The 57,671-nt window shown below is 71.9% G+C and carries 44 protein-coding genes and 1 riboswitch (1 of these 45 only partly in view); of the genes, 20 read left to right on the top strand and 24 right to left on the bottom strand.

Going from position 1 to position 57,671, the window contains the following annotated elements:
- From HDA32_RS04745 to glgP, 8 genes are all read right to left on the bottom strand, one after another.
- A protein-coding gene (locus HDA32_RS04745) for an electron transfer flavoprotein subunit beta/FixA family protein (RefSeq protein WP_179642028.1) crosses the window boundary here: on the bottom strand, positions 1 to 352 show its beginning. It extends 428 nt beyond the left edge of the window; 352 of the gene's 780 nt are visible here — the first part of the coding sequence; its start codon is at positions 350 to 352; its stop codon lies off the left edge, out of view.
- A gap of 268 nt (positions 353 to 620) precedes the next feature.
- Positions 621 to 2,501: a serine/threonine-protein kinase gene (locus HDA32_RS04740; RefSeq protein WP_246334238.1), complete on the bottom strand. Its 1,881-nt coding sequence runs from the start codon at positions 2,499 to 2,501 to the stop codon at positions 621 to 623.
- A gap of 894 nt (positions 2,502 to 3,395) precedes the next feature.
- Positions 3,396 to 3,938, bottom strand: coding sequence for a YbaK/EbsC family protein (locus HDA32_RS04735; protein ID WP_179642027.1), 543 nt, complete (start codon positions 3,936 to 3,938; stop codon positions 3,396 to 3,398).
- A 4-nt stretch (positions 3,939 to 3,942) separates the two neighbouring features.
- A complete protein-coding gene (locus HDA32_RS04730) occupies positions 3,943 to 4,731 on the bottom strand; it encodes an enoyl-CoA hydratase/isomerase family protein (RefSeq protein WP_179642026.1) in 789 nt (262 codons plus the stop codon).
- A gap of 100 nt (positions 4,732 to 4,831) precedes the next feature.
- Positions 4,832 to 5,632 (bottom strand): energy-coupling factor transporter transmembrane component T family protein, encoded by an 801-nt coding sequence (locus HDA32_RS04725; RefSeq protein WP_179642025.1) that lies wholly within the window; start codon positions 5,630 to 5,632, stop codon positions 4,832 to 4,834.
- Positions 5,629 to 7,182: an ABC transporter ATP-binding protein gene (locus HDA32_RS04720; RefSeq protein ID WP_179642024.1), complete on the bottom strand. Its 1,554-nt coding sequence runs from the start codon at positions 7,180 to 7,182 to the stop codon at positions 5,629 to 5,631. Before HDA32_RS04720 ends, HDA32_RS04725 begins: the two co-directional genes overlap by 4 nt.
- Before the next feature lie 5 nt (positions 7,183 to 7,187).
- On the bottom strand, positions 7,188 to 7,796 hold the full coding sequence (locus HDA32_RS04715; RefSeq protein ID WP_179642023.1) for an ECF transporter S component: 609 nt from the start codon (positions 7,794 to 7,796) through the stop codon (positions 7,188 to 7,190).
- A 106-nt stretch (positions 7,797 to 7,902) separates the two neighbouring features.
- Positions 7,903 to 8,012: riboswitch (TPP riboswitch) on the bottom strand.
- Between the two features lie 141 nt (positions 8,013 to 8,153).
- Entirely contained in the window at positions 8,154 to 10,796 is a 2,643-nt protein-coding gene (gene glgP / locus HDA32_RS04710) for an alpha-glucan family phosphorylase (RefSeq protein ID WP_179642022.1), read from the bottom strand.
- A gap of 509 nt (positions 10,797 to 11,305) precedes the next feature.
- Between glgP and HDA32_RS04705 the strand changes: the two genes are divergently transcribed.
- The 5 genes from HDA32_RS04705 to HDA32_RS04685 all read left to right on the top strand — a co-directional run bounded on the left by HDA32_RS04705 (position 11,306) and on the right by HDA32_RS04685 (position 20,193).
- Entirely contained in the window at positions 11,306 to 13,291 is a 1,986-nt protein-coding gene (locus tag HDA32_RS04705; protein WP_179642021.1) for an alpha-1,4-glucan--maltose-1-phosphate maltosyltransferase, read from the top strand.
- Between the two features lie 110 nt (positions 13,292 to 13,401).
- The gene (gene treS, locus HDA32_RS04700) at positions 13,402 to 15,225 is read left to right on the top strand and encodes a maltose alpha-D-glucosyltransferase (protein WP_312863400.1); all 1,824 of its coding nucleotides are present in this window, start codon (positions 13,402 to 13,404) and stop codon (positions 15,223 to 15,225) included.
- Positions 15,226 to 15,251: 26 nt separating this feature from the next.
- A complete protein-coding gene (locus tag HDA32_RS04695) occupies positions 15,252 to 16,661 on the top strand; it encodes a maltokinase N-terminal cap-like domain-containing protein (RefSeq protein WP_179642020.1) in 1,410 nt (469 codons plus the stop codon).
- Between the two features lie 135 nt (positions 16,662 to 16,796).
- The gene (glgB, locus tag HDA32_RS04690; protein WP_179642019.1) at positions 16,797 to 18,968 is read left to right on the top strand and encodes a 1,4-alpha-glucan branching protein GlgB; all 2,172 of its coding nucleotides are present in this window, start codon (positions 16,797 to 16,799) and stop codon (positions 18,966 to 18,968) included.
- 313 nt (positions 18,969 to 19,281) lie between these two features.
- A complete protein-coding gene (locus tag HDA32_RS04685) occupies positions 19,282 to 20,193 on the top strand; it encodes a DUF418 domain-containing protein (RefSeq protein ID WP_246334237.1) in 912 nt (303 codons plus the stop codon).
- Here HDA32_RS04685 and HDA32_RS04680 read toward each other — a convergent pair.
- Together HDA32_RS04680 and HDA32_RS04675 are read right to left on the bottom strand one after the other, a co-directional pair.
- Complete coding sequence (locus HDA32_RS04680) at positions 20,136 to 20,591, bottom strand: ATP-binding protein (RefSeq protein ID WP_179642018.1); 456 nt, start codon at positions 20,589 to 20,591, stop codon at positions 20,136 to 20,138. The genes HDA32_RS04685 and HDA32_RS04680 overlap by 58 nt on opposite strands.
- A gap of 529 nt (positions 20,592 to 21,120) precedes the next feature.
- On the bottom strand, positions 21,121 to 21,909 hold the full coding sequence (locus HDA32_RS04675) for a hypothetical protein (protein ID WP_246334236.1): 789 nt from the start codon (positions 21,907 to 21,909) through the stop codon (positions 21,121 to 21,123).
- A 100-nt stretch (positions 21,910 to 22,009) separates the two neighbouring features.
- On the opposite strand from HDA32_RS04675, the gene HDA32_RS04670 reads away from it, so the two are divergent.
- The 3 genes from HDA32_RS04670 (at position 22,010) to HDA32_RS04660 (ending at position 25,589) form a co-directional block, all read left to right on the top strand.
- Entirely contained in the window at positions 22,010 to 23,221 is a 1,212-nt protein-coding gene (locus tag HDA32_RS04670; protein ID WP_179642017.1) for an endochitinase, read from the top strand.
- A 107-nt stretch (positions 23,222 to 23,328) separates the two neighbouring features.
- Complete coding sequence (gene sppA / locus HDA32_RS04665; protein ID WP_179642016.1) at positions 23,329 to 25,065, top strand: signal peptide peptidase SppA; 1,737 nt, start codon at positions 23,329 to 23,331, stop codon at positions 25,063 to 25,065.
- On the top strand, positions 25,062 to 25,589 hold the full coding sequence (locus HDA32_RS04660; RefSeq protein WP_179642015.1) for a flavin reductase family protein: 528 nt from the start codon (positions 25,062 to 25,064) through the stop codon (positions 25,587 to 25,589). Before sppA ends, HDA32_RS04660 begins: the two co-directional genes overlap by 4 nt.
- A 277-nt stretch (positions 25,590 to 25,866) precedes the next feature.
- Here HDA32_RS04660 and HDA32_RS04655 read toward each other — a convergent pair whose 3' ends face one another.
- The 6 genes from HDA32_RS04655 to HDA32_RS04630 all read right to left on the bottom strand — a co-directional run bounded on the left by HDA32_RS04655 (position 25,867) and on the right by HDA32_RS04630 (position 31,208).
- Positions 25,867 to 26,775, bottom strand: a complete 909-nt coding sequence (locus HDA32_RS04655) for an ABC transporter substrate-binding protein (protein ID WP_179642014.1) — start codon at positions 26,773 to 26,775, stop codon at positions 25,867 to 25,869.
- A gap of 108 nt (positions 26,776 to 26,883) precedes the next feature.
- A complete protein-coding gene (locus tag HDA32_RS04650) occupies positions 26,884 to 27,561 on the bottom strand; it encodes an ABC transporter permease (protein ID WP_179642013.1) in 678 nt (225 codons plus the stop codon).
- Complete coding sequence (locus HDA32_RS04645; protein WP_179642012.1) at positions 27,558 to 28,358, bottom strand: ABC transporter permease; 801 nt, start codon at positions 28,356 to 28,358, stop codon at positions 27,558 to 27,560. The genes HDA32_RS04650 and HDA32_RS04645 overlap by 4 nt, the downstream gene beginning before the upstream one ends.
- Positions 28,351 to 29,505, bottom strand: a complete 1,155-nt coding sequence (locus tag HDA32_RS04640) for an ABC transporter ATP-binding protein (protein WP_179642011.1) — start codon at positions 29,503 to 29,505, stop codon at positions 28,351 to 28,353. Before HDA32_RS04640 ends, HDA32_RS04645 begins: the two co-directional genes overlap by 8 nt.
- Before the next feature lie 144 nt (positions 29,506 to 29,649).
- Complete coding sequence (locus tag HDA32_RS04635) at positions 29,650 to 30,309, bottom strand: HAD family hydrolase (protein ID WP_312863043.1); 660 nt, start codon at positions 30,307 to 30,309, stop codon at positions 29,650 to 29,652.
- 89 nt (positions 30,310 to 30,398) lie between these two features.
- Complete coding sequence (locus tag HDA32_RS04630) at positions 30,399 to 31,208, bottom strand: NUDIX hydrolase (RefSeq protein WP_218882336.1); 810 nt, start codon at positions 31,206 to 31,208, stop codon at positions 30,399 to 30,401.
- Between the two features lie 138 nt (positions 31,209 to 31,346).
- Between HDA32_RS04630 and nadA the strand changes: the two genes are divergently transcribed.
- Together nadA and HDA32_RS04620 are read left to right on the top strand one after the other, a co-directional pair.
- Positions 31,347 to 32,354 (top strand): quinolinate synthase NadA, encoded by a 1,008-nt coding sequence (gene nadA, locus HDA32_RS04625; protein ID WP_179642010.1) that lies wholly within the window; start codon positions 31,347 to 31,349, stop codon positions 32,352 to 32,354.
- Between the two features lie 224 nt (positions 32,355 to 32,578).
- Complete coding sequence (locus HDA32_RS04620; RefSeq protein ID WP_179642009.1) at positions 32,579 to 34,057, top strand: RNA polymerase sigma factor; 1,479 nt, start codon at positions 32,579 to 32,581, stop codon at positions 34,055 to 34,057.
- 431 nt (positions 34,058 to 34,488) lie between these two features.
- On the opposite strand, the gene HDA32_RS04615 is transcribed toward HDA32_RS04620, so the two are convergent.
- Positions 34,489 to 35,127 carry a TetR family transcriptional regulator gene (locus HDA32_RS04615; RefSeq protein ID WP_179642008.1) on the bottom strand — a complete coding sequence of 213 codons (639 nt, stop codon included), beginning with the start codon at positions 35,125 to 35,127 and terminating at the stop codon, positions 34,489 to 34,491.
- 592 nt (positions 35,128 to 35,719) lie between these two features.
- Between HDA32_RS04615 and HDA32_RS04610 the strand changes: the two genes are divergently transcribed.
- The 4 genes from HDA32_RS04610 to HDA32_RS04595 all read left to right on the top strand — a co-directional run bounded on the left by HDA32_RS04610 (position 35,720) and on the right by HDA32_RS04595 (position 40,254).
- Positions 35,720 to 36,733 (top strand): MBL fold metallo-hydrolase, encoded by a 1,014-nt coding sequence (locus HDA32_RS04610; RefSeq protein WP_179642007.1) that lies wholly within the window; start codon positions 35,720 to 35,722, stop codon positions 36,731 to 36,733.
- A 315-nt stretch (positions 36,734 to 37,048) separates the two neighbouring features.
- Complete coding sequence (locus HDA32_RS04605; protein WP_179642006.1) at positions 37,049 to 38,332, top strand: glycosyltransferase family 4 protein; 1,284 nt, start codon at positions 37,049 to 37,051, stop codon at positions 38,330 to 38,332.
- 99 nt (positions 38,333 to 38,431) lie between these two features.
- On the top strand, positions 38,432 to 39,181 hold the full coding sequence (locus tag HDA32_RS04600) for a class I SAM-dependent methyltransferase (protein WP_179646470.1): 750 nt from the start codon (positions 38,432 to 38,434) through the stop codon (positions 39,179 to 39,181).
- Positions 39,178 to 40,254, top strand: coding sequence for a prenyltransferase (locus HDA32_RS04595; protein ID WP_179642005.1), 1,077 nt, complete (start codon positions 39,178 to 39,180; stop codon positions 40,252 to 40,254). Before HDA32_RS04600 ends, HDA32_RS04595 begins: the two co-directional genes overlap by 4 nt.
- Positions 40,255 to 40,311: 57 nt before the next feature.
- Here HDA32_RS04595 and HDA32_RS04590 read toward each other — a convergent pair whose 3' ends face one another.
- From HDA32_RS04590 to HDA32_RS04570, 5 genes are all read right to left on the bottom strand, one after another.
- Positions 40,312 to 43,986, bottom strand: coding sequence for a transglycosylase domain-containing protein (locus HDA32_RS04590; protein ID WP_312863042.1), 3,675 nt, complete (start codon positions 43,984 to 43,986; stop codon positions 40,312 to 40,314).
- A gap of 338 nt (positions 43,987 to 44,324) precedes the next feature.
- Positions 44,325 to 44,981: a class I SAM-dependent methyltransferase gene (locus HDA32_RS04585; protein WP_312863041.1), complete on the bottom strand. Its 657-nt coding sequence runs from the start codon at positions 44,979 to 44,981 to the stop codon at positions 44,325 to 44,327.
- Between the two features lie 186 nt (positions 44,982 to 45,167).
- Positions 45,168 to 46,343, bottom strand: coding sequence for a pyridoxal phosphate-dependent aminotransferase (locus tag HDA32_RS04580; protein ID WP_179642004.1), 1,176 nt, complete (start codon positions 46,341 to 46,343; stop codon positions 45,168 to 45,170).
- Positions 46,344 to 46,452: 109 nt separating this feature from the next.
- Positions 46,453 to 46,857: a BlaI/MecI/CopY family transcriptional regulator gene (locus HDA32_RS04575; RefSeq protein WP_179642003.1), complete on the bottom strand. Its 405-nt coding sequence runs from the start codon at positions 46,855 to 46,857 to the stop codon at positions 46,453 to 46,455.
- Positions 46,858 to 47,043: 186 nt separating this feature from the next.
- Complete coding sequence (locus tag HDA32_RS04570) at positions 47,044 to 47,928, bottom strand: SDR family NAD(P)-dependent oxidoreductase (RefSeq protein WP_179642002.1); 885 nt, start codon at positions 47,926 to 47,928, stop codon at positions 47,044 to 47,046.
- A 282-nt stretch (positions 47,929 to 48,210) separates the two neighbouring features.
- Here HDA32_RS04570 and HDA32_RS04565 point away from each other — a divergent pair, with 282 nt between their 5' ends.
- The 6 genes from HDA32_RS04565 (at position 48,211) to HDA32_RS04540 (ending at position 56,266) form a co-directional block, all read left to right on the top strand.
- On the top strand, positions 48,211 to 49,257 hold the full coding sequence (locus HDA32_RS04565) for an NAD(P)H-dependent amine dehydrogenase family protein (RefSeq protein WP_312863040.1): 1,047 nt from the start codon (positions 48,211 to 48,213) through the stop codon (positions 49,255 to 49,257).
- An 816-nt stretch (positions 49,258 to 50,073) separates the two neighbouring features.
- A complete protein-coding gene (locus HDA32_RS04560) occupies positions 50,074 to 53,799 on the top strand; it encodes a multifunctional oxoglutarate decarboxylase/oxoglutarate dehydrogenase thiamine pyrophosphate-binding subunit/dihydrolipoyllysine-residue succinyltransferase subunit (protein ID WP_179642001.1) in 3,726 nt (1,241 codons plus the stop codon).
- Positions 53,800 to 53,810: 11 nt separating this feature from the next.
- Positions 53,811 to 53,990 carry a DUF6104 family protein gene (locus HDA32_RS04555; protein ID WP_179642000.1) on the top strand — a complete coding sequence of 60 codons (180 nt, stop codon included), beginning with the start codon at positions 53,811 to 53,813 and terminating at the stop codon, positions 53,988 to 53,990.
- Positions 53,991 to 54,181: 191 nt separating this feature from the next.
- Positions 54,182 to 55,036 carry a DUF4097 family beta strand repeat-containing protein gene (locus HDA32_RS04550; RefSeq protein WP_179641999.1) on the top strand — a complete coding sequence of 285 codons (855 nt, stop codon included), beginning with the start codon at positions 54,182 to 54,184 and terminating at the stop codon, positions 55,034 to 55,036.
- A complete protein-coding gene (locus HDA32_RS04545; protein ID WP_179641998.1) occupies positions 55,033 to 56,067 on the top strand; it encodes a PadR family transcriptional regulator in 1,035 nt (344 codons plus the stop codon). The genes HDA32_RS04550 and HDA32_RS04545 overlap by 4 nt, the downstream gene beginning before the upstream one ends.
- A gap of 85 nt (positions 56,068 to 56,152) precedes the next feature.
- Entirely contained in the window at positions 56,153 to 56,266 is a 114-nt protein-coding gene (locus HDA32_RS04540) for a type II toxin-antitoxin system prevent-host-death family antitoxin (protein WP_179641997.1), read from the top strand.
- Here HDA32_RS04540 and HDA32_RS04535 read toward each other — a convergent pair.
- Positions 56,256 to 57,224, bottom strand: coding sequence for a zinc-binding dehydrogenase (locus tag HDA32_RS04535; RefSeq protein WP_179641996.1), 969 nt, complete (start codon positions 57,222 to 57,224; stop codon positions 56,256 to 56,258). The two genes, HDA32_RS04540 and HDA32_RS04535, sit on opposite strands and share 11 nt — an antisense overlap.
- A gap of 43 nt (positions 57,225 to 57,267) precedes the next feature.
- Entirely contained in the window at positions 57,268 to 57,645 is a 378-nt protein-coding gene (locus HDA32_RS04530; RefSeq protein WP_179641994.1) for a VOC family protein, read from the bottom strand.
- Between the last annotated feature and the right edge of the window lie 26 nt (positions 57,646 to 57,671).

Here is a 57,671-nt window from a genome sequence, read left to right as displayed (position 1 = left end):
AGCCCAGGACCACCACGTCGAATTCGAGCTTGCGCAGCGCCTGCGACAGCGCGTAGGCGGTCTGCAGGGCGTCGGAGCCGTGCAGCGCCTCGTCGTTGAGGTGGACGGCCTTGTCCGCGCCCATGGAAAGGGCCTTGCGGATGGAGTCCGTGGCCTGGTCGGGGCCGGCGCTGAGGATGGTGACCTCACCACCGTGCTTCTCCTTGAGGAGCAGCGCCTCCTCGATCGCGTACTCGTCGAGCTCGTTGATCACCCCGTCGGAGCTCGCGCGGTCCAGCGTGTTGTCCGCCGGGTTCAGCTTGCGCTCGGTCGCCGTGTCCGGGACCTGCTTGACCAAAACGACAATATTCATGGCCGGTGGCCGACCTCCCTGCACTCCCATGCGTCGCCCACTCGGACGGCGCGGACGCGGACGCGTCCGTGGCCCCTAAGGGTGCCAAACGCGCGTGCGGCGCCTGGCGGCGGGGCTGGCGTTCCTGACCCGCCATCCCGCCTGATCTGCTCTTTGTTGCTCTACTTGATGTTACTGACTGGTAGCAATAGGGCAAACCGGCACCCCAGGGGAACCGCGTGCGAAAAGGCTCACCCGGTCAGGAGGCCGCCCTTGTTCAGCCGAGTGTTCAGCCGAACCACTGGGCGGGCGGCGCGATCGGGTCCCAGGCGTTGCCCACGGTGAAGCTGTTGACGATCAGGAACAGCGCCAGCAGGCAGATCGCGACGATCGTGCCCCAGTAGACGTAGGGGTTGCGGATGCCGATGTTCTGGGTCAGCCAGGTGGCCTGGCGGCGGGCGCCGGTCGCGTGCGGGCCGTAGAGGAAGCTGAGCAGCACGACGACGCCGATGGCGTAGGCGCCCACGTTGTTGGCCCCGGAGTGGCCGATCGGCGTGAAGCTGATGATCAGGCCGACGATGATGCCGGCGAGCAGGTAGCCGAGCCCGTAGAGCAGGGTGGTCCCCAGCGTGCGGACCAGCGCCCACGGCATGCTCAGCGCCACCACCATGCTGTCGGAGCTCTTGGGCCCCCTCGTCTGCAGGCGGCGGGCGTGCTCGATCTTGACGGTGTCCAGCGCGCCCAGGACCGTCACGGTGAGCACGCCGAGGAACAGCCCGATCGTGGGCACCATCAGGCTCAGGCCCACCACGGCCAGCAGCAGCGGGATGAGGATCAGCGACGGCAGCCGCTTGGGCTCGTCGCCGTAGTAGTCCTGCTCGTCCCCGTCGTCGTCGGAGATGTAGTCGCTGAGCCGGTCCTCGCGGCCGGCCTTCCCTCGGCGGCCGAAGAGGCCGCGGCGCGGCTCCTCCTCGTAGTCGTCGGCGGGGAACGCCGCGGTGCGGTCGGCGCGCCGGCCCCTGTCGTAGTCGACCGGGGTCAGGATGTCGCGGAACTCCTCGGGGCGCAGCGTGGAGTTGAAGAACTGGGTCTGCGGCGCGTCGTCGGCCGACGGGTCGCCGTACTCCGGGTACTCCGGGGCGTCGGCGGGCAGCAGCCCGGTGCGCTGCGGATCGTCGGCCGGCGCGGCCATCGTCCGGTCGGTCCCGCCGGACTCGGCGGCCATCGTGCGGTCGGTGTCGGCCACCTGGGTGGCGTCGTTCCAGGGCCGCGCGGGCTCCTCGCCACCGCGCCCGGCCGCGGCGCCCGCGAGCCCGCCCGCCGCAGCGCCGTGGGCGATCGTGCCCCCGACCCCCCGGGGGTCGGGCATCTGCGCCTGCACGGTGTGGTTGCCGGTGATCCCCGAGGGCTGGTGACCGGTGTCCTCGGCCCAGGGCAGGTCGAGGTTGAGCCGGCCGGTCTCGGCGACGAGCTCCGCCGAGGTCGGCCGCGCCTGCATGTCGCGGGCGACCGCGGAGCGCACCAGCGGCTGCAGCGCATCGGGCATGCCGTCGAGGTTGATCTCGCCGTTGAGGATGCGGAAGAAGATGACCTCGAACGCGCCGGCGCCGTAGGGGGCGTTGCCGGTCGACGCGAACGCCACGGTGGCGCCCCAGGCGTGGATGTCGGTGGCCGGGCCGAGGTCGGTGCCCTCGATGACCTCCGGCGACAAGTAGCTGGGCGTGCCGACGAACGTGCCGGTCTGGGTGAGCTTCGCGCCGTCGACCGCGTGGGCGATGCCGAAGTCGATGACGATGGGCTCGCCGTTGGAGATGATGACGTTGCCGGGTTTGAGGTCGCGGTGGATCACGTCGGCGACGTGGATGTCGGCGATCGCCCGGGCCAGGCCGGAGACCAGCCGGGTCAGCGCGCGGCCGCGCAGCGGGCCGTGGTCGGTGACCGTCGCGTCCAGCGTCGGACCGGGAATGTACTCGGTGACCACCCAGGGCAGCCGCGCGTTGGTGTCGGCGTCGATGACCTCGGCGACGTTGCGGCTGTGCACCCGGCGCATGGTCTCGACCTCACGGGCCAGCCGGGCGCGGGCGATGTCGTCGCCGGCCACCTCCGAGCGCAGCACCTTGATCGCGACGAGCCGATCCTGAGGATCTACGGCTTGGTACACAACGCCCATTCCGCCCTGACCGATACGCCGGCGGATCGTGTATGGGCCAATGCGTTCCGGCAGCCCCTCGTCCTCGGGGAAACCTGCCGTCATTGCCATAGTGAACTCATCCCCTCAAACCCCGCGTACCACCGTCTTCCAGCCTATCGGCCGGGGCGCGATCGGGCCGCGCGGCGGCGTGCGGCCCGCCGCCGTTGTTCTGGCCGCGCCTCGTGGACCACAGCGACTCACCCGTCCGGCCCGTCACCGGATCGCTCTGCGGCGACACCGCCGCGACGCCGCGATGAACGCCACACCGGTCAGGCCGCCCGATGGCCGAGGGGCCGTGCGGCTCCTCGCCTGCGTCGCCGGTTCGGGTGACCACATGAGTATGACGGAAAAACGGAGGACTCGGTTCAGGGACGAACATCACGATCGTGCGTACGGCGCACCGGATGCGCCGGCACCCCCAGCTTCCCCTGTTCACGACCGAAAGACCAGGACGCGGCCGCGGACTCGGGGAAGAACCGGGGTTCTCCCCGATCCATCGGCTTGAGTCCTAGCCTCGGCCCAAGGAGGAAGTGGCGTGCGGGGGGCGATTCTCTCGCGTGGCCGTCAGGCCCGTGGACGGAGAAATCGCCCACCCGCGCGCGAAGCGGACCCGCCACCTTCGGTGCATACCGACACCATGGTTTCGGCCTGACCACCAAAGTGGCGGCGTGGATGGCGCGGCGCCGGTGCGATCCCCGCAATGGGCCTTCGGCCACACGAGAGGATCGCCCGGTCACCGCGGGCTCCGGCCTTCGGCTGAGGCCACAAGACCCCCTTGGGCTTGAGGTCAAGACCCAAGGCCGGGCCCGCCGCCGGTCATCGGGGCGGCCGGAACCGGCCAGCCTCGCTCGGCGGCGGCGCGGCGGAGCCCCGCTACACCGGTCGGGCCAGCTCCTCGACGACCTCGGCTCCGGGGAGCTCGGCCAAGGCGGCTCCCGGAAGGGCGAGCTTGGACCGGCGCAGGCCGCTGCCGACCACGACGTCGGGGGCGGCCGCGACGGCGGAGTCGACCAGGATCGGCCAGTCCGCCGGCAGCCCGATCGGGGTGATGCCGCCGTACTCCATGCCGGTCTCGCGCACCGCCTCCTCCTGGACGGCGAAGGAGGCCTTGCGCGCCTCCAGCCGCTTGCGGACGACCCCGTTGACGTCGGCGCGCGTGGTCGCCAGCAGCACGCACGCCGCGAACCGGGTCCGCCCGCCCCGCTTGGCCGCGATCACCACGCAGTTCGCCGAAGCCTCCAACGGAACGCCGTAGGCGGCGCAGAAGGCCGCGGTGTCGGCCCGGTCCGGATCGATCTCGGCGACCAGCAGCCGGTCGACCGGTGTCGCGTGCTTCCAGGCGGCGACGGCGCTCGCGACCGGGGCGGCCAGCAGGTCGGTCCGGTCGGCGGCGGGACGGGTGTCGAGTCCCCACATCGCGCTACCGCCCCTCGAACTTCGCCTTGCCCGGCCCCTGCTCGACGAAGCTGCGCATGCCGGTCTTCTGGTCCTCGGTGGCGAACAGCGCGGAGAACTGCAGCCGCTCGACCTCCAGGCCGGTGTCGAGGTCGACCTCGATCCCGGCGTCGACGGCCTGCTTGGCCGCACGCAGCGCGACCGCGGGGCCGTCGGCGTAGCGGGCGGCCATGGCCACGGCCGCGGAGTAGACCTCCCCTGCGGGGACGACCGCGTCGGCCAGGCCGATCGCCAGCGCCTCGTCGGCGGCGACGTGCCTGCCGGTGTAGATGATGTCCTTGGCCCTGGCCGGACCGATCAGCCGGGGCAGGCGCTGGGTACCGCCCGCGCCGGGGATGATGCCGAGCTGGATCTCGGGCTGGCCCAGCTTGGCGTCGTCGGCGACGACCCGGAAGTCGGCGCACAGCGCGAGCTCGCAGCCGCCGCCGAGGGCGTAGCCGGTGATCGCGGCGATGACGGGCTTGGGGATCCCGGCCACGGCGGTGAAGGAGTCCTGCAGCCGCTTGGAGTGCGCGGCCATCCGGGCGTAGGTCATGTCCGCCATCTCCTTGATGTCGGCGCCCGCGGCGAAGACCCGCTCGCCCCCGTAGACGACCACGGCCCGCACCGCGTCGTCGGCGCCCACCTGCGCGGCCGCCGCACCGATCTCCGCCTGGACCTGGGCGTTCAGCGCGTTCATCTTCGGCCTGTCCAGCCGGATGACGGCCACGGCCGGGTTCTCCTGGTCGGTCTCCACACGAACGAACTCGCCCACTGCCACTCCCTTTCACGTGCGGGTGCTGTGCTCACCATTGCTTACCACTCGGCGCGGACCCGGCGCGCGGGCAGGTCGGCGTCGGCGCGGCGGTGCGCGCTCACCCGAACAGCAGCTCCCAGGTGCCCAGTCGGTGGGAGACGGCGTGAGCCGCGCACAGGAGGGCCGCGGCGGCCGCGATGAGCCACGTGTCCGATGCGCGCCAGACGCTCTCGCGCGCGTGCGTGCGCGGCCCCGAGCCGAACGCCCGCGCGTCCATCGCCATGGCGAGCAGCGTGCCGGTGCGGATGGACCGGACCAGCAGCGCGAACAGCCGGCCGAAGAAGATCCCGACGGCGGCGACCGGGTTGCGCCCGGCCTCCAGGCCGCGGGCCCTGCGGGCCAGCGTGATGGTGCGCCACTGCCCGGCCAGCAGCGGGATCAGCCGCAATGCGGCCAGCACACCCATGGCGGGCCGCTCGGGCACCCTGAGCTTCTGCACGAGGGCGTCGGCCATCTCGGTGGGGTCGCTGCTCATCGCGGCGAGGATGCCGGGCAGCGCGATGGCCAGGAGCCGCGCGGTCGCGCCAAGGGCGCCCAAGGGCCCCTCCTCGCCGTACAGCAGGTTCACCGCCCCGGTGGACAGGCCCATGAACAGGAACGGCACCCCCAGCACGAGCAGCATCCTGCGGTTGACCCCGCTGAACGGCACCAGGAGCAGGACGCCGCCGAGCACGATCCCCCCGGTCACCGGGTCCACCGCGGGAATCAGCCCCAGCGACAGCAGGAGCGCGGCGATGAGCTTGGCCGCGGGGTTGCGACGAAGCAGCCAGTATCGCGCTCCCCCGTCCTCGCCGACGGTGAGGGTCAGTTGGTCACCGGAGCCGGTCGGGGCCGGTCGGCCGGATGCCGCGGCGCTCATCGGGTGGCCTCCGGGGCCCGCACGGGGGCGACCCCGCCGTCCGAGACGCGGAGTCGCGCGTCGGCGAAGCGCCGCAGCAGCAGGGCGTCGTGCGTGGCCATGAGGACGGCGCGGCCCTGGGCACGCAGCGCGGACAGCAGTTCGACGAGTTCGGTCCAGGTCCTGGTGTCCTGGCCGAAGGTCGGCTCGTCCAGGACCAGGACGTCGGGGGCGTGCGCGGGACCGGAGCTGAGCGCGGTGGCCACCGACAGCCGCCGCTTCTCCCCGCCCGACAGCGTGTAGGGGTGGACGTCGGCGAGCCCGGTGAGGCCCAGCCGCTCCAGCAGCTCATCCACCCACGCGGCCGTCGCCGCCTCGCCCATCCCGGCGCGCAGCGGCGCGAACCGCAGCTCGTCGCGCACCGTCGCGGTGACGAACTGGTCCTCGGCGTGCTGGAACACCGTGCCGACGTGCCGGGCGAGGCGCCGGGCGGGCCAGCGCACCAGCGGCCGGGGGTCGGCCTCGGCGAGCGAGCCGCGCGGCCGGACCGCGCCGGCGTGCGGTTTGCTGAGTCCGGCCAGCATCATCAGCAGCGTGGACTTGCCCGCGCCGTTGGGGCCGGTCAGGGCGGTGGCGGTACCGGCGGCGACGTCGGCCCGCACCCGGTCCAGGACGACGCGCGACGCGGCGGCGCGCATCCCCGGTTCGAACGGAGTGCGCGCGGTGCAGTCCGCGGCCTCGATGAGAACGGGCCCGCCGGGAGCCGGGGCCAGCGCCGGATCGGGCTCGTTGCCGGGAATCCACACCCCTTGGGCCGCGAGCGCCCGGCCGTGCTCGGCGAAGACCGCGCGGGGGGTGCCGTCGGCGATCACGCCGCCGCCCGGCTCGACGACAACGACCCGGTCGACGAGGTCCACCACCTCGGCGACCCGGTGCTCCACGAGGACGAGGGTGGCCTCGGTGGTGGCCGGCAGTCGGGCGATGAGCCCGCGCACGAGTTCGGCCCCGGCGGGGTCGAGGTTGGCGGTGGGCTCGTCGAGCAGCAGCAGCCGGGGGCGCATGGCCAGGGCCCCCGCGACGACCAGGCGCTGCTTCTCGCCGCCCGACAGCGCGGCGGTGGAGCGGTCCCGCCCGTAGGGGAAGCCGACCTGGCGCAGGGCCGCGTCGACGCGGGGCCAGATCTCCTCGCGGGCGACCCCGAGGTTCTCCAGGCCGAAGGCGACGTCGTCGCCCGCGCGAGCCATCACCAGCTGGGTCTCGGGGTCCTGGCTGACCAGCGCGGTGTCGTCGCGCCGCCGCGCCGCGGGCTCCCCGTCGATGAGCAGGGCTCCCTCCTGCTCGCCGCTGATGGCGCTGTCGGGCCCGGTGAGCCCGGCCAGCGCGTGCAGCAGGGTGCTCTTGCCCGCGCCCGAGGCGCCCAGGAGCAGCACGCGCTCGCCGGGTTCGAAGGTCAGGTCGACGCCGCGCAGCGCGTGGGTGCCGCGGCCGGAGTGCCGCCAGCCCCATCCGGCGAGTTCGACGCGGGCTCCCCGGCCGCCCCCGGCGCGGGCGGCCCCGTTCGTCGTGGGCATCCCGGCTAGCCCCGGGCCGAAGGGAAGGGGGCCAGCGCGTCGGTCCTGGCCAGGGCCGTGGTGAGCAGCCGTCCGCCGACGCCCGCGATGAGGCCGGCGCTGACCAGAACGATTGCGGCGTAGGCGAGCTGGTACTCGATGGGCCAGGTGACGTAGGTGGTGATGTTGTCCTTGATGGCCGGGGAGATCCCGGCGGCGACGCCGGCGAGCACGGCGACGCCCGTGTTCCAGCGCCGGTAGGCGAAGGCGAGGAAGACCAGCTCGGGCAGCAGGCCCTGGAGCACTCCGGAGACGATGACGGAGACGCCCCACGGGACGCCGAGCAGGATCGAGACGGAGGCCGCGGCGACGGAGGTGAGCAGGGCCGCGCCGGCCTTGCGGATGACCAGGCCGCCCAGCACGCCGGGCAGCATCCACATGCCGTAGATGACGGCCTGGGCCGGCGGGAAGAACACGAACAGCGGCTCGGTGGCGGTCCACAGCACGCCCCACAGCCAGAAGACGACCCCGATGCTGACGCCGATGACGGCGGCGACGACGATGTCCACGGTCCGCCAGTTGAGGACGGAGTACCCGGGCCCGGGCCCGGTCTTGAACCTGGATTCGGTGCTCATAGCGGGATGTCCCTTCGTACGTGACGAGAGGGCTCGGCCAAGAGTGGCCGCCCGCACACGTGCGCGCACCGATCGCCGAAACCGGTGCGCGGAGCACGCGCCACCGGCGGCGGTTCCCACGACTTCCTTCGCTGGCATGACCCAGATCAGGTGTGTAAGGGTCTGCGGAACGGTTTTCCGCACTCTCAGCGCCGAAGCGCTCCCCTGTCGGTTTCCTCCATTATGGGCGGTGCACCACCTGATCGGTCAAGGGCCGCGGGTCTCACGGTGGTTCCCTCGCCGATCTCGACCTCGTCGGGGTTGTCGCAGCGTTCTCAGGCCCCACAAGGTCAAGATCGGCGGGCACAGGTCGCCGCGCTACCTCAGCACCATGCCGTTGCCCATGCCCCCCGGTGGCTCGGGGACCACGACCAGGCCCATCTCCGCCGGATCGGTGAGCAGGGGATGTTTGGGCAGCACCCGCACGGTGTAGCCGCTCGCGCCCGCGCGCTCCAGCGGGACCGAGCCCGTGTAGCGGATCAGCGGGCCCTCCTGCTGCTCGCCCGACGCCACCGCGAGCTCGGCGAAGGACGGCTCCACCAGCTCCTCGGAGTCGTTGATCCGGCCGAACGCGATCTCGACGCGGATGTCGGCGGAGTCGAGGTCGCCGAGCACCAGCGTGGCCCGCACCTTCAACTCGCCGCCGACCTGCGGCGGGTCGTCCACACCGGCCACCTCGACGTGCTCGATGCGCACGCCGGGCCAGGCCCGCCGCACCCGCTGCTTCCACGCGGCCAGCTCGCGCACCCCGGCCGTGTCCCCCCTCCTGGTGAGCAGCCGGGAGGAGGCGGCGGCGGGCCGGTACAGCAGCTCCACGTAGTCGCGCACCATCCGGTTCGCCAGCACCTTCGGGCCGAGGGAGACGAGGGTGTGCTTGACCATCTCCAGCCAGCGCTTGGGCAGGCCGGACTCGTCGTGGTCGTAGAACAGCGGAGCGACCTGGTCCTCGAACAGCTCGTACAGCGCGGCGGCCTCCAGTGCGTCGCGCCGGTCCGGTTCGCCCACCCCGTCGGCGGTGGGGATGGCCCAGCCGTTGGACCCGTCGAACCACTCGTCCCACCAGCCGTCGCGGATGGAGAGGTTCAGCCCCCCGTTGAGCGCCACCTTCATCCCGGAGGTGCCGCACGCCTCCAGCGGGCGCAGCGGGTTGTTCAGCCAGACGTCGCTGCCCTGCACCAGCGAACGCGCCAGCGCCATGTCGTAGTCGGGCAGGAACACGATCCGGTGCCGAACGGCGGGGTCGTCGGTGAAGCGCACGATGTCCTGGATGAGGCGCTTGCCCCCCTCGTCGGCGGGGTGGGCCTTGCCCGCGATGACGATCTGGACCGGCCGCTCCGGGTGCAGCAGCAGCGACTTCAGCCGCTCGGTGTCGCGCAGCATCAGGGTGAGCCGCTTGTAGGAGGGGACCCTGCGGGCGAAGCCGATCGTGAGCACGTCGGGGTCGAGGACGTCGTCGATCCAGCCCAGCTCGGCCTCGCTGGCGCCGCGCTGCCGCCAGGACCGGCGCAGCCGCTTGCGCGCGTCCTCGACCAGCCGCTCCCGCAGGGTGCGGCGCATCTCCCACAGTTCGAGCTCGGAGGCCCCGGTCACCTTGCGCCAGCCTTCGGGGCGGGTGAACTCCTCGGAGTCGGCGACGACGCGCTGCGCCAGCTCCTGGGCCTCCTCGGCGATCCAGGTCCGCGCGTGCACGCCGTTGGTGATCGAGGTGATGGGCACGTCGTCGGCGTCGAAGCCCGGCCACAGCCCCTGGAACATCCTGCGGCTGACCGCGCCGTGCAGCCTGCTGACGCCGTTGACCCGCTGGGCCAGCCGCATGCCCATGACGGCCATGTTGAACACGTTCGGGTCGCCGCCGGCGTAGGTCTCCGCGCCCAGCGCCATGGCGCGGTCGACCGGCAGCCCCGCGATGGCGCTGTCGCCGCTGAAGTGCCGTTCGACCAGGTCGCGCGGGAAGCGGTCGATCCCGGCGGGCACGGGGGTGTGCGTGGTGAACACCGTTCCGGCCCGGGTGGCCTCCAGCGCCTGCTCGAACGTCAGGTCCTCGGCCGCGATGTACTCGCGGACGCGCTCCAGGCCGAGGAAGCCGGCGTGCCCCTCGTTCATGTGGAACACCTCGGGGGCCGGGTGCCCGGTCAGCTCGCAGTAGGCGCGCACGGCGCGCACGCCGCCGACGCCCAGCAGCAGCTCCTGGCGCAGCCGGTGCTCGCTTCCGCCGCCGTAGAGCCGGTCGGTGACGCCGCGCAGCTCGGGGTCGTTCATCTCCTGGCAGGCGTCGAGCAGCAGCAGCGGGACCCGGCCGACCCGCACGACCCAGACGTGCGCCACCAGCCTGCGCCGGTCCGGCAGGTCGATGACGACGCGCACGGGGTCGCCGGCGCGGTCCTGCAACTGCGTCATCGGCAGTCCGCGCGGATCGATCTCGGGGTAGTGCTCCAGCTGCCAGCCCTCCGGGGACAGCGTCTGGGAGAAGTAGCCGTGCCGGTAGAGCAGGCCGACGCCGACGACGGGCACGCCCAGGTCGCTGGCGCTCTTGAGGTGGTCCCCCGCGAGGATGCCGAGTCCTCCGGAGTACTGCGGCATCGCGGCGGTCAGACCGTACTCGGCGGAGAAGTAGGCGATGGCCGCGGGGGGCTCCTGCCCGCCCGGATCGCCCGGGTCGCCGCGCAGCCCCTGGTACCAGCGCGGTTCGGCCAGGTAGCCGTCGAGGTCCGCGGCCACGTCGTTCAACCTGGACCGGAATCCGGAGTCGGCGGCGAGCTCGGCGAGCCGCTCGCCCGCGACCTCCCCGAGCAGCCGGAGGGGGTCGTGGTCGACGGCCTCCCAGATGTCGGGGTCGACCGCGGCGAAGATCTCCCGCGTCGGGACGTGCCACGCCCAACGCAGGTTGGCCGCGAGCCGGCCCAGCGGGGCGAGCTCTTCGGGCAGGACGGTACGGACGGTGAACCTACGGATCGCCTTCACGGAGCGTGAGGCTAGTCAATGTGGGCGCCGGGCGCGAGCCTGCCGCGCGATCTCACCCCATGTGCCGGAAATAGGGTTTTCAATACCGATGGTCCCCTCTGCGAGGTGTGCCGGAAATAAAGAAGACAGTTTTCGGCGAGATGTCGCAAAGGTAAATTTTCTTCGATTTGGCACGCGGTATCCGGACCCGCATCAAGCCGTTGACACGGGCGATACCGGTGTGTCCGGAGTTGTCCGTGTGTCGAAGGCCCGTTTTGTCCGCCGACGCCGCCACCACGGATGATTGGCCAGCGTATGCGCGGGTAGTGAGGTGTGACTACTATCACAAAAATAGGAGGCCCCGGACTGTCGGAGAGTTCTTAAAAGGCGCCGACGATAGACATTGGAACGCGTTGGACACCACCTGACCCCACACCGGGCTTTCCGGGCGCTTCGTGCTGCCCGAACCGAATTCGGGGCCACTCGCGACACCACCAGACCGCCCAGACCTCTACACCTACGGTGCACTTGTGATCGGACGATTTCCCATTCTTGACGTCGCCCCCGTGGTCGACTGCGGCACCGCCAAGGCCGTCGTCGGTGAGACCTTCCCCGTGAGCGCGACCGTGTTCCGCGAGGGGCACGACTCGCTCAGCGCCGGCGTGGTGCTCTGGGATCCGAAGGGCCGCCGGCGCCCTCTCGTCCCGATGGCGGAACTGGCCCCGGGAACCGACCGCTACGGCGCCGAGGTCACGGTCACCTCCGAGGGGCGCTGGAGCTTCGCCGTCGAGGCCTGGAGCGACCCCTTCGCCACCTGGCGGCACAACGCCGAGATCAAGATCCCGCTCGGCCAGGACGTCGAGCTGATGTTCGAGGAGGGCGCCCGGCTGTTCGAGCGCGCCGCGCGCCGGGTCCCCAGGCGACCGGCCATGGCCGAGATCGCGGGCCTGCTGCGCGACGGCTCCCGCCCGGCCGCCGAGCGGCTGGCGCTGGCCACCTCGGATGAGGCCGTCGCCGAGTTCGCCGCGGCCCCGCTGCGCGAACTGGTCACCAGGTCCAAGCGGTACCCGGTCGTGGTGCACCGCAGGCGCGCGCTGTTCGGCTCCTGGTACGAGTTCTTCCCGCGCTCGGAGGGCGCGGTGCTCGACGGGGAGGACGGCGAGCAGCGTTCGGGCACCTTCGCCACGGCGGCCAAGCGGCTGCCGGCGATCGCCGACATGGGCTTCGACGTCGTCTACCTGCCGCCGATCCACCCGGTCGGCCACTCCTTCCGCAAGGGGCGCAACAACGCGCTGATCGCCCAGCCCGGCGATCCCGGCTCGGTGTGGGCCATCGGTTCGCACGAGGGCGGCCACGACGCCGTCCACCCCGACCTCGGCACGATCGAGGACTTCGACGCCTTCGTCGCCGAGGCCCGCGAGCTGGGCCTGGAGATCGCCCTGGACCTGGCGCTGCAGGCATCGCCCGACCACCCGTGGGTCGGCGAGCACCCGGAGTGGTTCACCACCCGGGCCGACGGCTCCATCGCCCACGCCGAGAACCCGCCGAAGAAGTACCAGGACATCTATCCGCTCAACTTCGACAAGGACCCCGAGGGCGTCTACGCCGAGGTGCTGCGGATCGTGCGGCACTGGATGGCGCACGGGGTGCGGATCTTCCGGGTCGACAACCCCCACACCAAGCCGGTGGCGTTCTGGGAGCGGCTGCTCGCCGAGATCGGCCGGACCGACCCCGACGTGCTCTTCCTGGCCGAGGCCTTCACCCGCCCGGCGATGATGCACACGCTGGCCAAGGTGGGGTTCCACCAGTCCTACACCTACTACACCTGGCGCAACAGCAAGGAGGAGTTGGAGGAGTACCTCAGCGACCTCAGCGGCGACACCGCGGCCTACATGCGCCCCAACTTCTTCGCCAACACCCCCGACATCCTGCACGCCTACCTGCAGCACGGGGGGCGGCCGGCGTTCGAGACCAGGGCCGTGCTGGCCGCGACACTCTCACCGACGTGGGGAATTTACTCCGGCTACGAACTCTGTGAGAATCAACCCGTGCGGCCGGGGAGCGAGGAATACCTCGATTCCGAAAAATACCAGTACAAACCGCGCGACTGGGACGCCGCAGAAGCCGCCGGAATGACGATAACGCCATTGATCCGCAGGCTAAACTATTTGCGGCGAAGCCACCCGGCATTGCAAGAACTGCGCAACCTGCGGTTCCACCATGTTGACCGGCCGGAGCTGATCTGCTTCTCGAAGCGGCTGGCCGGGGACGCCGACCAGGGATCGGACGACGTCGTCCTGGTCGTCGTCAATCTCGATCCGCACCGGACACACGAGGCCACGGTGTGGCTCGACATGCCCGCTCTCGGGTTCTCTCCTGATGACGGGATCATCGTCACGGACCATCTTTCGGGCGATTCATATCAATGGGGTCAGGGGAATTACGTCCGCCTCGACCCCGACGTCCAGACCGCACACGTATTCACAGTCACCCCCGCAGGAAGCGCTCCGAGCTGATCACCGGATCCGCACGAGCGCTCCGCGGGAACGAACTGGAAAGCCAACTGGTGGAGTAGTACATCGTGACCACACCCGAGCCGGTGCCAGGCACCAGTCTCACACCCCTCGTGGCCGTGCCCGACACGTTCACGCACGAGAAGCCCCGCGACCCCTACTGGTACAAGCACGCGGTCTTCTACGAGGTCCTCGCCCGCGGGTTCTTCGACTCCAACGGCGACGGCACCGGGGATCTCCGAGGTCTGATCGACAAGCTCGACTACCTCGAATGGCTGGGGATCGACTGCATCTGGCTGCTGCCCCTGTACGAGTCCCCGCTGCGCGACGGCGGCTACGACATCGCCGACTACATGAAGATCCTGCCGGAGTTCGGGCAGATCGCCGACTTCGTGGAGCTCGTCGAGCAGGCGCACGAGCGGGGCATCCGGGTCATCGCCGATCTGGTCATGAACCACACCAGCGACCAGCACCCGTGGTTCAGGGCCTCGCGCGAGGATCCGGAGGGGCCCTACGGCGACTTCTACGTCTGGTCCGACACCACCGAGCGCTACTCCGACGCCAGAATCATCTTCGTCGACACCGAGCAGTCCAACTGGACCTACGACGAGGTGCGCGGGCAGCACTACTGGCACCGCTTCTTCACCCACCAGCCCGACCTCAACTTCGAGAACCCCGCGGTGCAGGAGGCGATCCTGGAGGTGCTGCGGTTCTGGCTGGACCTGGGCATCGACGGGTTCCGGCTGGACGCGGTCCCCTACCTCTACGAGCGCGAGGGGACCAACTGCGAGAACCTCAAGGAGACGCACGAGTTCCTGAAGAGGGTCCGCGCCGAGGTCGACCGCCTCTACCCCGACCGGGTGCTGCTGAGCGAGGCCAACCAGTGGCCCTCCGACGTCGTCGACTACTTCGGCGACTTCGAGTCCGGCGGCGACGAGTGCCACATGAACTTCCACTTCCCGCTGATGCCGCGGATGTTCATGGCGGTGCGCCGCGAGCAGCGCTACCCGATCTCGGAGATCCTGGCGCAGACACCGGAGATCCCGCGCAACTGCCAGTGGGCGATCTTCCTGCGCAACCACGACGAGTTGACGCTGGAGATGGTCACCGACGAAGAGCGCGACTACATGTACTCCGAGTACGCCAAGGACCCGCGGATGCGCGCCAACGTGGGCATCCGCCGGCGGCTGGCGCCCCTGCTGGACAACGACCAGAACCAGATCGAGCTGTTCACCGCCCTGCTGCTGTCGCTACCGGGCTCCCCGGTGCTCTACTACGGCGACGAGATCGGCATGGGCGACAACATCTGGCTGGGCGACCGCGACGCGGTGCGCACCCCCATGCAGTGGACGTCGGACCGCAACGCCGGGTTCTCCCGCTGCGACCCCGCGCGACTGTACCTGCCGCTGATCCTGGACCCGGTCTACGGCTACCAGGCGCTCAACGTCGAGGCCCAGCGCGACAATCCCAGCTCGCTGCTGAACTGGACGCGCAAGATGATCCAGATCCGCAAGCGGCACCCGGTCTTCGGCACCGGCGCGTTCACCGAACTGCACGCCAGCAACCCCAGCGTGCTGGCGTTCGTGCGGGAGTACGGCGACGACCGGATGCTGTGCGTCAACAACCTCTCGCGCTTCCCCCAGCCCGTGGAACTCGATCTGCGCCGCTTCGAGGGCGTCACTCCGATCGAGTGCACGGGGGGCGTGCAGTTCCCCGCGATCGGCGAGCTGCCCTACCTGATGACCCTGCCCGGCCATGGCTTCTACTGGTTCCAGCTACCGCCCGTCGCCGACGAGGACGTGACCGCGGTGGCCAACGCCGAGACCCTCCCGGAGCCCGACCAATCCGCTGCGGCGGTGGAGTCCGGGTCCCCGCACGCGGCCACGGACTCCAAGACGGACGGCGCCGGCCGTTCCGGCAAACCGGTACGAGCTTGAAGCAAGGAGAAACGGACCGCTCTAAGATGACCCAGCTTGAGGAGCTACTGACCGCCTGGATCCCGCGGCAGCGCTGGTTCGCGGGGAAGGGGGTGCCGATCGACGCGCTCACGGTCGAATCGCAGCACGTTCTCATCCCCGGTGTTCCAGGACTGCGGGTGCTGGTGGTGGCGGTCGGCCAGAAGGGGGGGACCGACCGCTACCAGGTGCTTCTCGGGCTACGGCCGCAGGGCACGCTCGGCGACGAGCTCGCACACGCCACCATCGGCGTGTGCGAGCCGGCCCCGGCGGGCGGACCGGTCGGCGGCCCCGCGTACGGGCCGTCGTCCTGCGCCGTCTACGACGCCGCGCACGACCACGAGATGACCGCGCGCCTGCTGGACCGGATCGCCGAGGGGCGCGGCAGCGGCGCGGTCCGGTTCCGCAGGATGCCGGGGAGCAGCATCAGGACCGGGATGCGCAGCATCGTGCTCACCGGCGAGCAGTCCAACACCTCGCTGGTCTACGGCGAGGACTACGTACTCAAGATGTTCCGGCGGCTGTGGCCGGGCCACAACCCCGACCTGGAGCTGACCGCCGCGCTGGCCGGGTCGCCGTTCATCGCCCGGCCCTACGGCTGGATCGAGGCCGACCTGCCCGACCCGGTGACCGGCGAGCCGGTCGCCACCACCCTGGCGATGCTGCAGCAGTACCTGCGCAGCGCCACCGACGGCTGGGTGCTGGCCGCGACCAGCGTGCGCGACCTCTACGCCTCGCCCGGTCTGGCGCCGGACGAGGCCGGCGGCGACTTCACCGGCGAGGCCGAGCGGCTGGGCGCCGCGACCGCGGCCGTGCACCGCGACCTCGCGCGGGCGCTGCCCACCGACGTCGTCGCGCCCGACACCCAGGCGGAGATGGCGCGGGCCATGGTCGACCGGCTGGGCGCCGCCATCGCCGAGGTCTCCGACCTGGCGCCGTACGCGCAGCGGCTGCGCACGGCGTTCGACGCGTTCGCCGAGGTCGACGCCCCGCTGCCGGTGCAGCGGGTGCACGGCGACTACCACCTCGGCCAGGTGGTGCGCACCGACGTCGGCTGGGTGCTGCTGGACTTCGAGGGCGAGCCGGCCGCACCGGTCAGCGAGCGCCAGCGGCTGTCCAGCCCTCTGCGCGACGTGGCGGGGATGCTGCGCTCCTTCGACTACGCCGCCCGCCACCAGCTCACCGGGCACGACCAGGACGAGGGGCTGGCCGAGCCGGCGCGGGCGTGGGCGCTGCGCAACCGGGAGGCGTTCTGCTCCGGATACGCCTTCGGCGGCGGCATCGACCCGGAGAAGCACCAGGTCGTGCTGCGCGCGTTCGAGTACGACAAGGCGGTCTACGAGGTGATGTACGAGGCGCGGCACCGCCCGTCGTGGCTGCACATCCCCTTGGACTCGATCGCCGCGCTGGCGAATTGACCGACCGCCGGCCGGGCGCGCGCCGCTGCCGCGGACGCGTCCGCGCGGCCCTCCCGACGGACGCGGGCGGTCCCACGGCCGGGCGGTAGTGAAAAAAACCTGTCCACTCCCACCCTCGACGCACGCGAGGAAGCCATGAGCGACGCCACCATCGCCGAGATCGACCGCCTGGTCGCCGGCCACCACCACGACCCGCACGGCCTGCTCGGAGCGCATCCGGTGCCCGACGGCATCGCGGTGCGCACGCTGCGGCCCCTGGCGCAGTCGGTGCACGCTGTGCTGGAGGACGGCCGCAGGGTCGCCCTGGAGCACCTGCACGGCGGGGTGTTCGCCGGGGTGCTGCCGGGGTCGCAGGTCCCCGACTACCGGCTGGCGGTGCGCTACTCGGCCGGAGAGGAGGAGTGGATCGTCGACGACCCGTACCGCTACCTGCCCTCGATCGGCGAGCTGGACCTGCACCTGATCGGTGAGGGCAGGCACGAGGAGCTGTGGCGGGCGCTCGGCGCGCACACGAGGCGCTACGCCTCCGTCATGGGCGAGGTCACCGGGACGTCGTTCACCGTATGGGCGCCCAACGCGCGCGGGGTGCGGGTCGTCGGCGACTTCAACCACTGGAACGGCGTCGCGCACCCGATGCGCTCGCTCGGTTCGTCGGGGGTGTGGGAGCTGTTCGTCCCGGGCGTCGGCGACGGCGCCCTGTACAAGTACCGGATCCTCGGCGCCGACGGCGCGTGGCGCGACAAGGCCGACCCGATGGCCTTCGCCGCGCAGACGCCGCCGGACACCGCATCGGTGGTGTTCACCTCCGACCACCGGTGGCGCGACGACGAGTGGCTGGCGCACCGCAAGATCGAGGACTGGACCCGGCGCCCGATGAGCGTCTACGAGGTCCACCTCGGGTCGTGGAAGCCGGGGCTGTCGTATGCGGAGCTGGCTGCGGAGCTGGTCGCCTACGTGCGCGAGATGGGCTTCACGCACGTGGAGTTCCTGCCGGTGGCCGAGCACCCGTTCGGCGGGTCGTGGGGCTACCAGGTCACCTCCTACTACGCGCCCACGGCGCGCTTCGGCACGCCCGACGAGTTCCGGACGCTCGTCGACGAGCTGCACCGCGCCGGCATCGGCGTGCTGCTGGACTGGGTGCCGGCGCACTTCCCCAAGGACGACTGGGCGCTCGCGCGCTTCGACGGCACGTCGCTGTACGAGCACGCCGACCCGCGCCGCGGCGAGCACCCCGACTGGGGCACGATGATCTTCGACTACGGCCGCACCGAGGTCCGCAACTTCCTGGTCGCCAACGCGCTGTTCTGGCTGGAGGAGTTCCACATCGACGGCCTGCGCGTCGACGCGGTGGCCTCGATGCTGTACCTGGACTACTCCCGCGAGTCGGGCGAGTGGGCGCCCAACGCCTACGGCGGCAGGGAGAACCTGGACGCCCTCGGGTTCCTCAAGGAGCTCAACGCCACCGCCTACCGGCGCAACCCCGGCATCACCATGATCGCCGAGGAGTCCACGGCCTGGCCGGGCGTCTCGCGGCCCGTCGACTCCGGCGGGCTCGGGTTCGGGTTCAAGTGGAACATGGGCTGGATGCACGACACCCTGGAGTACCTCCGGCACGACCCGATCCACCGGCAGTACCACCACAACGAGGTCACCTTCTCGATGGTCTACGCGTTCAGCGAGAACTACGTGCTGCCGCTCTCCCACGACGAGGTGGTGCACGGCAAGGGGTCGCTGCTGAACAAGATGCCGGGCGACGAGTGGCAGCGCTGCGCCAACCTGCGGGCGCTGCTGGCCTTCATGTGGGCGCACCCGGGCAAGCAGTTGCTGTTCATGGGCGACGAGATCGGGCAGGGCGAGGAGTGGTCCCACGAGGCCGGCGTGCAGTGGTGGCTGCTGCAGTACGGCCACCACGCGGGCGTGCAGAAGCTGGTCGGCGACCTCAACCGCGTCTACCGGGCGACCCCGGCGCTGTGGTCGCGCGACTGCGAGCCCGGCGGGTTCACCTGGATCGACGGCGGCGACGCCGCGGGCAACACGCTGTCCTTCCTGCGCCACGGCGACGACGGCTCGGTCCTGGCCTGCCTGGTGAACTTCGGCGGTTCTCCGCACGCCGAGCGCCGCGTCGGCCTTCCCTACGCCGGCGCCTGGCAGGAGGTCCTCAACACCGACGCCGCGGCCTACGGCGGCGGCACCGCCCGGCCCGGCGCCGTCAGGGCCACCCCCGACCCCTGGAACGGCCAGCCGGCCTCGGCCGTGCTGACCCTGCCCGCTCTGGGAGCGATCTGGCTGACCCGCGGCGCCGAGTGATCCGCGTCCGCGCCGCACGGCACCGTGCCCCGGCCGAAAGGCGGGGGCGCGGACCGGCCGGACGGCCGGTGCCGGGCCGCTCCCCCGCGTCCTAGCCTCGCGGTGTGCGAGAAGAAGAGGGACGGGGAACCGAGGAGCGGGCGAGCACGGCGGCCGGACAGCGGCGGCGGATCGACGCGCTGGACGTGCTGCGCGGGTTCGCGCTGTGCGGAATCCTGCTGGCGAACATCGGGCCCATCACCCATATGGGCTACGAGCTCCCGATCGAGGAGCTGCCAGTACGAGCGCGCATCCGGCCGAGACCGTCCTGCACATGCTCGTGGACGGCCGGTTCATGCCGATCTTCGCGTTCCTGTTCGGGATCGGCTTCGCGCTGTTCCTGGAATCCGCGGCGGCCGGCACCGGGCGTCCCCGCCTGCCGCTGGTGCGCCGCCTGGCCGCGCTGGCCGCCATCGGCGCCCTGCACCAGATGCTCTACCCGGGCGAGGTGCTGCTGAGCTACGCCGTGGTCGGCCTGGTCGTGCTGCTCCCCGCGTCGTTCCTGCCGCGCGCGCTCGTCCTCGCCGGCGGGGTCATCGGGTCGGTCCTCGGGGTCACGGTCACCTCGGGCGGACTCCCGCTGGTCCCCGGCCTGTTCCTGCTGGGCCTGGCCGCGGCGCGCTATCGCGTCCCGCAGGAGCTGGAGGGGCGCGGCCGCCAGGTCGCGATCGCCTTCGCGGTGTCGCTGGCGGCCGCGGTCCCCGCGGCGGTCTGGCACTACGGCGAGGTCTGGAACACCGGGTTCAGCACCTCCAGCGCCGTCGCCGGCCTGCTGACGGCCGCCACCTACGTGACGGCGCTGTGCCTGCTGATGCGCACCCCGCTGGCACGCCTCCTGCGCGCCGTGTTCGCCCCGCTGGGCCGGATGGCGCTGACCAACTACCTGTCGGCGACGCTCGTGGTCCTGCTCGTCGGGTGGCTGCTGGACTTCCCGGCGCGGGACCGGTGGGGCGCCCTGTTCGCTCTGGCCTTCGGCCTGCTCCTGGCCCAGTGGGCGGTCGGCTCGCTGTGGCTGCGGGCGTTCCGGTACGGCCCGCTGGAGTGGGGCTGGCGCTGCGTGACCTGGTGGAGCATCGTCCCCAACCGCAGAAGGCCGGATCCGGCCCCCGCCGAACCGGAACCGCGGGTTCAGGCCGCGAGCTCGCACCAGGTGGTGTGGAAGGGGCATTCGGGCGGGGAGGCGTAGCCGTAGCGGCCCCGCGAGAAGCGGCCGATCATCGCGAGGCCGCGGCCCCGCGTGGCGAACGGGTCGCCCAGCGAGTCGGGGACGGCGTGCGGGGCGCTCGGACGCTCGCCCCTGGGCCCCAGATCGTGGACCTCCAGACCGATCCAGGTCGGGCGGAGGTAGAGCAGCGCGGTGAACACCCCGTCGAAGTCGCCGGACCTGGTGTGCCGGATGGCGTTCGTGGCCAGCTCGCTGGCGCAGAGCACGGCGTTGTCGCGCAGCTCGTCCGGGTAGCCGTAGGCGTTCGCCGCCAGCGCGTCGGCGATGAAGTCGCGGCAGGACCTGACCGCCTTGCGCTTTCCGGAGAACCCGCACCGGATGGTCGGCGCGCCCCAGAGCATGCCCGGATGCAATTGCATGGGCGGGGGGATAACGTTGTTCACGGTTCGACTCCCTGGTCTCGACAGGCGAGTTGGGCAAGGCCCTGGCTGGGTGCTGCATCACTCGGCCGGGGCCGCTCTGCTTCTCTCGTGCGACGCGCGCATGGCCGTGCAGGCGCCCCTGCCGATGAGGTCTCCGCGGAAGCCCTGCGGCGAATGAACCCTGCTGAAACGCGCACGGTCACGCAGGCGCCGACACGATTAGAGTTTGCCCGCGCCAATGCCGTGCGGCAAGTCGGTCGGGAAAAACGCTGATCCTTTTTCCACCCGGACCGGAGGCCGCGGCCGAACGGGACTCCGGAAAAAAGCGGCCCGGGTAATCCGGACGGAAATTGCGTGGCCGCCGCGGGGCGGAATCCGCGCATCCACGGGGCCCTGCGGACCCTGAATTGCGGATGCCGAAACGCAATACCGCGAAGTCTTCGCCGATCTTGGCCTTGTGGGGCCTAAAAACGTTGCGATAACGCCCACAAGTTCAAGATCGGCGAGGGGACCACTGCCGACCGTGTCACTCGTTGTACTCGGTGACGTCCATGGACGTGGCGATCTCGTCGTAGACGGCGGCGTACCGGGCGTCCACGCTCCACACGTACACGGCCACGTCGCTCGTGGGCAGGAACCACAGCCTGACCTCGAACGTGTCATTGTTCTCGCAGGTCACGGTCCACGCCGAGTGGTGCGATTTGAGCCCGTCCGCGTGGGTGGTGAAGGGATCGGGCAGCGTCTGCTGCTCGGCCTCCTTCACCTTCACGTCACCGGCTTCGGCCGTGTTCAGGCTACGGCACGCGGTCGGGTCGGAGGCCCAGCCGTTCTTCTTGTCGAAGGCGTCGCCCTTCTTCGGCCACTTGTCGGGATCGCGCTCCGCGACGTGCGGCAGGACCTGCAGCGAGCCGTAGGCGCAGGCGGCCTGGCCCGGCGGGCGCATGCACAGCCGGCCGTCCGCGTCGTCGACCTCCCAGCCCTCCGGGGCGTTGATCTTGATGCCCTCGATCTCGACCGGGGTGAACCCCTCGGGGGCCGGCGCCTGCGCGGCCGGCATCGCGCCGCCGTAGGTGGAGTCGGGGCTCGGGCCGCCCTCCGGCGCCGCGGCGGTCCCGTCCGCGCCGCCGCACGCGGCCGCGGCCGGCACCAGCGCGGCGATGGCCGCCGCGCCGAGGCGGCGCCGGAGACCGGACGCGGAACGCGGGGCGGTCGCGGCCGCCCCGCGGGGACCGGACCGCCCGGAGGGCCCACCGGGCGAGGCCCCGGCGTTGCGCTTGAGAGCGTCGAACCGCGATCGGCCGCGCCTGCCAGACATGCGATTCCCTTCGTGCCGGAGCTTGACCTCATCGACGATAGCGGGGGAATCTGGCGATCTGCACCAGAAGTCTGCTCACGCGTGAGAGGACGGACCGTCAGTGCGAGTCGTCGGCTACTTCCCCCAGTGGGGCATCTATGACCGCCGCTACCTCCTCCGCGACGTCCACGCCAGCGGGCAGGCCGCGAAGCTCACGCACCTCACCTACGCGTTCGGCGAGCTGGACGCGCGCGGACAGTGTGTCATGACCGAGGAGGCCACCGGTGACGCGTGGGCCGACTACCAGCGCCGGTTCTCCGCCTCCGAGAGCGTGGACGGCCAGGCCGACCAGTACGAACAGCCGCTGGCCGGCAACTTCAACCAGCTCCGCAAACTCAAGGGCCGGCACCGGAGCCTGAAGGTGGGCGTCTCCTTCGGCGGCTGGAACGCCTCATGCTACTTCTCCAACGCCGCGCTGACCCCGGAGTCGCGCGCGGCGTTCGCCGCCTCGGTCGTCTCCGTCTACTTCGACGGCGACCTCCCGGTGCTGGACGGCGAACCGCAGGGCGGGCCGGGCGCCGCGGCCGGGATCTTCGACGCGATCGACTTCGACTGGGAGTGGCCCGGCTCCGACGGCAACGACCACAACGTGGTGCGGACCGAGGACCGCCGCAACTTCACGCTGCTGCTGGCCGAGACCCGCCGCCAACTGGACGCGTTCACCGAGCGCACCGGCCGCGCGGTGGAGATGAGCGCCTACCTGCCGGCCGCCCCGGCCCGGATCCGGGTCGGCATCGAACCGGAGGTGTTCCGCCACCTCGACTTCGGCATCGTCCAGGGCTACGACTTCAACGGCGACTGGGACCTGACCACCAACCACGCCGCCCAGCTCTACACCCCGCCCGGCGACCCCTCGCCCGACGGGCTGAGCGTCGACGCCGGGGTGGTCAACTACCTGGAGCTGGGCGTCGCCCCCGAGCAGTTGCTGGTCGGCGTCCCCGGCTTCGGCCGGGGCTGGAGCGGCGTCCCCGGCGGGGACGGCGGCCTCTACCAGCGGGCCGGGGGCATCGCCCCGGGCACCTGGGAGCCGGGCGACGAGGACTACAAGACCCTGGCCCGCCGCAGCGGCAGGCGCTTCCGCGACGAGGAGCACGGCACGCTGTGGCTGTACGACGGCGACGAGTTCTGGAGCTACGACGACCCCCGGTCGATCCGCAGGAAGGCCGCCTACGTCAGGGAGCTCGGTCTGGGCGGGATGAGCCTGTGGTCGCTGGACAACGACGACTCCCGCGCCTCCCTCGTCCGCGCGATGCACGGCGGGGAGGGCGGCTGACCCGCGGGGCCGCGCGTCCGCGTCCGGGAGGGACGGGAGGGAAACGCCGGGTGGCCGCATGTGGATAAGCAGGCCCGTCCCCGCCTCCGGCTAATAGCCTTGACCGCATGGTGGATGTCGTGAAACTGCTCGAGCCCGTGTCCAAGATCCGTCAGCGGCGCACCGCCCCGCTGGTCCTCGAGGTCGACCTCACCGAGGGGATCATCGACGAGATCCCCGGTGATCCTCTCGGCCAGATCATGGCCATGCGCAGGCAGCGGCTGTCCGACGTCGTGGAGGGCGTCCGGCGCGGGGCGCGCGATCCCAGGGTGAAGGCGCTGATCGCCAAGATCGGCGGGCGCCCCATCGGCTTCGGCAAGGTCCAGGAGCTGCGCGACGCGGTCGCCGTCTTCCGCGCGGCCGGCAAGCCGACCGTGGCCTGGAGCGAGTCCTTCGGCGAGTTCGGCCCCGGATCGACGCCCTACTACCTCGCCACCGCCTTCGAGGAGGTCGCGCTGCTGCCCTCCGGCTCGGTGGGGCTCACCGGGGTGAGCGTCAGCAACAAGTTCTTCCGCGACGCCATCGACAAGCTCGGCGTGGAGTACGAGGTCGGCGCGCGGCACGAGTACAAGACCGCCGTCAACATGTTCACCGAGCAGGGCTTCACCGAATCGCACCGCGAGGCCACCGGCCGCATCGTCGAGTCGCTCACCGAGCAGATCGTCGACGGCATCAGCGAGGGGCGCGGCCTGTCGCGGGAGGAGGTCCGCGGGCTCATCGACCGCGGCCCCTTCCTGGCAAGGGAGGCACTGGAGGCGCGGCTGGTCGACCGGCTCGGCTACCGCGACGAGATCTACGCCGAGCTGCTGGGCCGGTTCCGCCCGTCCGCCCCGGCGGCCAACGGCTCGGGCGGGCCGCACCTGCAGTTCGTCTCCCGCTACCAGCGGTTGCAGTCGCTGGCCAACCGGGTCCCCGCCGTGCAGCGCGGCACCGACTCCGTCGCGCTCATCTCCGGCCTCGGCCAGGTCGTGTCCGGGCGCAGCCGGCGCTCGCCGCTGGGCGGCGGTGCGGCGATGGGCTCCGACACCGTGGCCGCCGCGTTCCGGGCCGCCCGGCGCGACCCGCACGTGCGCGCGGTGGTGTTCCGGGTGGACAGCCCCGGCGGCTCCTACACCGCCTCCGACGTCATCTGGCGCGAGGTGAAGCTGACCAGCGAGTCCGGCACGCCGGTCGTGGTCTCCATGGGCGACGTCGCCGGCTCCGGCGGCTATTTCGTCGCGCTGGGCGCCGACACCATCGTCGCCCAGCCCGGCACGATCACCGGATCCATCGGCGTGTTCACCGGCAAGGCCGTGCTGTCGGGGCTGATGGCCAAGCTGGGAATCTCCAGCGACTCCATCGACGGGGGCGAGCACGCCGGCATGTTCAGCAGCGACCGCGGGTTCAGCGACTCGGAGTGGGAGCGCGTCAACGCGGTACTGGACCACATCTACGACGACTTCACCGCCAAGGTCGCCGAATCGCGCGGCATGACCAGGGAGCAGGTGCACGAGCTGGCGCGCGGCCGGGTGTGGACGGGCAGGGACGCCCACGCCAACGGCCTGGTCGACGAGCTCGGCGGCGTCGAGGCCGCGGCCGACATCGCCCGCGGCAGGGCCGGGCTGCCGCCCTCCGCCCCGCTGCGCCCGTTCCCGCGGCTCCACCCGCTGGAGCGCCTGGTGCCGGCCGAGTCCAGCGAGGACAGGGCCGCCGCTGCCGCGCGGCTGCGGTTGAGCTCGTGGGGTCCGCTGGCCGAGCTCTCGGCCGGTCTCGGCCTGCCCGCGGCCGGTCCCCTGATTCTGCCCGGCACGTGGGAGATCCGATGAGCGCGGCCGGCGCGTTCGCCACGGCGGAGTTCACCGAGACGATGGCGCGGTTCGCCACCGGGGTGACGGTGGTGACGGTGGCCGACGACCGCGACGACATCGGCAGCACGGTCAGCGCGTTCGCCTCCATCTCGGCCGAGCCGCCCATCGTCATGCTCAGCGTGACCGAGAGCAGCTACCTCACCGAGGTCATCGACCGGCAGGGGCGCTTCGCCGTGAACGTGCTCGGCGCCCGGCACAGGGCGATCGCCGGCCGCTTCGCCGCGGAGGGCCGCCCGAGCGCCCGCCTGCTGCTGGCGAGCGAGCCCCACCACCGGGGCGCGCACACCGGCGCGCTGGTCCTCGACACCGCCGTCGCCGCGCTGGAGTGCTCGGTGACGCAGCGGGTCGAGGCGGGCGACCACGTCGTGTACCTGGCGACCGTGGACGCCCTGCCCGCGGTGGGGGATCGGGCGACGGGCGGGCCGGGCGCCGCGGCGTCGCCGTTGATCAGGTACGCGGGCAGGTACCGCGATTTGGACTGATCGAAACTCTCTAGGGAGGTCACTCTTCGTGAGGTCCGCGTGACGGTGTTCGCACGCCGCGGGTAGTTCAGTCGCCCCGCCGTTCACAGTCCAATGGGAGCATGGACAGCATCCTGACGATCCTCGGAATCATCGCCGTCGGATTGGTGCTCGCCGCGATCCTGTGAGGTCCCGGCGGATCGGCACGGTCCTCACCCCATGACGCCACCCACCGCCAGCGGGGCCGGTGGGTGGCGTCGTGCGTCCGGCCGGTCGCGCCGGTCGCGGCGCGTTGCCGCTACTGGTCGAGCCCGACCGACTCCAGCCAGTCGGCGGCCACCTCGTCGGGGTCCTCCTGATCGATGCTGACCCGCTGGTTGAGCTCGGTGAGGGTCTCCGTGGTGAGCTCGGCCGACACCGCGTTCAGCGCCTCCTCGGCGGTGTCGTCGACGCTCTCGCTGTGGACCAGCGGCGTGACGTTCTGGGAGCCGAACAGGTTCTCGGTGTCCTCCAGCACGACGAAGTCGTTGGCCGCGATGGCGGGGTCCGTGGTGAACAGGTTGGCCACCTGGATGTCACCGTCCTGGAGCGCCTGCGGGACCAGCGTGATGTCCAGCGAGCGGAACCCGTCGAACTCCAGGCCGTAGACGTCCTGCAGCCCGACGACGCCCTGCACGCGGGTCTCGAACTCGGGGGGACCGCCGAGCGTGTAGTCGCCGGCGACCTCCTCCAGGTCGGGGATCGACCGCAGACCGTCGCGTTCGGCGGTCTCCCCGGTGACCGTGAGCGAGTCCTTGTTCTGCGCCTCGGAGGACTCCAGGATCTCCAGGCCGTCCGGCAGCGCCTCGGCGACCGCCGCGTTGGTCGCCTCGGTGTCACCCGACTCGGCGTCGGGGTCGAGGTGGAACAGGATCGCCCCGTTGTACTCGGGGAACACCGACAGGTTGCCCGACTCGATCTGGTCGTAGTAGACCTCGCGGCTGCCGATGTTGAACTGCGTCTCCACCTGGACGCCGGCGGCCTCCAGCGCCTGGGCGTAGACGTTGCCGAGCAGCGTGCTCTCGGGGAAGTCCGCGGAGCCGACCACGACGGTTCCGGCCTCGGGCGTATCGCCGCCCTCGGCATAGGGGTCGGCCCCTCCGCCGCAGGCGCTGAGGAGCAGGATGAACGGGGCGCCCGCGATCGCGAGCCGGGCCGGAGTGCGCATGACGTACCTTCTGTTCGTGGGTGCGGGGCTGGTGCGGGGCCATCGTGGCCGGGGTCTGTTCGGGGACGGGCGGCGGTCGGCCGGCACGGGGCTCATCTGCGGCGGACGCTACTCGGCGGCCGCGCGCTGACGGAGTCCCGGCGCGACGAGGAGTCGGCGCAGCAGGTGGAACAGGCCGGTGACGAGCACGGCCAGGAGTACCACCAGCAGCGCCCCTCCGACGACCATGTCGATCTCCTGGCGGGCCTGGCCGTCGACGATGAACCGACCGAGACCGCCGATGCCGACGTAGGCGGCGATGGTGGCGGTCGAGACGACCTGGATGGCCGCGGTGCGCAGGCCCAGCAGGATCAGCGGGAGCGCCACGGGGACCTCCAGCCGGAGCAGCACCTCGCCGCCGCGCATGCCCATCCCCTGCGCGGCGTCTTTGAGCTGGGGATCGACCCCGCGCACCCCCTCGTAGGTGTTGACCAGGATCGGGGGGACCGCCAGCGCGACGAGCGCCGCCATGACCGGCGCCAGTCCGATGCCGACGGCGAGCACGACGAGCATGAGCACGCCGATGGTGGGCAGGGACCTGGCGAAGTTGGCGACGCTGGCGGTGAGGAACCCGCCGCGGCCGGTGTGCCCGGTGACGAGCCCGATGGGGATCGCGATCAGCGCCGACAGCAGCAGCGCGAGCCCGGAGTAGCCGAGGTGCTCGATGAACCGGGCGGGGATCGCGTCGGAGCCGGCCCACTGCTCGGGTCGGCTGAACCACTCCCACACCCACAGGAGGACGTTCACGTGCTCTCCCCTTGTCCGCCCGTTGCGTCCGCGTCGGGGCCCGGCCCGCCCGGCTCCGCGACCGCGGCGCCGCGGTGCGTCCTCGCGGCGCCGCGGTCGCGTGCCGACGCCGGGGCCGCCGTCCTGGCCGCCGCGCCGAGCTCGCGCCCCCGCGTCCACGGGGTGAGCCTGCGCTGCAGCAGCACCAGCAGCCCGTCGACGAGGAACGCCAGGACCACCGAGAGCACGATGCCCACGACGATCGGCGTGCTGAACTGGCGCCGGAAGCCGTCGGTGAGGATGAGCTGGCCCAGCCCGCCCAGTCCCACGAGGGAGGCGATGCTGACCATGCTGATGGTGGCGACCGCCGCGATCCGCAGGCCCGCGATGATCACCGGGACGGCCACCGGCAGCTCGACCTGCACCAGCCGCCGCAGTGGGCCGAAGCCCATGGCGGTGGCGGCCTGCCGGACGTGGTCGGGCACCTGGTTGAGCCCGTCCACGACGTTGGGCACCAGGATCGCCAGCGTGTACAGCGCCAGCGGGATGATCGCCGTCCACGGGCTGAAGCTGGTGTAGGGCAGCAGCAGGAAGAACAGCGCGATGGAGGGGATCGCGTAGATGACGTTCACGCCGGTGAACACCGGCGGGTACAGCGACCGCCACCGCGCGCAGGCGATGCCGACCGGCAGCGCGATGAGCAGCCCCAGCAGGATCGGCGTGAGCGACAACTGGAGGTGCTCCAGCAGCCGCGTGCCGATGGGATCGCCGATGTTGTCGATGATCCAGTCCCACCGGACCAGCGGCTGGTCACCCATCGCGGCCCACCGGTTCGCCGACCGGGGTGTCCTCGTTGCCCACGGACCAGATGGCGTCGCCGAGGTCGGTCTGGGCGACCACGCCGACGACCTTGCCGTCGCCGTCGACGCCGACCGCGCGGCCGGTGGGCGAGAGCACGGCGGCGTCCAGCGCGGCCCGCAGCGAGTCGGTGGCGACGGTGAAGACGTGCCCGTAGCCGACGAGTTCCAGGCCGCCCAGCGGGGCGTCCGGCGCGGCGCGGTCCAGGGCGTCGACGTGCACCCAGCCGCGGGGCCGATGCCCGGAGTCGGCCACGAGCAGCCACGGCTCCCCCTGGCTGCGCGCGATCGACCGGGCCGCCCCCACCGTGGTGCCGGCGCTGAGCACGGCGTCACCGCGCAGGGACAGCCGGCGGGCCGGGAAGAACGACAGCCGCCGCACGCCCCGGTCGTAGCCGATGAAGCTCTCGACGAAGTCGTCCACGGGCTCGGCCAGCAGCCGCTCCGGCCCGTCGAACTGGGCGAGCGTCCCGCCCGGCCGGAACACGGCGATGCTGTCGCCGAGCTTGACGGCCTCATCGATGTCGTGGGTGACGAAGACGATGGTCTTGTGCAGCTCGCTCTGCAACCGGATCAGCTCGTCCTGCAGGCTGGTCCGCACGATGGGGTCGACCGCGCTGAAGGGCTCGTCCATCAGCAGGACCGGCGGATCGGCCGCGAGCGCGCGGGCGACGCCGACGCGCTGCTGCTGCCCGCCGGAGAGCTGGTGCGGGTAGCGTCCCGCCTGCTCCGGCTCCAGGCCCACGAGCTCCATGAGCTCGCGGGCGCGGCTGCGGGCGGCCCGCTTGCCCCAGCCCAGCAGGAACGGGACGGTGGCGATGTTGTCGGTGACGGTGCGGTGCGGGAAGAGCCCGGCCTGCTGGATGACGTAGCCGATGGAGCGGCGCAGGAGGGCCGGGTCCTGCTGCCGGACGTCGTCGCCGTCGATGGCGATGCGGCCGTGGCTGGGCTCGACCATCCGGTTGATCATCCGCAGTGACGTGGTCTTGCCGCAGCCGGACGGGCCGACGAGGACCGTGGTCCGGCCGGTGGGGATCTCGAGATCCAGGTGGTCGACGGCGACGGTGCCGTCGGGGTAGCGCTTGCCAACGCCCTCGAAGGTGATCATGTCGCTTGGCCGCGTCCTCTTGTTCCGGCTGGAGAGCATCGGGGATCGGACCGCCGGCGGGGCGGCCGACAGGTCATGGGATCGCTCGTTCCCCTCGCCCCGGGAGTCAAACAATCCGAATGCGTCATCGGGCGGGCCGGCACGTCACCGGCTGTTTCCGGCGATCCACGCCGGAATTTCGGCCAGACCGTCCAGCACCACGTCGGCGCGTTCGGCATCGGGTCGCTCCGAGTGAAGGTAGCCCCATGGGCCGCGGCGCAGCAGGACCGCGCGCATGCCGGCGGCCTTGGCCGGGAGGACGTCGTTGTCCACGCGGTCGCCGACGTAGAGGATCTCCCCGGCCGCGTGGCCCGACTCCTCGCACAGGCGCGTGAAGAACGCGGGGTCGGGTTTTGCCACGCCCCAGACGTCGGAGATGTGGACGGCGTCGACGGGCAGCCCCATGGCCTCCAGGGCGTGCCCCGCCTGCGGCGGCTGGTTGCCGGCGACGAGCACCTGCAGACCGGCGTCGCGCAGCTCCTCCAGGGCCAGGCGGACGTCGGGGTAGAGGTCGTCGGCGTCGAAGTTCTCCCGCAGCGAGTCCGGCTCCTGCGCGCGCCAGGCCTCGATCTCGGCCGCCAGGTCGAAGCCCGGCCGCACCAGCGTGAACGCGTCCAGCAGCGGACGCCCCGCGGCGAGCACCCCGCCGAGGACGCCGAAGAACGCCAGGCGCGGAACCCCGAGCCGATCGGCCCAGCGCCCGAAGATGCGGGTCTCGTCGATCAGGGTCTCGCCCACGTCGAAAACTACGCTGCGGATCGTCACAAAAGGGACGCTAACACAGGGGTTGGACACCTCAGGGGCGGATCGGCGGACGGGCGCCCCGGCCCCCCGCGGCGCGGCGCGGGTGCGGCTCAGCACCCCGCGGGCGGGCGCAGGACGGCGAAGGCGTCGGTGATCTCCAGGCGGCGGGCGCGGAAGCGGAACAGGGCCGCGGGGCGTCCGCCGGAGCGGCCCGAGGGGACCGACTCGCCCGTCTCCTCGATCTGGCCGCGGCGCAGCAGGACCCGGCGCAGGTTGGTGGCCGCGACGTCGTGTCCCAGCGCTGCGCGGTAGTAGCGCGACAACTGCGACATGGTGAACTCCGGCGGCGCCAGCGCGAAGCCCACGTTGGTGTAGGAGAGCTTGGCGCGCAGCCGCCTGCGGGCGGAGCCGACGATGGCGGCGTGGTCGAAGGCCATCGCGGGCGGTTCGGGGGCCGACGGCTCCGGCACGGGCGGTTCGGCGGCCGGGTGCCACCGGGTGTCGCGGGGGATCACCGGGTCGATGTCGGCCGGGATCAGGCCGAGATAGGCCGTGGCGAGGGTGCGCCCGTGGGGATGGCGGTCGGGGTCGCCCCTGGTCTCCAGTTGCTCGAGGTGGGTGAGATCGCGCACATCGACCTTTTGGGCGAGCTGGCGGCGGATCGACTCGCCCAGCCCCTCGGCGGCGCCCAGCCGACCGCCCGGCAGCGCCCAGCATCCCTCGAACGGCGGCCGCGCGCGCCGCCAGAGCAGCACGCAGAGGCGGCCTTCACGGATCTGGAAGACCACGGCGAGCACCTCGTGGGCCGCCTTGGACGCCTCGCCGGAGGCCGCGCCGACCGGCCGGGCCCCGGAGTCGCGCACCAGCGTCCCGCCGGCCGTCTCATCGGCTCCGTCGATGTCCACCCCTGTCCTTTCCATGACTCCTCATGTTAAGCTGCTTCGAGTTTTTGCCTATCAGACAAAAACTGGATGTGGCCGTTCGGACACGTTCTCCCGGTCGCCGTCCGGGCCCTCCCCGGCCGGCGCGCGCCCCAGCTGAAGGAAGAAGTCAAGGACATGGCAACGCTCACCGCTGCGACCGACACCCAGGCCCGGCCGGCGCCTGAGGAGTGGGCGAAGGAGGTCCGTCGCCTGGCGAAGGAGCGCGACGCCGTCATCCTCGCGCACAACTACCAGCGTCCCGAGATCCAGGACGTCGCCGACCACACCGGCGACTCCCTCGCGCTGTCGCGGCTGGCGGCCGGCGCCGAGGCGAGCACCATCGTCTTCTGCGGCGTGCACTTCATGGCGGAGACCGCGAAGATCCTCTCCCCCGAGAAGACGATCCTGCTCCCCGAGCCCGAGGCGGGCTGCTCGCTGGCCGACACCATCACCGCCGGCGACGTCCGCGCCTGGCGCGCGGAGCACCCCGGGGCGGTCGTGGTCGCCTACGTCAACACGACCGCCGCGGTCAAGGCCGAGACCGACATCTGCTGCACCTCCTCCAACGCCGCCGACGTCATCCGCTCCATCCCGGAGGACAAGGAGATCCTCTTCCTGCCCGACCAGTTCCTCGGCGCGCACGTGCGGCGGGTGACCGGACGGGACAACATCCACGTGTGGATGGGCGAGTGCCACGTGCACGCCGGGATCGACGGGCACGCGCTGCGCGAGCGCGCCGCCGCCGAGCCCGACGCCGAGCTCTACGTCCACCCCGAATGCGGCTGCGCCACCTCCGCGCTGTACCTCGTGGGCTCCGGCGCGGTGCCCGAGGAGCGGGTCAAGGTGCTCTCCACCGGCGGCATGCTCACCGCGGCCGAGCGCACCACGGCGGACAAGGTGCTCATCGCCACCGAGACCGGCATGCTGCACCAGTTGCGCGCCGCCAATCCGCGCACCGTGTTCGAGCCGGTCAACTCCCGCGCCGAGTGCCACTACATGAAGATGATCACCGCGGAGAAGCTGCTGTCGGCGCTGCGCGACGGCACCACCGAGATCACCGTGCCCGAGGACGTCGCGTCCAGGGCCCGGCTGTCGGTGGAGCGCATGGTGGCGATCGGCTCGCCCTCGCGCGGCGGCGAGTAGCGCCGCGGCGGCCGCCCCGGCTCCGGTGCCCTCCGGCCCGCCGCGGGGCGGCGGGCGACCGGAAACCCGGATCGGGGTAACAAAGACCTTTCCTTCAGGCCACATCTTTCGGAACGCGCAGGACAGTGACCGCGATGCATCGCTAGCGTCTCGGACAACTCCGGCGTTTCGCCCTCGCGGGCCCGCCGGAGGCGCGTGGGCGCGAATGGCACTGGGGAGGGGTCGTGACTGCGCAGCGAAAAACCGAAGGCAACCGCGTCGAGGACGACGTGGAGTTCGCCGTGATGCTGCGGGAGGGCCGGGGCCACGCCGAATGCTACGACGCGTTCGCCCCCGCCCTCTACCGCTACTGCTGGACGCTGCTGGGGCCCGGCCCCGGCGGACAGGACGCGCCGGGCGAGGGGGAGGAGCCGGGCGCCGCGCCGGACGCGGCCGTGCACGAGGCGTTCCTGGCGGCGGTGGAACTGCTCGACCGGCTGCGCGACCGCGCCGATCTGCGGCCCTGGCTGTTCGCCCTGGCCCGGGCCGCCTGCCAGCGGCACGGCTTCGCCCAGCGCTCGCCCTACGGCGGGCTGGCGACGGTCGAGAAGGAACGCCCCGTCGTCGACGTGATGCTCCGGCTCCCGCCGAGCCACCGCGAGCTGCTGGAGCTGTACCTGCGCCACGGGCTCTCCGCCACGCAGATCGCGACCATGCTGGGCCTGGACTCCGACACCGCGGGAGAGCTGTGCCGCGCCTCGGTGCACCGGGCCATCGACGTGCTGGCCGAGAAGAGCCCCGGTCCCGACCGGCCCGGGGCGACGCAGTGGGCGCTGGTCGACGTCGCCGCGCTGATGGATGTGCTGCCGCCGCCGGGTCCTCCGAAGAGCCTGCGGGAGCGGGTGCTCGCCGACTGCGCCGCCCCGGACCGGGAGCAGGAGCGGCGGCGCTGCGCGGTCCTGATGCGCCCGCTCGGTCCCGACGGGTTCCCGCTGCACCGTGCGCGCGGCCCGATCGCCGGTGCGGCGGGGCCGCGGGAGCGCGCCGAGGGCTCGGCCGGAGCCGCCGATCAGGCGGAGGGCGCCGGACCGGTCGAGGAGGAGAGCACGCCGATGCCCTCCGACCGGATCACCACGGCCGACACCCCGGCGCGCAACGGTCCGGAGCAGGTGGCCGAGCTGGCCCCGAAGGCCGACGGCGCCCTACAGGAGAGCGGCGAGCGCGACGGAGAGCGCCGGACGCGCTGGGCGGCCCCGGTGATCGCCGGCCTGGCCACGGTCGCCGTCGTGCTCGTCCTGTGGGCCGCCGGGGTCTTCCTGGTCAGCCCGCCCCCTGGCTCGATCGCCCAGGCCCCTGTGCCGGCCCCCGGATCGGCGGAGCCGACGTCGACCGAGGTCGCGGGCGACCAACTGCCCGGCAGGATCCCGCCCCCGGCCGCCGACGGGCCGCCCGCCGCGAACGCTGAGGGGGCGCGGGACACCGGGGACGTCGCCACCGAGCCGTCCGCGTCAGCGTCGGCGCCGGAACCGACGCCGTCCCGGACCGACGAGGAGGGCGGACAGGACCCCGGCGGCGAGGATTCCGCGACCGCGCCCCCGTCCGGCGCCGCAGAGGTCCCGCCGATCACCCCGCCGGAGGACGAGGTCCCCGATCCGCCGGACCGCCCCGACCGCATCTCCTGGTTCCTGGACGACCTGCTGGATCTCTTCGGCTCCGGAGAGTGACCGCACAGGCGCGCACGATGTCCGTTCTGCGGTGGTTTCCTCGTCGACCTCGACCGTGAGTTTCACCCTCGGCCCCTGGGGGTCTTGAAGACCCCCTGGGGTCGAGGCGGAGGGTGTCCGCCCGCGCCTACTCCATCCCGGGGCCGAGGTTGGAACCCGCGTCGACCTTATGGGCGTTATCGCAACGTTTTCAGGCCCCACAAGGTCAAGATCGGCGGGCATCCGACTAGAACACGATCTTGGTGACGACCGAAATCGGTGCGCCGTGCTTTTCACGGCACGCAGAGCTGAACAGAATGCGTTCTTGTTTTCCGTGCGCCCCCATTTCGGGTCCGGGAGCGCGCGAAAAGCCGGGATCTCGCATGAGGAACCTGGGAGAAAATTCAGGTTCGCCGCCCTGGAGCCCCGGGATTCCGGGGCCGGACCGGCGGTCAGAACCGGGCGAGCAGCGGCTCGGCCGCGATCTCCAGGCGGTGCTGGACCTGCTCCATGTCGCGATGGCCCTTGAGGGTCTCCAGCAGCTCGAAGATCCAGATGCTGGCCAGCGAGCCCGCCAGTACGTAGTCGGAGCTCTCGCGGTCGGGCTCGGCGGGGGCGCCCCCGTCCTCGGCCGCCCCCGCGGCCGGCGGCTCGGTCACCAGCGGGGTGCCGGTGGCCACCCGCCACAGCAGATCGGTGATGCGCGGCCCGAGGTCGGTCTTGACCTCGGCCATGATGAGCGACCGGACCAGCGCGTCGGCGAGCTCGGGTTCGCGCATGAGCCCGCGCGTCGCGCGCATGAGGACGTCGACGGCGCGCCCCGCGGCGGTCTCGGCGTTCGGCGGCCGGCGGATGATGCTGTTCTCCAGGAGGTCGAGCTCCTCGGTCACCACCGCGACGACCAGGTCCATCTTCGACGGGAAGTAGCGGTAAAGCGTGCCGAGCGCGACGCCGGCGCGTTCGGCGACCGCCCGCATCTGCATGGCCTCGACGCCGCCCCTGAGCGCCAGCGCCGCCGCTGTCTGCACGATCCGCTTGCGGCGCTGATTCTGACTTCGCAAACGCGTCCCGACCGGCGCCTGGACAGCCACGGTGCCACTCCCATCATCGTCGTCCGCGGGCACGTGCGCCCCGCCGCCACCACGTCGTTGCGGCCGGACCGGCCGCGTCGGCCGGGTCCGCGCGTATCCGCGGCGGTCGCGCGGGCGTCGGGCCGACTCACCCAAGAACACGTTATCTAAGCATTCCCCAGGAGGTCAGCGTCCGACAACTGTGGACCATGCCTCATCACCCGGTGTTGCAGCAGTTAACAGAAGGGTTCGGCGCTCTTTCCCGATCTCTTCCAGCATTAATAGAACACGTTATACCTGGATTCACGGTACCCGGGCGCCGCACTATCGCCCGCAATCGTTCCGTAGTACTCCGATCACTGATTGTAGTGAGCCGGCGGTGGTCGGCGCACCGGAGGAACCCCTCCGGGGAGCGCGCGAGAACGCCCGGCCGGAGCCCTCCGGAAACCGGCCCGTCCCAGCGGGGATACACGCTGTTGCGGTCCCGGCTCCGCGGCGGCGACGCCGACCGGCGAAGGGCCGGTACGGGCCCGGCAGCGTCCCGGTTCCATGCGCACCGATAATCTAGAACACGATTCGGTTCGCAAGTGGAGTTCGTGGGAAGGGCACGCGGATGCGGGAGATGCCGCCGGTGGAGGATCTGGGCAGCGGAATGTGGAGCGTTCCGGTTCCCATCCCGGGCAATCCGCTCGGGTACACGCTGGTCTACGTGCTGGAGAGTCCGCGCGGGCCCGTCCTGGTCGACGCGGGGTGGCAGCACGAGGACTCCTGGGAGGCGCTGACCGCCGGGCTGGAGAGCCTGGGAACCAGCGTCGACGACGTCTACGGCGCCGTCATCACGCACTTCCACCCCGACCACTCGGGCCTGGCCGGACGGGTGCGCGAGGCGTCGGGCGCGTGGATCGCCATGCACCACGCCGATGTCGCCGTGCTCCGCTACATCAACGGCCTCGGCGGCACCGACCGGCGCAAGACCGAGCTCGACCAGCTGCGCCGCGCCGGAGCGGGCGCGGAGGAGCTGCGCGCCTACGAGAAGCTGGACCCGCGGATGGACCCGCCCGCCCTGCCCGACCGCGAACTCTCCGACGGCGAGCTGGTCGACCTCCCGCAGCGCAAGCTCCGCGTGGTGTGGACGCCCGGGCACTCCCCCGGCCACATCTGCCTGCACCTCGAGGACAGCAACCACCTGTTCACCGGCGACCACGTGCTGCCGGGGATCACCCCGCACATCGGGCTCTACTCGGTGGACGGCTCCGACGGCGACCCGCTGGGCGCGTTCCTGAACTCGCTGGCCCAGGTTCCCGAGATCGGGGCCGCGGAGGCGCTGCCGGCGCACGAGCAGCGGTTCACCGACATCGCCGGGCGCACCGCCGAACTCATCGAGCACCACGAGGACCGGCTCCGCGAGCTGCTGGCCGTGCTGTCCCCCGAACCGCTCTCGCTGTGGGAGCTCACCGCCGCGCTGACCTGGAGCCAGGGCTGGGAAGGCATGCGCACGGTCTCGCGCCGGATGGCCGCCTCCGAGGCCGCGGCGCACCTGCGCGTGCTGGAACGGCGGGGCCTGGCCGACCTGCGCGTCCGCGGCGACGACGTGCTGCGCTGGAGTGCCGGCTCCGGCCCGCGGTGACCACGGGGAGCCCGCCCCGCAGGGACTCCCGGCGGCCGCGGGTGCGGGGTGGGAAAAGCGGAGGAGGGGACGACAAGGAGCCAGGTATTAAACTGGCCGGTAACGTTTGGGGCGTGTGACAAACGAGGTGATCCGTTGACCCTGCTGGATGCGAAGGCGCCACCCGCTCTTCCCCATCCCCGCCCCTCTGTTCTCCCGGTCGCCCCGCCCCCTCGCCCCGCTGCACCGCGGACGAGACCGCGAACGAGGACGTTACGCGGACCGACGCCGGCGCCTTCCGTCCGCCGCACCGCCTTCCCGATGGGTTGAAGTCACATGCCGCAACACGACCGCCCTCTGCGCGTCGCCCTGCTCTCCTACCGCAGCAAACCGCACTGCGGGGGCCAAGGCGTCTACGTCCGCCACCTCTCCCGTGAGCTCGCCGCGCTCGGCCACCACGTGCGCGTGTTCTCCGGCCAGCCCTACCCCGAGCTCGACGAGGGCGTGCTGCTGGAGAAGGTGCCCAGCCTCGATCTCTACAACGACGCCGCCCCCTTCGAAGCGCCCCCGGTGCGCGAGTGGCGGGACTGGATCGACGCCCTGGAGGTCGGGACGATGTGGACGGCCGGCTTCCCCGAACCGCTCACGTTCTCGCTGCGGGCCCTGCGCGAGCTGCGGACCAGGCGCGGCGAGTTCGACGTCGTGCACGACAACCAGACCCTCGGCTACGGGCTGCTCGGCCTGCGCTCGCACGGCTTCCCGCTGGTCACGACGATCCACCACCCCATCACCGTGGACCGGCGCATCGAACTGGAGCAGGCCGAGGGCTGGATGCGCCTGTCCAAGCGCCGCTGGTACGGCTTCGTCGGCATGCAGGGCCGCGTCGCCCGGCGGGTGCGGCCGATCCTGGTGCCCTCGCGCTCCTCGGCCGACGACATCGTCCGCGAGTTCGGCGTGCGGCGGCGCGACATCGACGTCGTCCCGCTCGGCGTGGACACCCGCTTCTTCCACCCCCGCCCCGATGTGGCCCGCGTCCCCGGCAGGATCATCTGCGTCGCCAGCGCCGACAGCCCGCTCAAAGGCGTGTCGACGCTGCTGCGCTCGGCGGCCAAGCTGGCCACCGAGCGCGACGTCTCCCTGACCATCGTCAGCAGGCCCAAGCCCGGCGGCCCCACCGACCAGCTCGTCGACGAGCTCACCCTGCGCGACCGGGTCACCTTCGTCAACGGCGTCGACGACACCGAACTCGCCCGCCTGCTGGCCAGTGCCGAGGTCGCGGTCATCCCGTCCCTCTACGAGGGCTTCTCGCTGCCCGCCGTGGAGGCCATGGCGTGCGGCACGCCGTTGGTCGCCAGCCGCGCCGGTGCACTGCCCGAGGTCGTGGGCGAGGACGGCGGGGCCGGCCGGCTGGTCACCCCCGGCGACCCCGAGGAGCTGGCCGCCGCGGTCGGCGAGCTGTTCGACGACGGGGCCGAGCGCGCCCGGATGAGCGCGGCGGCGTGGCGGCGCGTCCAGGAGCGCTTCACCTGGCGCGCGGTCGCCGAGGCCACCGCGCGCCGCTACGCCGAGACCGTCGAGGCCGCCCGGGCCAGGCCCGGCGGCCGCGGCCCGCGCCGGTGACCGGGCGGCCCGCCCGCCACGGGGACCCGGCCCCCACCTCCCCGGACGCACGGCTCGCCGCACCGCGGCGGGAGCAGCACGACCTCGAAGGAGCCCCCACTGATCACCGTCGACTTCACCCTCTTCCCCGTCGGCCCCGGTAACCGGGTCCTGGACCTCGGCTGCGGCGGCGGCCGGCACGCCTTCGAGGTCTACCGCCGCGGCTGCGACGTGGTGGCCTTCGACCAGAACGAGAACGACCTCGCCGACGTCGCCACCATGTTCGCCGCCATGCGCGCCGAAGGCGAGGCCCCCGCCGAGACCGAGGCCGAGGCGGTCAAAGGCGACGCGCTCGACATGCCGTTCGACGACGGCTCCTTCGACCGGATCATCGCCTCCGAGATCTTCGAGCACGTCCCGCACGACACCGCGGCCATGGCCGAGCTCCACCGGGTGCTCAAGCCCGGCGGGATCGCGGCCGTCACCGTGCCGAGCTGGCTGCCGGAGCGGATCTGCTGGGCGCTGTCGGAGGAGTACCACACCAACGAGGGCGGGCACATCCGCATCTACACCCGCGCCGAGCTGGAGGCCAAGCTCAAGGCGACGGGCTTCGAGATCGGCCCGCACCACCACGCGCACGCCCTGCACGCGCCGTACTGGTGGATCAAGTGCGCGGTGGGCACCGGCAACGACGACCATCCCCTGGCCAAGGCCTACCACCGGCTGCTGGTCTGGGACATCCTCAAGGCCCCCAGGACGACCCGCGTCGCCGAGCGGCTGCTCAACCCGCTGATCGGCAAGAGCGTGGTGGTCTACCTGCGCAAGCCGGACCGGGAGTCCGGCCGGCGGCGCGCGGGGAACGACGGATGAGGCCGCGCGAGCTTCCGGAGCTGCCGGGCGTGCTGAGCGCCGACGACGTCGCCCAGACAGCGTGCCACCTGCTCGCCGTCCAGGAGCGTTCGGGCGCGATCCCGTGGTTCCCCGGCGGCCACCTGGACGCCTGGGACCACGTGGAGTGCGCCATGGCGCTGTCTGCGACCGGGCACACCGAGGCCGCGGTGCGGGCCTACGACTGGCTGGCCGGGGTGCAGGACCCCGACGGGTCATGGCCGGCCAAGCTGCGCCAGGACCGGGTCGTCAACCCGCTGCGGGAGGCCAACCACGCCGCCTACCTCGCGGTGGGGGTCTGGCACCACGTCCTGATCACCGGGGACGAGCGGTTCGCCGAACGGCTGTGGCCGGCGGTGCGCGGCGGCATCGAGTTCGTGCTGGGGCTGCGCACCGAACGCGGGGAGATCCTGTGGGCCCGCGACCGCGACGGCAGTCCGGGGGACCACGCGCTGCTCACCGCCTGCGCCAGCATCCACCAGGCACTGCGCTGCGCCGTGGCGCTGGCCGAGTGGCTCGGGCGGCCCCAGCCGGACTGGGAGCTGGACGCCGCGCGGCTCGGACACCTCGTCGCCGAGCACGAACCGGTCTTCGCCGACCGCGGCCGGTACTCGATGGACTGGTACTACCCGATCCTGGGCGGCGCGGTGCGCGGGGTGCGGGCCGAGGAGCGCATAGCCGAGCGCTGGGACAGCTTCGTCGTCGCCGACCTGGGGATCCGCTGCGTCAGCGACCAGCCGTGGGTGACCGGTGCCGAGACGTCGGAGCTCGTCCTCGCGCTGGCCGCGATGGGCCGCCGCGACCAGGGCGCCCGGCTGCTCGCCGACATCCAGCACCTGCGCGACCCCGACGACGGCGCCTACTGGACCGGGTACCAGTTCGCCGAGGACGTCAACTGGCCGGTGGAGCGCAGCACCTGGACGGCCGCCGCGGTGATCCTGGCGGCCGACGCCCTGTGCGGGGCGACGCCCGGCGCCCGCGTCTTCACCGACGTCCCCGAGGGGAGCGTCGCCGCGGGCGCCGCCTCCTGCGACTGCGCGGCACTGGTGCGCTAGCGGCGGCGCCCCGCGTCATCGGGGGCGTCCCTGCGCGGAGCGGCCGCGCGCGGCCGCTCAGTCAGGTGACATCCATCCGCCGGCGCCCCCTTCGCCCTCGCCGCCCGGATCGCCCGAACCGTCGCCATCGCCGCCGGGATCACCGCCGCCCCCTCCGGGATCGCCGCCGCCCCCCGGATCGCCGGTGCCGCCACCGCCGGTACCCGGATCGCCCGTCCCCGGACCGCCGGTGCCGGGGTCTCCTCCGGTGCCCGGACCGCCGGTGCCGGGGTCGGTCGGGGGCTCCTGGGTCTGCAGGTCGTCCTCTGCGACCGGGGGCTCCTCGGCCGGAGGGTCGGTCTGCGGCGGGGGTTCGGGCTCGGGGGCCCAGTTGTGGCTGGTCCCGTCGTAGGCCGGCTCGGGGAACTGCTCGACCTCCCTGCCCTCCATGGCCTCGGTCATGAACCTGTTCCACAGCGTGGCGGGCAGGCTGCCGCCGGAGAGCTCTCCGTAGCCGGGGACGGTGAACGGCTGGTTGTTGCCGTTGTAGACGCCCACGGCGGTGGAGAGCTGCGGGGTGTAGCCGACGAACCAGGCCGCCACGCTGCTGTCGGTGGTGCCGGTCTTGCCCGCGACCGGGCGCCCGTCGGGCAGCGCGGCCCCCGTTCCGGTGCCGCCCCTGACCACCTGCTGCAGCGCGTAGGTCACGTCGGCGGCGGCGCCCTCGCTGATCGCCCGGTTCTGCTCGACCTCGGGCCGCTCGTTCTCGCCCTCCTGGTTCACGACCTCGCGCACGACGTGCGGCTGGATGTGCACGCCGCTGTTGGCGAAGGTGGCGAACCCGCTGGCCTGATCGACCGGGCTGACGTCGGAGACGCCCAGCGCCAGCGTCGGCGCAAGCGCCTGGGCGTCGGTGATCTTGTCCTTCGGGATGCCGGCCGCGTGCGCGGTCTGCACGACGTTGTCCAGGCCGACCTCCATGGCCAACTGGATGTAGCCGGTGTTGATCGAGCGCTGGGTGGCCTGGACCAGACTCATCGGCCCGTAGCTCGCGCCGCCGGCGTTCTGCACCGTGCTGCCCGCGATCTGCATCGGCGAGCTGCCGTCCACGACCGTGTTCAGGCTGTAGCCCTCGTCCAGCGCGGCCGCCAGCACGTAGGGCTTGAACGCCGAACCGGCCTGCGCCGATCCGTTGAAGGCGCTGTCGTACTGGTTCTCCAGGTAGTTCTTACCGCCGTAGAACGCCACGACCTCGCCGGTCGAGGGGTCGATGGTGGTCAGGCCGGCCTGCACGCCGTCGGGGAGGTCGTCGACGGGGACGGTGGACTCCACCGCCTCCTTGGCGGCGTCCATGAGGTCCTTGTCGAACGTCGTGACGATCTTGTAGCCGCCGCGGTTGATGGCGTCCTCGGTGTAGCCGAGCCGGCCCAGTTCGGCCATCGCCTCCTGGAGCATGTAGCCCTTGTAGCCGCTGAGGTCGACGCCCTGCTGGGGGACCTCCTCCTCGGGCTTGGGGAACTCGTACTCCTCGCGCTCGGCCGACGTGATGCTCTCCATCTCGACCAGGCCGTTGACGACGTACTCCCAGCGGTTCTCCATGCCGGGGGTGGTGTCGCTGTCGGCCTGGCCGAACTTGCTCGGCTGCTGGATCGCCGCGGCGAGGAAGGCCGCTTCGTCCGAGGTCAGCTCGCCGACGTCCTTGTGGTAGTAGGCCTGCGCGGCGGCCTGGATGCCGTAGGCGTTGCGGCCGAAGTAGATGGTGTTGAGGTACTGCTCCAGGATCCATTCCTTGGACTGCGACCGGTCCACCTTCAGGGAGATGATGATCTCCTTGAACTTCCGGCTGATCGTCTGCTCCTGGCTGAGCCCCTCGTAGTAGTTGCGCACCATCTGCTGGGTGATGGTGGAACCGCCCTGGAGCTGCTGGCCGGTGAGCGTGGACCACGCGGCGCGCACCGTGCCGCTGACGGAGACGCCGGGCTCGGTCCAGAATCCCCGGTCCTCGGCCGACAGGATCGCGTTCTGGACCTCCTCGGGGACCTCGTCCAGGCTGACCGGGTCGCGGTCGACGCCGCGCTCGGCGAAGACCGTCTCGCCGTCGGCGTAGTAGAAGGTGGAACCCTGGTCGGTGGCCTGCTCCTGGGTGGCGTCGGGGACCGGGATCGTCGCGTAGGCGACGCCGAAGCCCGCGATGCCGAGTACGGCGATGACGGCGGCGGCGATCAGGCCGCCGCGCCCCAGGCGCCACCACAGGGGTCTCTTCTTCTTCGCCTTCTTCTGCTTCTTGTTCCCGCCGGCCTTGGAAGCCGCGGTCGCGGTCGCCGCGGCGGCCCCCGGCTCATCCCCCGGCACGCCGCCGGAGGCCGCGCCGGAAGCGGAGGGCTCAGGGGCACCGAGCGACGGCGCCGACGGGCCGGCGGCCTCGCCGCTCACCCGATCGTGGTCGGTTCCCCGCTGCTCGGGGTGGCCGTGCCGCTCCGGACGCCCGCTGCCCGCGGCGGCCGCTGAGGCCGCCGCGGCACCGCCGGCGATCCCGGCCGCCGTGCCGGCGCCCGCCGTGGCGGGCCCGGAGTCCGCGGCCCCGTCCCCGGGTCCGCTCCGAGCACCGGTCCCGTCCTGTTCCGGACGCTCATCTTCCGGGCGCCCATCGGAGCGCGCCGCGTCGGTGGCGGTCCCGTCATCGGCGCCGTCGGGGTCGTCGTCGAAGACGGGGGTGAACGCGGCCGTGCCCTCGGGGTCCCATGCGCCGTCGCGCACGGAACCCGCGTCGGCCGGACCGGCGCCCGCGTCGGCCGGCTCGTGCGCCGACCCGAGGCCTTCGCCGGTCCCGTCACCGGTGTCGGCGCCGCTGCCGTCACCGCTGCCGACGCCGGGAGCGGCATCGAGGTCGCCGTCGAAGACCGGACGGAACTCCGCCGTGCCCTCGGGGTCCCAGTCGGATCCGCTGTCGAAGCGCCAGGCGTCCGACTCCGCGCCGTCGGCGCGCGCCGCACCGGCGTCGGCGCCGGGGGCGGTGTCAGGAGCAGAGGCGGTACCGGGGGCGCCGACCGCTGAGGAGGCATCGGCATCGGATTCGGCCTCGGAGTCGCCGTCCGGGGCGGTACCGGACCCCGCCGCTCCGGACGCGGCGGAATCGGCGGCGTCGGCAGCGTCGGCGGAGTCCCCGCTCCCGGATCCGGTCGCGGACGCGTCCCGCGAGCCGGTCCCGGAGGCGTCGGCGGAGTCCCTGATGGTGCCGTCATCTTCGAGTTCGAGGCCGTACTGCTCGGCGAGGCTGCGCGCGACCTTGTCGCGGAAGAAGCTGCCGCTGTCCTTGAACGCGCTCGCGGAGAGGTGGGAGGGGTCCTCGGAGCCGTCCTCGCCGCCGCCGTCGTCGGGGGAGGCCGCGGACGGGTCGACGGAGGAGCCGGAAGAGGGGTCACCGTCGTCGGCGCTGGTGTCGGCGCCTCCGCTGAACCAGTTGAACCCGCCCTCGGCGTCCTCGGGAGCGGAGTCGTCGGCGGCGTCGGCGCGCGCGGGATCCTCGGGAGCGTCGCTCGCGGAGGCCCCGGCCTCGGGTTCCACGGCGTCGTCCGGCGCGTGCGCGCCGTCGTCCCCGGAGTCCGGCTCCGCGGCATCGGTCTCGGCCCGGGGGGCGCCGGCGGGCGGCGCCACGTCCCGGGTCTCGCGCTCGGTCCCGCCTCCGGGCTCGGCCGGGCGCTCGTCGATGCCGTCGTCGGGACGGTCGCTGGGGTCGGGCTGCTTGGAATCCACGTCGCTCGTCGCAGGAAGGTCTCGGGTCTCGGGCGTCTCTGCTTCGGGGCGCGGCTCGGTCCCGCCGTCGCCGTACGTGCTGTCGCTCAGTTGGTCGCCCCCTGAAATCTCGGTCCCCCACCGCGCGGTGCTACATACATATGACGCGAACGTGGGCCGTTCTGGTTCAGCGAAATCGAAGTCGGGTCGGCGCTGCGGGGGATCCGCCAAAACCCTCCGAAACACGATACCCGCACCTGGCGACGCCGCGGTCGGCTCGGCTCGGCGCGGATCCCTGTTCTAACAGGACTCTCAACCCCGGCTAACCCCGGCTCCGGTGGCGGGTGGCGGGGCGGTGATCATAGCGCGCCGCGTCCGCCCCCGCGCCGCAGCACGCGCAGCGACCCTTGGACCCGCGTCTCGGTGAACTCACCGGACTCCAGCGCCCTGCGGTAGATGTTGTACGGCGGGCGGCCGCCGTCGGCGGGGTCCGGGAACACGTCGTGGATGACCAGCGCGCCGCCCGGGGCGACGTGCGGACTCCAGCCCGCGTAGTCGGCCTGGGCGGCCTCCTCGGTGTGGCCGCCGTCGATGAAGAGCATGCCCAGAGGGGTGCTCCACAGCCGGGCGACATCGGCGGATCGCCCGACGACCGCGATCACGTGGCCCTCCAGGTCGGCGGCCGCCATGGTCGAGCGGAACGCCCCGAGGGTGTCGAGCATCCCGGTCTCCGGGTTCACCATGGTGGGATCGTGGTACTCCCAGCCCTCCTGGTGCTCCTCGGAGCCGTGGTGGTGGTCCACGGTGACGACCGTCCCGCCGGTCTGCCGGACGGCCGCGCCCAGGAAGACGGTGGACTTGCCGCAGTAGGTGCCGATCTCCAGGACCGGCCCCAGCGGGGCGTGGGCCAGCGCGGTCTCGTACAGGGCGAGCCCTTCCTCCGAGGGCATGAAGCCCTTCGCGGCCTCGGCCGCGCGCAGCAGTTCGGCGGGCATGGCGGGGGTGGGCGTGGTCACTGCGGGTCGCCTTCTTTCCGTCCTGGTCGGGACGCTTTTCCGTGCGGGTCGTCCGGTGCCGCTCACGATGCGGCACAGGGCACGTTATCCACAGCACCGGGCCGGAGCCGGCACGCGGGTGCCTCGATCGGCTCGGTTGGAGGAAAGGGACCTCCGGGCCCCTCCTCCCCCGCGTCGTGTCCGGGGTCAGCGCTTCGCGTGCCGGATCAGGCGGGCGATCGCCTCGTCCAGGACGGCGTCCTGCTTGCAGAACGCGAAGCGGACCAGGTGGCGCCCCTCCTCCTGGTTGTCGTAGAACACCTGGGCCGGGACGGTGACCACGCCGGCCGTGCGGGGCAGGGCGCGGGCCAGTTCGACGCCGTCGGTGAAACCCAGCGGGCGGATGTCGGCCATCACGAAGTAGGTGCCCTGCGGGCGCAGCACGCCGAAGCCGGCGGTGCGCAGCCCCTCGGCCAGGCGGTCGCGCTTGGCCTGCAGCGCGTCGCGCTGGGCGCGCACCCAGTCCATCTCGTCGCGCAGCGCGTCGGCGATCGCCAGTTGCAGGGCGCCGTTGGCGCTGAACGTGAGGAACTGGTTGACCGTGCGCACCGCGCGCACGAGCGGGCCGGGGCCCGTCACCCAGCCGGTCTTCCAGGCGGTGACCGAGAACGTCTTGCCCACCGAGGAGACCGACAGCGTGCGTTCGCGCATCCCCGGCAGCGAGGCCAGCGGGATGTGCGCGGCGCCGTCGAAGGTCAGGTGCTCGTAGACCTCGTCGGTGATGGCGATGAGGTCGTGCTCCCCGCAGACCGCGGCGATGGTCTCCAGCTCCTCGGCGGTGAACACCGTACCGGTGGGGTTGTGCGGGGAGTTGACGATGATGGCGCGGGTCCGCGGTCCGATCGCGGCCCGCAGCTCATCGGGGTCGAACACGAATCTGCCGTCGGCCCCGGAAGGGCGCAGCGTGACCGGGCGCCGCACGCCGCCGGCCAGCGCGATGACCGCGGCGTAGGAGTCGTACATCGGCTCGAAGAGCACGACCTCGTCGCCGGGCTCCACCACGCCCAGCACGCTCGCCGCGATGCCGGCCGTCGCGCCGACGGTGATGTAGACCTCGGCACCGGGGTCGTAGTCCAGCCCGTGGCGGCTGCGGCGGTCGGCCGCCACCGCCGCCCGCAGTTCGGGGCGCCCGGGGCCGGGCGGGTACTGGTTGACGCCCTGCTCGATCCTGCGCGCCGCCCCCTCCAGCAGCGACCGCGGGCCGTCGGTGTCGGGAAAGCCCTGCCCGAGGTTGACGGCTTCGGTCTCGATGGCCAACTGCGTCATCTCGGCGAAGATCGTCTCGCCGAATCCGCGCATGCGTGCGACAAGCGGTTCATCCACAGCAAGCCAGCATAGGGCGCGCCCGGTCCGCCGGGGCTGCGGCCGGAGGCCCGCTGGACCGAACCGGCCGGGACCGGGCGCATCCGCACGGCCGATGCGGGACCCGGTACTAGGACGCGATCCCCCTGCGGGTCCTGACCTCGGCCAGGACCTCGTGCAGCCGGCTCATCTCCTCGTCGCTGAAGCGCTCGATGAAGCGGAGCATGGCCGCGCCCCGGTCGCCGCTCTCGCTGAGCACCTCGCTCATGACCCGCGCGGTGTGCTCCTCGCGCGACTCCGAAGGCCAGTAGCGCCACGCCCGCCCCGCCTTCTCCCGGTTCAGCATCCCCTTGTGGTACAGGATGTTGGCCACCGTCATGACGGTCGTATAGGCGATGTCGCGGTCGTAGGTCATCGTCTCGCGCACTTCGCGCACGACGAGCGGCTGATCGGCCCTCCAGAGCGCGTCCATGATCGCCGCCTCCAGTTCGCCGAACTCCCTTACCTTCACCCTCCCCCACCTCCGTCCGGCCATGCTAGAAGCGAAGGCCGGGGCCGTGCGGTGAAACGCGACCGGCCGAACAGATACGCACCTGCCGCCGGACGAAACCGCCCGTTTCACCACCCGCACCGCCGCCGGAGCGGCGGTTTCGGTAGGTGCGGCGTCGTTTCCGTGGCCTCTACGGCGACCGGGCCGCGGCGCCGGGAGGCCCCGGAGGGGCTACATCAGCCCCTGGAGGTGGACCTGCGCCTGCTCGGCCAGGTTGCGCGGGATGACGTAGGGGCTCTCGGCGTTGATGTCGGGCCAGTTGTCGTGGATGTCCTCGGCGCCGGCGTCGGGGATCACGACACCGGGCCCCTCCGCGACGAACACCCGGGCGACGCGGCCGCCGCCCACGGAGTAGACCTCCCCGGTCGTCGTGCAGTCCTCGTGCGCGAGCCAGACCACCAGGGGCGTCACCTGCTCCGGGCGCAGCCTCGTCGCCGCCTCGGCCGGGAAGGCGTCCTCGGTCATCCGGGTGTAGGCGACCGGCGCGATGGCGTTGGCGGTGATGTCGTACTTGGCGCCCTCGATGGACAGCGACTTGGTCAGCCCGACGACGCCCATCTTGGCCGCCGAGTAGTTGCTCTGCCCGAAGTTGCCGAACAGCCCGGACGGCGACGTGGTGTTGATGATGCGGCCGTAGCCGTGCTCGCGCAGGTGGCTGAACGCCGCCCGGGAGACCAGGAAGGAGCCGCGCAGGTGCATGTTGACCACGTCGTCCCACTCGGCGACCGTGATGTTCTTGAACGACTTGTCGCGCAGGATGCCGGCGTTGTTGACGACGACGTCGACCCGGCCGAACACGTCGAGCGCCTCCTCCACCAGCGACTGCGCGCCCTCCTCGGTCGCGATGTCGCCGGTGTGGGCCAGGGCTGAACCGCCCTTGCCGCGGATCTGCTCGACGACCTCCGCTGCCGCGCCACCGGTCTCGGCTGCGCCGTCGGCCTCGTTGACGACGACCTTGGCACCGCGCGCTGCGAGTCCGAGGGCGTGCGCCCGGCCCAGCCCCTGCCCGGCACCGGTGACGATGGCCACTCGCCCGTCGAACCGCAGTTCAGTCATTTCTCCTCCTCGCTTGCAGCCGTGTTCGCCGCGCCCGTGGAGCGGAGGCTCGGCGACCTTGAATCTAACTACCCGATTCCGGCCCGGGTGTGCGACTCGGCGGGGCTCGAAGCCGCTTACCGCGGAAGCCGGATCCCGTCCGGAGGGAGTGGGGGCGGGAGGAGGAAACGCCTTGTTCGCCACCCTCGTACTCCGCGGCGCCGCGTTGGTAGATTCGGTGGTCCCCGCTCAGCCTTGCCTGATCCGGTACCGCAGGTATCCACAACGAGCCGGAGGCCGATCGTGCCGATCCGCGTGATCCAGTGGGCGACGGGCACGGTGGGCGGAGCAGCCCTCCGCGCGCTGATCACCCGACCCGAGTTCGAGCTGGTCGGAGTCTACGTACACGCGCCCGACAAGGTCGGCCGGGACGCCGGCGAGCTCGCAGGGCTCGGCGACGTGGGGGTCCGGGCCACCGGCGACATCGACGAGGTCCTCGCCATGGAGGCCGACTGCGTGGCGCACATGCCGCTCCCCTCGGCCTACTTCTCCGAGGACTCCGACCTGGACGCCCGGACCATCTGCGCCCTGCTGGGCTCGGGCAAGAACGTCGTCACCACAACGGGCTTCACCTACCCGCGCGCCCAGGGCCCGGCGATGGTCGCACGGCTGGAGGCGGCCTGCGCCGAGGGCGGCGTGTCCCTGCACGGCACCGGGGTCAATCCGGGGTTCATGTCGGAGGTGCTGCCGCTCACCGTCACCGGCCTGGGCATGCGCATCGACCACATATTCCTGCGCGAGTGCTCCGACCTGGCCGGCAATCCCTCCCGCGACGTCGTGGTCGGCCTCATGGGGCTGTCGCGGTCCCCGGAGGACTACGAGCGCGCGATCCGGCCGTTCCGCGCCTTCCACGAGCAGATCTACACCGAGAGCATCCACCTGGTGGCCGAAGGGCTGGGCCTGGAGCTGGACGACGTGGAGGCCCGCGACGAGGTGGCGACCGCACCGGCCGCGTTCGAGACCGCGGCGGGGACCCTGGGGGCCGGCACGGTGGCGGCGTCGCGCTGGAACTACCTGGCCACGATCGGCGGACGGCCGATCATCGACGTCGAATGCGTCTACAAGAGCGATGCCGCGCACGTCCGGCCGTGGGGCGATCCGGGCGTGGTGCTGCGGGTGGAGGGGCTGCCGGACTACGTCCTGCGGATCGAGGACTTCTCCCCCGGGCTGATCGGCGCGGCGGCCTACGCGGTCAACGCGATCCCCGCGGTCTGCGCGGCCGCCCCGGGGATCCGCACCTGTCTGGACCTCCCGCTGATCACCGGGAGGGGAACCGTCCGGCTGGCCTAGACGTACTGACCGTGGAGGCTGTGGCCACAGCCTCCCGTTCACCACCGCATGACCCGGGAAGGCCGCCGTCAGCGCGCAGCGCCTGACAACAGCCTCACCAGGTCCGCGAAGGCCAAGCAGGGCCTGAAGACAGTTCCCGTCCTCCATCAGCGATCCAGCCGCGGACGGCACGCGCCTGCGTCCCGCTGGAGGAGTTCGACACGCCCGGGGCGCGGGCCGAACTGGCTGAGAGCGGACGCAAGCGGGTGGCGGTGTTCATGACCGCCGACCGCGTCGTGAGTTGGGACCACGCGAAGCTGTAGTCCGGCGGGGCCTGCGGCTGCGGTCCGCGCGCCGCATCGGCCCGCGCACACCGTGAACGAGGAACGCGCGGCCGGACCTGAGCGGATCCGGCGGAACCCCCGTGGCCCGCCGGACCGCGCCCAGCCGTCCTGCCCGGCCGCGCACACCTGGTGTGACGCTGGAGGCGTGCGTCCGGTTCCGCGAAAATTCGCGCATCCGCGCGGTTGGCGGCGACCGGGGGCGGGCATGGTGGGTGGCGACCGGCTCCCAGGCCCCAGAACGTAACGCCGTGACCAGGGGTTCTTCCATGAAATGCCCTTGGTTTTGTGAATTGTTGTTAGGTATCTCCCAGTCCGGCACCATCCCAGGGTCCCCATCCGAACCCGCAGCCAAGTAGCCTGTTAGGCGAGATTGCCGGCCGGGCGTGTCTGCGAAAGCGGCCGAGTGGAGTCGCCGTACCCGTGCCCGCCCTGCCGTAGTGGCCATCTCTCCATCACATTCACAAGCGAGCTGCGGAAGAGGGCGATCTCCGCCGTGTCGTCTGAGGCGTCTCAACCCCTGACAGATTTCGGCCCGAACGAGTGGTTGGTCGACGAGCTTCACCAGAAGTACCTGAACGACCCCAACTCGGTTGACAAGGCATGGTGGAACTTCTTCGCCGACTACAAGTCCGGCACCACCAAGGCCAACGGAGCCGGCGCTCCGAGTACGGACGCCAAGGCCGGTGAGAGCACTGCCGACAGTGCCGCCGCGGCTTCCGCGAAGCCGGCCGCCAAGTCCGCGAAGGAGTCGGCGCCGGCGCCCGGCTCCACGGCCGCGCCGAAGAGCGAGCCGAAGAAGCCCGCGGCCAAGGCCGCTCCCGAGTCCAAGGACGCGCCGGGTGACGTGGACCCGCTCGCCGTCGCCGAGGAGCGGCTGCGCGGTGCTCCGGCCCGCACCGCGACGAACATGGAGTCGAGCCTCTCCATGCCGACCGCGACGAGCGTGCGCGCGGTCCCGGTGAAGCTGCTCTTCGACAACCGCATCGTCATCAACAACCATCTGCGGCGCGGGCGCGGCGGGAAGGTCTCCTTCACCCACCTCATCGGCTACGCGATGGTCAAGGCGCTGCAGTCGCTCCCGGAGATGAACCACTCCTACACCGAGGTCGACGGCAAGCCGGGCATCGCCCGGCCCGAACACGTCAACTTCGGCCTGGCGATCGACCTGCAGAAGCCCGACGGCAGCCGCCAGTTGGTGGTGCCGAGCATCAAGACCGCCGAGACCCTGGACTTCAAGGGGTTCTGGACGGCCTACGAGGACATCGTCCGCAAGGCGCGCAACAACAAGCTGGGGGTCCCCGACTTCCAGGGCACCACGATCAGCCTCACCAACCCGGGCGGCATCGGCACGGTCCACTCGGTCCCCAGGCTCATGCCGGGGCAGGGCACGATCATCGGCGTCGGCGCCATGGAGTACCCGGCCGAGTTCCAGGGCGCCTCTCCCGAGACCCTGAACAAGCTGGCCGTCAGCAAGGTCATGACGCTGACCTCCACCTACGACCACCGCATCATCCAGGGTGCGCAGTCGGGCGAGTTCCTGCGCCGCATCCACCAGCTCCTGCTGGGCGAGGACGGCTTCTACGACGAGATCTTCGAGTCCCTGCGCATCCCGTACGAGCCGGTGCGGTGGGTGCAGGACATCTCGATCAGCCACAGCAACCAGATCGACAAGGCCAGCCGGGTCCAGGAGCTGATCCACGCCTACCGGGTGCGCGGCCACCTCATGGCCGACACCGACCCGCTGGAGTACAAGCAGCGCCGCCACCCCGACCTCGACGTCCTCGAGCACGGCCTCACCCTGTGGGACCTGGACCGCGAGTTCCCCACCGGCGGCTTCGGCGACAAGCAGGTCATGAAGCTGCGCGACATCCTCGGGGTGCTGCGCAACACCTACTGCCGCACCGTGGGCATCGAGTACATGCACATCCAGAGCCCGGACGAGCGGGCGTGGATCCAGTCCCACGTCGAACACGACCACGACAAGGTCAGCCGCGACGAGCAGCTGCACATCCTGCGCCGGCTCAACAGCGCCGAGGCGTTCGAGACCTTCCTGCAGACCAAGTACGTCGGGCAGAAGCGGTTCTCCCTCGAAGGCGGCGAGTCGCTGATCCCGCTGCTCGACGGCGTCATCGGGCAGGCCGCAAAGGCCGGCCTGGACGAGGTCGTCATGGGCATGGCGCACCGCGGCCGGCTCAACGTCCTCGCCAACATCTGCGGCAAGTCCTACGGCCAGATCTTCGGCGAGTTCGAGGGCAACCTCGACCCGCGCAGCGCGCACGGCTCCGGCGACGTCAAGTACCACCTGGGCACCGAGGGCACCTTCGAGACGCCCGAGGGCGAGAAGATCGCGATCTCGCTCGCGGCCAACCCCAGCCACCTGGAGACGGTCAACCCGATCGCCGAGGGCATCGTCCGCGCCAAGCAGGACCTGCTGAACAAGGGGCCGAACGGCTTCACGGTCCTGCCGCTCCTGATCCACGGCGACGCCGCGTTCGCCGGCCAGGGCGTCGTGGCCGAGACCCTGAACCTGTCGCAGCTGCGCGGGTACCGCACCGGCGGCACCGTGCACGTGATCGTGAACAACCAGGTCGGCTACACCACGCTGCCCGGCGACAGCCGGTCCAGCTTCTACGCCACCGACGTCGCGCGGATGGTGCAGGCGCCGATCTTCCACGTCAACGGCGACGACCCCGAGGCCGTGGTGCGGGTGGCCCAGCTCGCCTTCGACTACCGGCAGACGTTCAACAAGGACGTCGTCATCGACATCATCTGCTACCGGCGCCGGGGCCACAACGAGGGAGACAACCCCTCGTTCACCCAGCCGCTGATGTACGACGTCATCGACGCCAAGCGCTCCACCCGCAAGCTGTACACCGAGGCGCTGATCGGCCGCGGCGACATCTCCGTGGAGGAGGCCGAGCAGAGCCTGCGCGACTACCAGCAGCAGTTGGAGCGGGCGTTCACCGAGACCCGCGAGGCCGACCGGCAGCCGGCGCAGCAGGGCGCGGTCATCAAGCCGGAGGTCTTCGACGAGCGCCGGGTCGACCACTCCTCGGTGGCCACCGCCATCTCGACGGAGAGCATCAAGAAGATCATCGACACCCAGCTCTCCCTGCCCGAGGGTTTCACCCCGCATCCCCGCCTGCAGCCGCAGATCCAGCGGCGGGCGCAGATGATCGCCGACGACGCCATCGACTGGGCCACCGGCGAGATGCTGGCCATGGGTTCCCTGCTGGCCGAGGAGCACCCCGTGCGCCTGGTCGGCCAGGACACCCGGCGCGGCACGTTCGGGCAGCGGCACTCGGTGCTGGTCGACCGCAGCACCGGCGAGGAGTACACCCCGCTGAAGACCTTCGACAAGGGCACGTCGAAGTTCTACGCGCACGACTCCCTGCTGAGCGAGTACGCGGCGCTCGGCTTCGAGTACGGCTACTCCGTTGTGCGGCCCGACGCCCTCGTGGCGTGGGAGGCGCAGTTCGGCGACTTCGTCAACGGCGCGCAGACCGTCATCGACGAGTACATCAGCTCGGGCGAGCAGAAGTGGGGGCAGCGCTCCAGCGTCGTCCTGCTGCTGCCGCACGGCTACGAGGGGCAGGGCCCCGACCACTCCTCCGCGCGCATCGAGCGGTTCCTGCAGCTGTGCGCGCAGGAGAACATGACGGTGGCGCTGCCCTCGACCCCGGCGAGCTACTTCCACCTGCTGCGCTGGCAGGTGAAGTCGTCCTACAAGCGGCCGCTCGTGGTGTTCACCCCCAAGGCGCTGCTGCGGATGAAGGCCGCCGCCTCGGCCGCCGCCGACTTCACCTCGGGCACGTTCCAGCCGATCATCGCCGACAACTCGGGGCTCGACCCCAAGGACGTCCGGCGCGTGGTGCTGTGCTCCGGCAAGGTCTACTACGACCTCGACGCGGCCCGGAAGAAGACCGGCGACACGCACACGGCGATCATCCGGGTCGAGCGCCTGTACCCGCTGCCGATCGATGAGATCCGCCAGCAGCTCGGCTCCTTCCCCAACGCGGGCGAGGTGCTGTGGGTGCAGGAGGAGCCGGCCAACCAGGGGCCGTGGCCGTTCGTCGCGCTGGTCTTCTCCGAGCAGTTGGACCGCCCATTCACCCGGGTGTCGCGCCCCGCGAGCTCCGCGCCGGCGGCCGGTTCGGCCAAGCGGCACGAGGTGGAGCAGCAGGCGCTGGTCAACACGGTGTTCCCGCCGACGGACTAGGTGGGCGAGGGATGTACTACACCGATCGCGGGATCGAGGAACTGGAGAGGCGCCGCGGCGAGGAGGAGGTCTCCCTGGCGTGGGTCGCCGACCAGCTCCGCACGTTCACCGATCTGAACCCGGAGTTCGAGACGTCGATCGACCGGCTGGCCACCTGGCTGGCCCGGTTGGACGATGACGACGAGGAGTGATCCGGGTCCGCTGATCCGAACGCGCTGATCCGAAGGGCCCCGGCCGCCGGCCGGGGCCCTTCGCGCGCTCAGGGGGAACCCTCAAGCATCCCCCAAAAGACCCTCATACCTTGCGACATATCTTGAGTGTCGACGGTTCGCGACATATCGTGTCTCACATAGGGGACACGTCCGAACCGAAAGGGATCGCGATGGCGCGATGGACCATCGACCAGCCGACGACACGCACGCTCGACGGGATCGTCGCCCTGCGCGTGCGGATCATCGGCGGCCACGTCAACGTTCTACCCACCGACGACCCGATGACCTTCGAGGTCTCCGACATCGTCGGGGAGCCCGTCCTCGTCACCCAGGAGGCCGGAATCCTCACGGTCACCTACGAGGACCTCACCCGCAGCGGGCTGATGGAGCGGCTGCGCCAACCGCAGCTCTCCGGCTACCGCAGCATGGGGCGGCGCTCGGCGACGGTCAGCGTGCGGGTGCCGCGCGACTGCCCGGTGGAGGTCACGACCGTCTCCGCGCCGATCGTGGTCGCCGGAATCAGCGCCAAGGCCCAGCTACGCAGCGCCTCCGGTGACATCACGCTGGACGAGCTGGGCGGCGACATCGACGTCAACACCGTCTCCGGCGGCCTGGCCGCACGCGGCCTCACCGGCAGTCTGCACTTCAACAGCGTCAGCGGCCGCCTCGAAGTGGCCGGCGGCCGGTTCTCCGACTTCTCCGCCAAGACCGGCTCGGGCCGGCTGCTCGCCGACGTCGACCTGACCCCCTCCGCCCGCGTCCGGCTGGGCTCGGTCTCCGGCGACGTCGCGCTGCGGCTGCCCGCCGAGACGTCGGCGAAGGTGGACCTGCGCTCGGCCACCGGTTCGCTCGACTCCGCGTTCGGCCTGGACCGCCGGGACCTGCCCGGGCGCAGCCACCTGAGCGGCACGGTCGGCAGCGGGGTGGAGGCGGCCGGCATCACCACGACGACCGTGTCCGGCTCGGTCTCGCTGCTGCGCCGCGAGCCCGACGCGCCGGCCGCGATCCCCAGGGGGGACGAATGAGCACGATCTTCGGCCACGGCAGACTCCGGCTGTACCTGCTGAAACTGCTGGACGAGAGCCCGCGGCACGGATACGAGATCATCAGCCTGCTGCGCGACCGCTTCCTCGGCGTCTACTCCCCCTCGCCGGGCACCATCTACCCGCGCCTGGCGCGGCTGGAGGAGGAGGGGCTGGTCAGCCACGAGGAGGTCAACGGCCGCAAGGTCTACCGCCTCACCGACAAGGGGCGCGAGGAGCTGCGCAGCCGCGGCGGCGACCTGGACGACCTGGAGCGCGAGATCACCGATTCGGTGCGCGACGTGGCCCGGGCGGTCAAGCAGGACGTCCGGGACACGATCGGCTCGCTGCGCGAGGAGCTGAAGTTCGCCGCGGGCGACACCCGCCGGCAGTCCAAGGCCGGCCCGAAGGGCGCCGGGGACGTCTGGGGCGAGGCGAGCACAGAGGACTCCGCCGACTCGGAGGAGGCCCGGCGCGAGCGGGAGCACGCGGGCTCCGGGCGCACGGGCGGTTCCTGGTGGGAGCGCGACTGGGAGAAGGTCGCCCACGGCTTCAGTGCGTGGGGCTCCTCCTGGTCCCGGCACGGCAGGGGCGAGGAGCGGACCGGACCCGACGTCGAACGGGCCCTGCGCGACTTCTCCGGGCGCGTGCGCGCGGTGGTCCGCGAGGCCGGGCAGGTGGGCGAGTCGGCAGCGACCGACCTGCGCCGGATCCTGGACGAGACCGTCGAGGCGATCCGCCGCGACGCCAGGACGTGGGGGCCGCCGGGGTCGGAGGAGGCCCCGGGCGGACGGTCCGGGGATGCCGCGAGCGGGACGGGCACCCGCGACGGGGGCGGCGAGAGCGCGAAGGACACCGGCGCCGAGTCGGCGAAACCGGAGAGGACGCCGGAGGAGTCCGCGGCCGGCGGCACCGGCCACGGCCCGTTCGCCCAGCCACCGGCCGGCACAGACACCGGCGATCCCTGGGACTCGGCCATTCGCGAGGACCGGGAGCGCAGGGAGCACGGGGACGGCCCCGGATCCACGGCCTGACCGATGCAGCAGCGGAGGCGCCGCCCACGGGCGGCGCCTCCTCGATTCAGCGCCTCCCACACCGATTTCGAGGCACACTCGGACCATGGCGACCATGCCGCTTTCGGAGGCGCGCAACCGCCTGGCCGAGTTGATCGATCATGCCAGGCGCACACATGAGCGCGTGGCCACCACCCGACGCGCCGACCTCACACCGTGAGGACGATCTTGCCGAACAGGTCTCCCTGGTCCATCGCCGCGAAGCCCTCCTTCGCCCGCGTCAGCGGGAGCGTGCGGTCGATCTCCGGGTGCACGCCGGTCCGGGCGCAGAACTCGGCCACGCGCCCGAGCTGGTCGCGGGTGCCCATCGTGGAGCCGACCACGGACAACTGCAGGAAGAACACCCGCGTCAGCTCGGCCGACGGGGCGTTGCCGCTGGTGGCGCCGCAGACGACGATGCGGCCGCCCGGACGCAGCGACTTCACCGAGTGCGCCCAGGTGGCCTGGCCCACGCTCTCGAAGACGACGTCGACCTTCTCCGGCAGGCGGGCGCCGGTCTCCACCGCCGCGTGCGCGCCGAGTTCCACGGCCCTGGCCCGCTTGGCCTCGCTGCGGCTGGTCGCGTAGACGCGGAACCCCGCAGCCGCGGCCATCCGGATCAGCGCGCTGGCGACACCGCCGCCCGCGCCCTGCACCAGGACCGTCGCGCCCGGCTGGACCCCGGCCTTCTCGAACAGCATCCGGTAGGCGGTCAGCCACGCGGTGGGCAGGCACGCCGCCTCCTCGAAGGAGAGCGCCTCGGGCTTGGGGACCAGGTTGCGCCGGGGGACGGCGACCTTCTCGGCGAACGTGCCGTCGTGGACCTCCGACAGCAGCGAGCGGCGCGGGTCGAGCGTCTCGTCGCCGCCTCCGGCGTCGGGGTCGCCGATCACGGCGTGCACGATGACGGGGTTGCCGTCCTCGTCGAACCCTGCTGCGTCGCAGCCCAGCACCATCGGCAGCCGGTCCTCGGCGAGGCCGACGCCGCGCAGGCTCCACAGGTCGTGGTGGTTGAGCGCGGCCGCCTTGACGGTGACCGTGGTCCAGCCGTCCGGAACCGTCGGTTCGGGGCGCTCGCCGGCCTCCAGGCCGTTCAGCGGATTGTCCTTGTCGATGCCCACGGCAGTGATAGCGAACATGGCTCCGACACTAACGAGCCGCCGCGCCCGCGGGCACGGCAGGTCATGCGGTGTCCTGCGATTCCGGCCGCGCCGCGCCGCGGTGGTCGATCACACAGAACTCGTTGCCCTCGGGGTCGCCCATCACCGCGACCCGGTGCCCGCTCTCGGTGAACGGCTCGCCCTGCTGCACCGCCCCGAGCCGCACCAGCCGCGCGACCTCGGCGTTCATGTCGTCCACGACCAGGTCGAGGTGCATCCGGTTCTTGCCGTTCCCGGGCTCGGGCACGTCCTGCAGCAGCAGGTCGGGGTGGACCCCGCCGGGGTCGCGCAGCGCGAGGTAGGGCGGGTCGGGCTCCCCGCGCTCGAACCCGAGCGCCGCGGACCAGAACGCCGCCAGCCGCGAAACGTCATTGGTGTCCAGTACGACCACCAGTCGCATGGCGCATCCCTCTCTTCCGGTCGTCG

This window comes from Spinactinospora alkalitolerans (assembly GCF_013408795.1).
GTDB lineage: Bacteria > Actinomycetota > Actinomycetes > Streptosporangiales > Streptosporangiaceae > Spinactinospora > Spinactinospora alkalitolerans.
The sequence above is the reverse complement of the archived record's forward strand: the minus strand, read 5'-3'. Positions and strand labels throughout refer to the sequence as shown.

Coding starts and splice junctions, on each gene's coding strand:
- HDA32_RS04605 (WP_179642006.1), top strand. CDS start 37,049: ATGCCGCAACACGACCGCCCTCTGCGCGTCGCCCTGCTCTCCTACCGC.
- HDA32_RS04545 (WP_179641998.1), top strand. CDS start 55,033: ATGAGCACGATCTTCGGCCACGGCAGACTCCGGCTGTACCTGCTGAAA.
- HDA32_RS04660 (WP_179642015.1), top strand. CDS start 25,062: ATGAGCGCGGCCGGCGCGTTCGCCACGGCGGAGTTCACCGAGACGATG.
- HDA32_RS04535 (WP_179641996.1), bottom strand. CDS start 57,224: ATGTTCGCTATCACTGCCGTGGGCATCGACAAGGACAATCCGCTGAAC.
- HDA32_RS04735 (WP_179642027.1), bottom strand. CDS start 3,938: ATGTGGGGACTCGACACCCGTCCCGCCGCCGACCGGACCGACCTGCTG.
- HDA32_RS04640 (WP_179642011.1), bottom strand. CDS start 29,505: ATGATCACCTTCGAGGGCGTTGGCAAGCGCTACCCCGACGGCACCGTC.
- sppA (WP_179642016.1), top strand. CDS start 23,329: ATGGTGGATGTCGTGAAACTGCTCGAGCCCGTGTCCAAGATCCGTCAG.
- HDA32_RS04645 (WP_179642012.1), bottom strand. CDS start 28,358: ATGGGTGACCAGCCGCTGGTCCGGTGGGACTGGATCATCGACAACATC.
- HDA32_RS04595 (WP_179642005.1), top strand. CDS start 39,178: ATGAGGCCGCGCGAGCTTCCGGAGCTGCCGGGCGTGCTGAGCGCCGAC.
- HDA32_RS04575 (WP_179642003.1), bottom strand. CDS start 46,857: ATGGCCGGACGGAGGTGGGGGAGGGTGAAGGTAAGGGAGTTCGGCGAA.
- HDA32_RS04610 (WP_179642007.1), top strand. CDS start 35,720: ATGCGGGAGATGCCGCCGGTGGAGGATCTGGGCAGCGGAATGTGGAGC.
- HDA32_RS04725 (WP_179642025.1), bottom strand. CDS start 5,632: ATGAGCGCCGCGGCATCCGGCCGACCGGCCCCGACCGGCTCCGGTGAC.
- HDA32_RS04680 (WP_179642018.1), bottom strand. CDS start 20,591: ATGCAATTGCATCCGGGCATGCTCTGGGGCGCGCCGACCATCCGGTGC.
- HDA32_RS04630 (WP_218882336.1), bottom strand. CDS start 31,208: ATGGAAAGGACAGGGGTGGACATCGACGGAGCCGATGAGACGGCCGGC.
- HDA32_RS04695 (WP_179642020.1), top strand. CDS start 15,252: ATGACCCAGCTTGAGGAGCTACTGACCGCCTGGATCCCGCGGCAGCGC.
- HDA32_RS04720 (WP_179642024.1), bottom strand. CDS start 7,182: ATGCCCACGACGAACGGGGCCGCCCGCGCCGGGGGCGGCCGGGGAGCC.
- HDA32_RS04685 (WP_246334237.1), top strand. CDS start 19,282: ATGCTCGTGGACGGCCGGTTCATGCCGATCTTCGCGTTCCTGTTCGGG.
- glgB (WP_179642019.1), top strand. CDS start 16,797: ATGAGCGACGCCACCATCGCCGAGATCGACCGCCTGGTCGCCGGCCAC.
- HDA32_RS04675 (WP_246334236.1), bottom strand. CDS start 21,909: ATGTCTGGCAGGCGCGGCCGATCGCGGTTCGACGCTCTCAAGCGCAAC.
- HDA32_RS04570 (WP_179642002.1), bottom strand. CDS start 47,928: ATGACTGAACTGCGGTTCGACGGGCGAGTGGCCATCGTCACCGGTGCC.
- HDA32_RS04550 (WP_179641999.1), top strand. CDS start 54,182: ATGGCGCGATGGACCATCGACCAGCCGACGACACGCACGCTCGACGGG.
- HDA32_RS04740 (WP_246334238.1), bottom strand. CDS start 2,501: ATGGGCGTTGTGTACCAAGCCGTAGATCCTCAGGATCGGCTCGTCGCG.
- HDA32_RS04540 (WP_179641997.1), top strand. CDS start 56,153: ATGGCGACCATGCCGCTTTCGGAGGCGCGCAACCGCCTGGCCGAGTTG.
- HDA32_RS04530 (WP_179641994.1), bottom strand. CDS start 57,645: ATGCGACTGGTGGTCGTACTGGACACCAATGACGTTTCGCGGCTGGCG.
- HDA32_RS04655 (WP_179642014.1), bottom strand. CDS start 26,775: ATGCGCACTCCGGCCCGGCTCGCGATCGCGGGCGCCCCGTTCATCCTG.
- nadA (WP_179642010.1), top strand. CDS start 31,347: ATGGCAACGCTCACCGCTGCGACCGACACCCAGGCCCGGCCGGCGCCT.
- HDA32_RS04555 (WP_179642000.1), top strand. CDS start 53,811: ATGTACTACACCGATCGCGGGATCGAGGAACTGGAGAGGCGCCGCGGC.
- HDA32_RS04715 (WP_179642023.1), bottom strand. CDS start 7,796: ATGAGCACCGAATCCAGGTTCAAGACCGGGCCCGGGCCCGGGTACTCC.